Here is a 57,175-nt window from a genome sequence, read left to right on the forward strand (position 1 = left end):
CATCTTTTCCTCCGTTTACGTTTGGAAACAGGTCATTGATTTTGTCATCCCCGGATTTTGGTGATGAGCCATATTTTTTTAGTTTATCTGACTAATAATAATAAAAAGTTCTTATTTAATAATTTACGTTTAATAATTGTCAGCTTTTTCACACCGATTTATGATGGGCTCTTCTCACTTCAATGATTTTCGAACCTGAAAACAGTAGTAAGGCTGCCCAAATAATACTAAATGCTAATAACTCTATTTGACTAAACGGTTCTTTATAAAGCACGATCCCTAAAACTAACACAATCGTCGGTGATACGTATTGAATAAAGCCTAATAAATAGAGTGGAATATTTTGTGCACCTTTCGCAAATAAAATTAATGGCACTGCCGTCACTATACCGCTCACAATCATGAGGATGTCTGTTTGCACATCAACATGTAAAAATGAGGCTTGATTCGTTGTAAAAAGGTAAATATAGTAGCCTAATGCAAACGGTAAAATAAATAACGTTTCAATGGCTAAACCTCTTGTCGCATCAAGCTTAATTTTCTTTTTCAGAACACCGTAAATGGCGAAGGATAAAGCAATAAGAAGCGCTACCCATGGGATTGACCCATAATTAATTGTTAAAATAATTACAGCGATAAAGGCAATTCCGGTAGCTGCCCATTGCGCACGACTAAGGGTTTCTTTAAAGAAAATAACCCCGAAAATAACTGACAGTAAAGGATTAATATAATAACCTAAGCTCGTTTCAATTAAGTGGTTATGGGTAACTGCCCAAATATATAAATACCAGTTCATCGAAATAACAAATGAAGCTCCAGCAAGCTGCCAAAAATGCTTTTGGTGTGACCACAAATATTTTAAGTCTGCGAGAAGATCCTTACGCATTCCAAATACTATTACTGCTAGTACTGTAAAGACAAAGGACCAAATGACGCGCGATAATAAAATTTCCATACTCGGCACATGTTCAAGCAACTTCCAATAAAGCGGAAATGCACCCCAAAAAGCATAGGCTAAAAATGCCGCCAAAACCCCTTTTTTCTCATTTGACATTACCTCTAACTCTCCTACTCCGTAATCTATACGACTTTGCGTATTCTTACCATTTAAAGAATAGACTAATTATAGGGCTTTGATTGGAAAGTGTAAATGCCAAATTTTAATAAATTGATAGTAATGAATGTTACTCTTTATGTTCAGATTCAAGCTCAGAAATATATTTACGCACCATACTATAGCTAATATCAGGATTAATTTGACGTTTAATGCGAATGTGAATTTCTTTTATACCAACACCCTGCTCTCGCATATCGCGAATCATAGATTTTAACGGATCTGACAGTGATTCCTTAGATAAAGCAGTATGTTTACTTAATTCAATTAATAGCTCTGTATTTTGTCGGCGAATCTCCTTCAGCTCTTCTACAACACAATTGTATTCCATGAGCTTTTTTTGCAAGACCGCAATTTGCTGTTTCATTTTTTGCATATCATCCACAAGTTGTACGTTTTGTTTCTTTAACTCTTTTCGCTCCTGCTCCAAAACATGATGCTTTTCATCTAAATCTTTGTGTAAAGCATTATAAAGCTCTTCTATATGTGTCAATTCATGATAGCGATTTTGCGATAACAGATTAAGTGGTTCTGTCATATTAATAGCAAGTGTCCCATCTTTTAATGTTTCACACGATAATGGAGTTGGATTTATTTTGTTCATCGACTTTTCTTCACTCCATTACTAATTAGTTCGTGTAATGGTATAACTTTGTTTAACATTTTTCCGCTTCCTTCACATTTGTAAAATAATCTCATTGGTCTAATTATCATATTAATTTCTTTTTTGTCAATAAAAAAAAGCTTCTTGCAAAAAGAGATGCAAGAAGCTCCACGATTACATTTTTTTCAGTTTTTCGTATTCAAGCTGCAGACGTTCAATACGTTTACGGCCTTCCTCGCGATTTTTAGCTGTTTCTGCTTGTATTTGCTTCGTTTCTTGAATACCAGACATAATTGTTTGCCATGTCGTTTCAATTGTTTCAATTTTAATGCTTGGGCTACCTGCCGCACGCGCGATATTAACACTATTTTTACTAATATTTTCTGCATTTCGTACAAGCATTTCATTCGTACGACGGTCGAGTTCAACCATGGAATCAGAAATAAGCTTTTGACGTTTTAACGTTACTGCATGAATAAGCCCTTGCTTGAATATAGGAATTGTCGTCACAAACGCAGAGTTAATTTTAGCAATTAAATGGTTATTTCCTTGCTGCATTAATCGAATTTGTGGGGCAGACTGGAATGAAACTTGTTGCGCCATTTCTAAATCATAACGACGTTGTTCTAGTAAATCAACGGCACGTAGCATTGTTTCATATTCCATTGCCGCTATTTGATCACCAGTTTGAGCTTTTTGTTCAAGTGCTGGTAATGATGAACGTACTTCATCTGTTTTCACTTCAATTGCCGCAATAAATTTACTTAAAGTTTGGAAGTAGTTTAAGTTTTGATCATATAAATTTTCAAGATCAATTGTATTACGTTTCATTTCACCTTCGTATTTTTGAACCTCACGGAAAATGACATCAACTTCCTTGTTCATGCTGTCATATTTGGATAGAAACTTTTCTAATTGTTCCTTTCCTTTACTGAATAATTTAGTAAGGAAGCCACCTTTTTTATCCTCCGCGAAATCTTGAGGATCAAATTTATCCATAATTCTATTTAAATTATTTAATAATACACTTGATTCCTCAAGCTTACTTGTTTTCATCGTTGCTAGCATTTTATCTGAAAAAGTAGAAATACCATTCGCAGTTTCTTTTCCAAGCTCTAGCATAGCAATTTGGTCTTTCACATCAATTTTCTGTGCTAATGCATGGACCTCAGGATCTTGCTTTAACGCAAGTTGATTTTGAGCAATTTGTGAAAGCTCTTGCTCAGAAACAAGTACTGGTTTTTTTGGCTCTTGCTCCACCTGTAATAATGGATTAGGCTGTAATAATGGATTTTCTGATGCGAATGGATCTTTTGATTTTAATAGGTCGTTGTCGAATTCAGACATAAAAATTTTACCCCCTGCGATTTATCTCTTTTATTTACATACGATTTCAAGCTGAAAAAGTTTCATTTTAGTCAAGCCTTACAAAATAAGAGTCACACCATATATTATGTGTATCGATTAACCATTTTTTATCCACTAAAATTTCATTAGAAGACATTGATTTCTGCTGCGGGCACTAGGCTTTTGCACAGAAAACATCCGCTCCATGCAGGGTCTCGTCTGTCTCGCTGTCCCGCGGGAGTCGAATAGCCCTTCGCTACAATCAAATAAAAATAGGCATACACTAGCAAAATATCAACAAAAAATTTCTTTTGTTCGTCAATAGTAAACTTTTTATTTTCCTATTCAAAACGCATGTTAATACTAAGAACTCTCATGATGCTCTAAATGAAAGCTATATTGAGCTGAGTTAGCTATATCAATAAAAAACTTGATATTCAATTGCAAAACGTTTATTTGGTTGTGTTTTAGGAATGTTTCAAGCTCTAATTTAGATAATATAGCAGCATCACTCCTAAAATAAATTATAGCTCGTTTTAATAGGAAATTCGAATGATTCTGCGAAATACTTTACATTACTTTCTAATATTGGCATGCTTAAACTAAGAAATCAACCAAATTATGTTTATCAAAATTTAATAAAACTCAAAGAATATTTATTTAATAAGTGTGTATGAGCAGAATAGACTGAATACATATAAATTAGAAATCTGTTCTATTACTCATTTAAGGTGATAAAAATTCAAATTATCAGAAAGGAAGTTACTGAATGACTATTTGGGCGTGGATTGGGCTACTAGGAATCGTGATGTTTTCACTCTTGTCTTTACTTAAAAAAGAGAACAGGACAAAGGAAGAAATTAGAAAGACGATCGTAACTGGATTGATTGTACTAGGAATCATCGTTGCTGTGCTATTTTTTAATGCTAATTATATACTTGCATTGATTGCGGGCTTCATTGCAATGATTGTCTTCGATAAAAAAACATATACGAAGAAACGAATAATAATTTATGGATCATTTATTCTCGTTGTTGGAATTGCGAGCTACTTCTTTTTCAGGGATAATCCTGATTATGTTCTGAACCATTTGAAGGACTACCCACAGACCACTTCTCTTTACATCGCGGAAAATGGTGAGGAATTAATCACTTATCAATCAGATATGGTCAGACCACTAGCAAGCACAGTAAAGATGCTAATTGCTGTCGAATACGCGATGCAAATTAATGAAGGTATAATAACTAAAGACAGTCCTGTGCCGTTAGACGATTTAAAGCGTTATTACATTAAAAATACAGACGGTAACGCACATGAAAATTGGCTGAAAACAATGCGCAGTGAAGGTAAAGTTAAAAACAATGAAGTAACATTGCATGATGTTGCAAAAGGTATGATTACCTACAGCTCTAATGCCAATACAGATTTTCTCATTGATTTACTAGGCATAACGAACATTAATGAGAGAGCACAATCTCTAAAACTGACACAGCATGAGGAGGTCTATCCGATTGTTAGCGCGCTGCTAATCCCTGAACAGATAGAGAACGAAACGTTGAGTGAGAAACAGTTAATTAAAAAGCTTAGAGAGATGCCGATAGCAACATATCGTTCTAAAGCGGAAGAATTAAGTGAACAAATGAAGATTGGAACGATTAAAGCTGAAGATATATCATTTGATATGTCTATGGATCTGCAAAAAGTATGGTCGGATCGTTTAATAGGTGCTTCAGCAAATGACTATGGGAAGTTATTAGCGATCATTTCGAATGACAAACTTCCAGAAGGAGCTGCTAATACTATAAGAGATTTACTAGAATGGCCGATGCAATATAACGAGCAGAATCATGAACGTTTTGTCCATCTAGGAGCAAAAGGTGGTTCGACTGCATTTGTGCTTAACGACGCAATTTATACAGAAGATCACAATGGCAATAAAATCGAAATGGTAATTTTAACAGATGACTTGAACTTCTGGCAGGGACTACTAATCAGAAAAAATATGAATTCATTCGAATCCAAATTATTAGGAAGTAAAGACTACCGTCTGAAAATCCAGAAAAAGCTTTCCGAATCCTAATTCCACCAAAAACATTCGTCGCTAATCACGATTTTTCACAAATTATTTGCACTCAATTAACGGACCTTCCTTTATATCATTCAATTACATTATAAAAAAAACCGAATAGGGCACTTTTCTGTAAGTGTCCACTATTCGGTGTGTAGTTCAAATATATGTTACTTCTTTAAAATTGAACGTTCCTTTTTCTTCATCGAATGTAGCTGCTTTTCTCATCATGTTGTCACTTTTAGCACGGTTTTAATTTTCTTAATAACGCCACCTGAACTATAAGTTAGAACACTGCGTTTATAGAATGAAATACTGAATAAATAAGCAACAATAATTGTCGCTATTAAAATACCTAGCGATATAAGTGGTACCATTACTCCTATATCAGTAGCCCCGATACGCATCGGCATGATCATTCCTGAAGTAAATGGAATATAAGAGAATACCTTAATGAAAATTGTATCTGGATTGCCAATCCCTGAGATCATAACATAGAAACCTATTAATGTAATCATCATGGCTGGCATTAATACTTGACCTGCTTCTTCAACTTTAGACACTAAAGAACCGAATAACGCCCCAACAATTAAATAAAGAATAATTGTTAATAGCAAAAATAGAATTGCATAGATCACGTAACTTATCGATAATTCTTTAACAATGCTTGCTGCCAAATCCCACATAAAGCCGTCCTTCGCAAATTTTGCATAGCTTAGGAAAACAACTGCAATAATACCCATCTGTGTTAATGCGAGCAATAGTACACCAGCAATTTTTGCTTTAAAGTGGGTAGCTGGCTTTACACTTACTAGTAGCATTTCCATTGCACGTGAACCTTTTTCAGATGCAATTTCCGTTGTAATCATAGATAGGAATGTAGAAATAAAGAAATAGATTAAAATACCAACTGCATACGATACCCATAATCCTGATTGTTTTTCTTCTTCGCTTTTACCGTCAGCAGATGCTTTATTTAAGTTTTTATTTGAAATAACCGTTTTTGCACCAATAATTTGAGCAGCTTGGTCTGATGTTAGTGATAACTGTTGTACGGTATAATTTTGACCTGCAAGTTGCAGTATCGAATTTAACGAAGCTTGATCATTTAATTTCAACGGCGTGAAAGTGGCAATTTCAGCATTTAGCTGACCATTTTGATCTGTTATTTTAATGATTGCATCTAGCTTTTCGTCCTTGACCTTTTTCTCTAGCGCCGGTATATTTGATTCATTTTGTATAAATTTCATATCGCCATTTGATACAAAGAGACCGCTTAAATCAGCTGTTGTTTCATTAACAATTGCAATTTGTTGTGCATGATCGCTGCCTGTAAAAAGCTCTTTAATATCCGACCAAAAAATTGCGACAGACATCCCCAGTATGTAAATGCATGTCATTACAACAAAGGATCTTGATTTTAATTTTGATTTGTAAAGCTGTTTCACTAATAAATTAAACTTCGACAATATTGCCACCTACCTTATCCTTAAAGATCTCATCTAACGATAAATAATCTAAACTAAATTTTTCAATATATTTACCATTCGAAAGCTGTTCGAAAATGCTTTGTGCAAAACTCTCATCCTCCAGAATGAGCACTGTTTGTTCTTTCTCTTCTCGAACATCCTTGACACCTTCTAGTGCCAATAATTGAGTTGTCGACCATTCTGTACGTACTGCTAATCTTGTTTTTCCGTATTGTTTCTTTAAATCTAATAGACTACCTGAGAATAACGAGACTCCTCGTTTTAATAGACAAAGATGATCGCATAGTTCCTCTACGTTATCCATTTGGTGACTGGAGAACAAAATCGTCGTACCCTGTTCTTTTAAAAGCAATATGGCATCCTTTAGTAAATCTTTATTCACGGGATCAAGTCCACTAAATGGTTCGTCTAGAATTAAGAACTGTGGTTTATGAATAAAGCTAGCAATCAATTGTACTTTTTGCTGATTTCCTTTTGATAAAGTTTCAGCCTTATCTTTCCGTCTATCTTCGAGTTCAAATCGGCTAATCCAAAAGTCAATGTCCTTCTTTAACTGCGACTTCTTCATGCCACGTAGCTCACCAAAAAAGTAAAGCTGATCCTCTACTTTCATCGTCGGAAAAATACCTCGCTCCTCTGGTAAATAGCCAAGTATATCACGGTTGATGGCATTAACGGGTTTACCATCCCATGTAATCGTGCCAGCCGTTGTCTCCTGTAAATCTAAAATCATTCGGAACGTCGTTGTTTTACCGGCTCCATTTTGACCAATCAGCCCAAAAATCTCCCCTTTTTTAATAGTGAAATTTAAGTTATCGACCGCTGTGAAATCTTTGTATTTCTTTGTGACACGCTCTAATTGTAATGCCATATTTTTTCCTCCTTAGCCTTCAAATATATGTAATTCTCGTTGCAGTCCTTTTTTACGTTTTTCAACCTTTAAAATCTGCAAACACATAATCATTACGACTACAAAATTAAAGAACGATACTCCTGTGTTTAAGAATCTTTCTGTTGATTCACCAAGTCCAATATAAAGATTAATAAATCCAATTAATAGATTAAGAAATGTTACTGCTATAAATAGACGGCTTATTGATTTTAAATACTTTATTTTTGTAGAACTATCTGAAAATAATTCAAATGGGCCTTCTGATTTCTTTTTGCGGTAATAAGCCCATACTCCAAATTTTGAAACAAACTCAATATGCATCGTTTCTAAAAAATCAAAGTAGTCCTGGTTTTTACCTTTAACTAGTTCATTGCGATAAATATATTGACCAGGTTCCCCTTTTTCAAAAATAAAGTATCCCACCATCGTACGCTTTAGATGCCAACCTTGTTCCGCCATATCATTAACCCATGCTTCTTCCTTTTCATAATCAAGAAAAAAACGATACACCCTTTTTTTCATAAAGTGCCACCTCCATTCTTTTAATCTTATAAAACTGATGCGAACTCCTGGTTAAATATGCACCTTAGGTTTTATAACTACGCATTTAAAATAATCGATTTTTCTCATTTCCCGGAAAATATTTTTGAAGTAAATATGAAATCCCATACTATTGAAGCTTTCTTATTGGCATTAAATACTATAAGCATAGTAGTTTATGCAACTATATTCAGCCATGCCTTCTCCTATACTAATCTGTAAACAGATCCAAATCCTTCTTCAATTTATTGCGCACACGTATAAGTTTTAATAATGGAATAGAAAATAACACGACTACAAGAATATTAGTGATATTCATTGATAATTTAATCCAGTCTATTGCCTGTTCTGAAAAAATCCCACTTAGACCAATTACACCTATAATCAAATTTAGAAGGATGAGTGATAGTAGCAGGGAAATTTTTTGAGAAAGCTTACTAATTTTATTTTTCTTATCAGAGTAAAGTTCAAAAGGTCCATCATTTGCTGGCTTTCTAAAGAATACAAAATTGCCAGAACGATCTACCTGTTCAATTCCTGAGGACTTTAGAAATTCTAAGTATTCATCTTCATATGAGGCACCATATCGCTCCAATTCATCATGCCGATAAATATAGCTACCTGGTTCTCCTCGTTCGAACGTAAAACGTATCCAAGTGAACTTTTTTAAATGCCAACCTTGGCTTGCCATATCGTTAACCCAATTCTCAATATCATATGGGTTAACGACAAATCGATATTTATCCATTTGTTCCATCCTCCTTCGTTATACGGATGCCATTGTCAAAAAGTTCCCTTAATCTCAAAATTTCGTATTTAATTACTGTTTTTCCACTATCTGTAATGACGTATTCCTTCTTTCGTCCATCACCATCTAGCGCCTCAATCCATCCTCGCTCGAGTAATGTTTTGATTGCTCCATATATCGTCCCCGCTCCAAGCCGAACGCGACCATTGCTCATTTCCTCTACTAATTGCATGATACCGTAACCATGCCTTGCATCAAATAAAGCTAATAAAATATAATAAACGCCTTCTGTTAATGGCGGATGTTCTTGAGTCATATAATTCCCCCCCTTTTATATCGTCAAACAATATATCGTCCAACGATACATCTAAAATATATCAGCAGACGATATAGTTGTCAATGCTGTTTTTTCCATAAAAAGTTACTAAAGCTTTTCATATACGCAGTGTGGCACTATGTTGTTATTTTGATTCATCCTGAGCGATTTTCCTGGCTACCCGAGCAGTTCTGTGGCTTACCTGAGCGATTTTTCTAGCTACCCGAGCAGTCTTCTTGTTCTCAAACGTTATTTGATTTCCAATGTCTGTTAATATTTTTATTGCATTAGGAATTCCTCTATGCTAGCATGTAAGTAATTACTTGCATGGGAGGAAGATTTCTATTGTCAACAAAAAGCACCGCAGAACGAATCATAGATGCAGCTTTACAACTCATTAGTGCGAAGGGCTATACTGCTGCAACAACTAAAGCAATTGCTGATTTAGCAGGGGTCAATGAAGTAACAATTTTTCGGCATTTCGGTAACAAGCGTGGTATTTTGAAAGCCGTTATTGAGAAATTTTCCTATCTCCCTCTTTTACAGGAAGAAATCAATAAAAATGTTACATGGGATTTAGAAACGGATTTACTAAATTTCTCTGTAAAGCATTTTAACTTTTTAATGTCTATTAAAGATTTTGTAATGATTGGCTTTAAAGAAGGGATGCAATTTCCTGAAATTAATGAAGAGATTGCTAATACCCCACTTCATATTAAAAATGAGTTAATTCATTATTTGCAGGAAATGCATGAAAGAGGAAAAGTTAGAGAGATTGATTTTGAAGCAGCTGCTCTTTCTCTTATTGCTATTAATGTTGGCCATTTTATTTCAAGGGCTCGTTTAGGAACAATCGTTTCTGATATACCTACTGAAATATTGTTAAAAACAAGTATTTCAATTTTTTCTAGGGGATTGACTCCCTAGAAAAAATTTTTCCTATCAATGCAAGTAAGTACTTACTTATATAGGAGGTCTATTTATGAAAGGTTTACAAGCTTTATTTAAAATTCGAGAAACTTATATTGGCATTGTCATTACAATTGCATTTCAGGTAATTTTCTTTTTCGTATGGATGACTGCCTATGATGGTGTCAATGACAGAACCGGAAATTTAAAGATTGGACTAATTAGCGAAGATACTGAGATGGGTCAACAAGTAGTAAATGAAATAAAAGGAAAACTACCTTTTACAATAAAAAATTACACCTCTTTAGACAAAGCTGAGCAAGAATTAAATCAACGTGATATCCATATGATGATTCATATTCCAAGCGACTTTACGAGTCAATTACAAGCCGGTAAAGAGGCTGAAATTATTTACTCTATCAATCAAGCAAATGCAAGTATCGCAAAAAATATGATGGATGGCGTGGCCAAGCAAGTAACTGAGGAAATTAACCACAATTTGTATCCTTTACAACAAGGTAAGACCATTGAGGCATTTTCTCAAAAGTTCTCACAGCTTCCAATAGCGCAAAATACAGCACAACTAATTAATGAAGCCGTTGCTACAACAATTATGAGTGTAAAGGATCATACGATAGGTTCTACTATTATTAAAACGAATAATGTTGAAGAGTTTGCAATGAATTTTGTGCCATTGATGGTTATTATTTCGTCGTTCGTTGGTGCAATGGTCATGATTATGCAGCATCAGCAGGCTGCACAACTTGTGCAAGATACAATTTCGAAATGGCAATTGTTCCTAGCAAGACAGCTCATTAATATCGGTGTATCCTTCACCATTCCGCTATTAACTATTGGCTTAATGCATCTATTTAATATTTCAAGTCAAGTAAACTTTTTAACAGTATATCTTTTTCAAGCATTAATGTTTTGGGCTTTCCTCTGCTTGGCACAAGCCTTTATTATCATTTTTGGTAACTTAGGTATGATTTTTAATATTTGCGCTCTTTCGATTCAGCTTGTTACTTCAGGTGCTCTTGTTCCACAAGCCATGCTATCTGATTTTTACAATAAATTAGCGTTACTTCTTCCAGCTACTTACGGAGCAGACGGCTATTACACAATTATTTTTGGTGGAAGCACTGATAATATAATAAGTAATTGTGGCTCGTTAGGAATTATCATAGCTGTAACACTGGGCATTTCTGCGACGGTCGTTGCTTTAAAAAAATCAAAAGCAAAGAGTGAAAGTGAGCAAATAGTCACTTCCACTCTTCAATAAAATTGTCAAAAAAGCGATGTACTAATGTGAGTTAGTACATCGCTTTTAAAGTTTAATCACAAAACTGTGAAGAATGACCAACATCCTGTTGCCCCGAGACCATGCAGCGCAGCGGATGTTTTCTGTGCGAAAGCGTAGTGCTAACGTAGCGACAGCAAATGTTTTAACTGTGCGAAAGCGAAGCGTCAGCGACAATGTTTTAACTGTGCGAAAGCGAAGCGTCAGCGACAAAGCGTTCAGTCGGAATGGAAATCAACCCCTCGTTTTGCCGAAGAGTCTTTCATTACTTTTCACCAATTCGCAAAATAGCAGCAAGCTGTTTATTCAAGGTACTTACGCTATCCTCAAAATCTTGACGATACCATTGAATAATTAGGCCGATAATTGCGTTTGCTTGATACGCACTATAATACTCAATGGATATTTCATCATGTATTTTATGATGAATTGTGATATCCCTTTTTAGCAGAGAGAAAATTCCATCAAATAACATGTAATAGTAGGTCAGCGGCACATTTTTTGAAAAAACAATGCGATAGAATATTTTGAAGCGCTCAATATGATGAAAAATACGAATTGTCTTTGGATCTATTTGGTTTTTATCCAATGTTGTGACTGCACGATATGGTTCCTCATAGGAATTATGCAAATCCTCCATAATTTCCTGAAAGTATTCCTCAAATAGCCCTTCCTTTTGCTCATAGTGTAAGTAAAAGGTACCTCTGTTCACCTTAGCCACCCTACAAATTTCTGCAATTGTAATGTTTTCTAAAGGTTTCTCACTTAATAAAGTTAGTAAAGCATTATGTAATGCTTGCTTCGTTTTGACAACTCTTAAATCGTTAGCGCTCATATTTTTTATCCCCTTACTAAACAGATTTTTTCATATGTGTTGATTACTGAACAGTTCTGAGTTTTTTGCGTATTGAAATCGCTTACAAAGCCATTATATTATTTTTATGAACATATGTTCAATATCTAAGAATCGCTAGGATATTAGGAGGTTTTTGTGATGAGATTAGAAGGTAAAGTAGCAATTGTAACAGGTGCAGCGTCAGGTATGGGTAAAGCAATCGCAGAAGGTTATGCAAAAGAAGGGGCAAAGGTCGTAGTTTCTGATTTAAATATAGAAGGTGCACAAGCTGTTGTTGAAGGTATCGAAGCAGCTTGTGGCACAGCGATCGCTGTTCAAACAAATGTCGCTTCAACAGAAGACTTACAACGCTTATTTGATGAAACAAAAAATGCTTATGGTAAATTAGATATTTTAGTGAATAATGCTGGTATTATGGATGGTATGGAGCCAGTTGGTGAAGTTTCTGATGAACGATGGGACAAAGTATTCGCGGTAAACACTACTGCTGTTATGCGTTCAATGCGTATGGCGACAGAGATTTTCCTTGCTCAAGGACATGGTGTCTTTGTTAACAATATTTCTGCTGGCGGTCTTTATGGAGCTCGTGCTGGGGCTGCCTACACTGCTTCTAAGCATGCTGTTGTTGGTCTCACTAAAAACACAGCATTTATGTATGCCGATAAAAACATTCGCTGTAATGGTATCGCTCCAGGTGCAGTGATCACAAACATTGCTTCTACCATGACAAATGTGAGTCAAACTGGTGCAGCACGCCAATCACTAGGTATGGCCATTAACCCACGGGCTGGACAACCTGAAGAAATCGCTCAACTCGCTATATTCCTTGGCTCAGATGAAGCAAGCTTTGTCAATGGACAAGTAATTGCTGTTGATGGTGGCTGGACAGCTTACTAATTTTCTATATAGTGCATATGAAATATAATTGTGATCTCAAAAAGTTAGACAAGGGTATTTCATTAGGTAGCATGTTCAAAATGAGTTCGGTATTGCACCAGACTCATTTTGTATTTAGCATTCATCTTGTTCGTATTATAGTATTTTTTAATAACTATGTACGATTGTTTCAAAATTGTAATGTTTTAAAGTTCATCCATATTAATGGCATTCCTGGACCTCTTTTATTTGTTGAATAGCAATATATATTCTCTGTTAATATTCTCAGCTTTTGATTCAAGACACTTGCATTAAAAATCAAAAATGACCTCTTAGAGACACGCTATTCCAAGAGACCATTCATATAAAAGCTTTTTTTAAATTTACCGTCATTAAGCTATTGTATTTGCTAATCTTAATCCTACTTTAAAGAGTCTCTAGGACTAATGGAAATATTCATTGCGCTTTCTTAAAGCTGAGTGATTTTCCTTTTGTTTCTTTCACTAGCATAATACATGAAATAGAAATGATACTTGCTATGACCAAATAAATTGAAATTGGGATGGAGCTATTAAATTTATTTAGAAGACTTAATGAAATTAATGGAGCTAATGAGCCTGCTAAAATTGGTGCTATTTGATAACATAAAGACAACGCTGTATATCTGATATGAGTTGGAAATAACTCTGTCATTAAGGCTGAGTATGGTGAATACGTCATCGATTGTATGAATAAACCAACAGTAATGGCAGACATAATGAGCCAATCATTCCCTGTATCCATCATTGGAAACCCAATAAATCCCCAAAATGCGGTTAAAACGGCTCCTGTAATATAGATTGACTTCCTACCCCAGACATCGCTTAAGTGTCCCATTAATGGTATGAAGAAAAAGTGAATAGCATGGGCACCAAACATTAATAATAAAATTTGTGACGTATCTTTATTGACGACAAGTTTTAAATAACTAATGGAAAAAGTGACAACCATATAGTATAAAATGTTTTCTGCAAAGCGAGCTCCAATACCAGCAACAATTGCCTTTTTATGATATTTAATCACTTCTATAACACCTAATTGTTGTTTTTCTAATTGCGCTTGTTTTTCTTGTGCTTCTTTGAAAATAGGGGCATCATCTACACTTTTACGAATCCAAAGACCAATTAGTACGACAACTGCAGAGAACCAAAATGCTACACGCCAACCCCAGTCCATAAATTGCTCAGTACTTAAGTTTTTAGATAAAAGTAAAAGGACAATTGTAGCTATTAAATTCCCCAATGGTACACCCGCCTGTGGCCAGCTTGCCCAATAACCACGTCGATCGTCAGGGCTGTGCTCAGATACTAAAATAACTGCTCCTCCCCATTCTCCACCAAAAGCAAATCCTTGAATTAAACGTAAAGTAACGAGTAAGATAGGAGCCCAATAACCAATACTATTGAATGTCGGAATACATCCCATTAAGAAAGTCGTAATTCCAACGATAATCAAACTAATCTGTAATAAATTTTTACGCCCAATTTTATCACCATAATGGCCAAAAACAAGTCCGCCGATAGGTCTAGCTAGAAATCCTACTGCATAGAGAGCAAATGCAGCGAGAATTCCGTCAATAGCGTTTCCTGTTTTTTGGAAAAATAATTCTCCGAAAACGAGAGCAGAAGCGGTTCCATATAAGAAAAATTCATACCATTCAGCTACAGATCCAATCATAGATGCAGCAACAACTTTTTTTAGCTGTTTATTATCTGTTTTCCCCATATACACTCCCCCAAGAAATCTGATTCAAATTATTATGAATGAACGTACCTAATTACTTTCGTCTGCACATATTGTTCAAATGCTTCTAAGCCATTGTCTTTGCCACCAAAACCAGATCGTTTAAAACCTCCAAACAGGGTGGTGATATTGCCCTCGCTAAAGCCATTCACAGAAACGGTTCCTGCCTTAATGGCACATGCCACGCGCATCGTCCGCTGTACGCTTTGGCTATAAAAAGAAGCAGCCAAACCATAGGAGGTGTTATTGGCAAGTGCAATAGCTTCTTCTTCCGTTTCGAACGTACTAACCGCTAAAATCGGACCAAATATTTCATTTTGAAACAAGGTCATGTTAGCGGTTACATTATCAAAAATAGTTGACTCGATATACCAGCCACTACCCAAATCACTGCGAATGTTACCCCTGCTTCAAATGTATCTCTAGCTACCTTAAGACAGGAGGGCACTGAAAAAGTCGATTTATATCGAAAATTTCGGTAAAAATTAACTTTTAACGCTTAATAGAATTGAAAAAATCATAATTAATTACTATGTTTTTAGCGATTTATAAGTTTTTCAGTGCCCTCCCTTAACAGCAGCATCTACATTCCGTGCATTACCATCGACAATATAGCCAATTAATCTGTTTCGATGGGATGCGGTTTTCTATTTTGTAGGCTGCACAAAACCAAGAATCAAGTTGCCTGCTCATAGCTTTCCTTCATTAGCTAGGGCAAAGACTTATTCTTTTGATACAATCACCTGGCTCTCCTCACAATGATTTATTAAAAAAAGCCAAAAATTCTGCTTTTTCCTCTTCTGATAAATCAGATAAAGGTAGGCGTACTGAACCAACGTTGATTTCACCTTTCAGGCAGCCTAATTTAGCTTTTTGGTTATAGTTTCCGGACTCCATAGAGTGAATAGCTGGGTAGATATCCCTCATAATTTGACGAGCCTTATCCCAGTCGCCAGTCTGCGCAGCATTAAACATGGCTACTTGCTCTTCTGGGAACACATTACCTGCACCAGCAATCCAGCTTTTCGCACCCCAGAAGAAAAAGTCTATAGGTTGATCATCACAACCGCAAATCACTTCAAATTTCTCAAATGGGGTTTGTAACAAACGTAATGCGCGGCTAAAGTCGCCACTACTTTCTTTAATAGCAACAATATTCGGATTTTTCGCCAAATACACCACCGTATCATATTCAATTTCAATGCCGATGCGAGCTGGAAAGTTGTACATGATAATGGGTAAATCGGTTGCCGCTGCCACAGTTTCGTAATGGGCAATCAAACCAGCTTGGTCAGGCAAGCTATAAGGTGGGGGTGATAACATTAAACCTTCATAGCCTAAATCTTTGGCTTGGTTGGCACGGTTTACCGCACCTTCAGTTGATAAATCATTGATACCTGTAATTAAAGTTACGCGACCTTTAGCAACTTCTACCACTGTTTTCAAAACGGTTTCACGTTCTGCCTCATTCAAGGCGTAGTATTCTCCTGTCGTCCCACATACAACTAAACCAGTAACACCTTTGTCAATAAAAGTGTTAGTCAATTCCTTTAAAGTATCTACATCTAAGCTTTGATCGTTTTTAAACGGGGTCACTAACGGAACCAAAATACCATGAAAATTCATCTTCATTCTCCTTTGCTTGTAATAGATTACTTGATTTAAAAAAGTTAATATTGAAGTACAACTTCAATTAACCATGATACTAGCACACTAAATTACCATTGTAAATGTAATTTTCTGAATATTACTAAAGTTATCTTTCGATTTATTAAAGTGTCACTTCAACATCAATTGCCACTATTTATTTTGGATTACAATCTAATTTACTAGATTTCTACACATCGATTTTTTGTAATTGTTCTGTAATTAGAGCTTTTATGTTATCCTTATCGACGTGGCTCCTTATATTTTGGATTTGGACAGAAGCACTAAACTGCGTTATATGGCATAGTGACAAGATAACTACCATGAGTCGCAAAGTATTAACTGTTTTGGAAGATTTAAAGACAAATTAACCATTAACATACATCTATACAAAAAGATTTAATAAGCTTCATTTTTCATAGTGAGATTACATCTTTTATTTCGCAACACAAACTTTATTAGAATAGTAAGTAGGAATAATATCAGTAACAGGAGTGGAGAAAATTGAATGACTCAATTGGAGTAAAAATGAAGAGTTTACGAAAAGAGAGAAAGTTAACATTAAAACAAATCGCCGATCAAACGAATCTTTCAATTAGCTTTTTATCTCAGGTCGAACGTTTAAAATCATCCATAACGCTCGAATCATTGAAAAAAATTTCTGAAGCACTCGGTGTCAATCCAAGCTACTTTTTTTCAGAATCCGATGAGCAGACAGCATCGACGGTTATGAGAAATATTATTAGTAAGACAAACACTATGCATAACCAATTTTTTTATAGAGATTTAGCGGTAAATATTGAAAATCCACTCTTTAATCCGATTTTAGTATTACTGAATCCAGGTGCAAATCGAGAGGATTCTTATTCACATTCTGGGCAAGAATTTCTTTACGTTCTAGAAGGGACACTGACCATCGTCATTGACAAAGAGGAGCATGATTTGAATCCTTATGATTGTATTTTTCTAGAATCAACCACCCCTCATAATTGGATAAATAAAACAGATTCAATCGTAAAATTCCTTTGCATTTCGAGTATTCCAGTATAATGTTTTAGCAGATTCCTTAGACACTGATTAAAAAAGCTCACAGCGTATCGCGCACTGTGAGTTTTTTTATGAGTACTGTTCGAAGTTAAATACGGTCAATGGCAAAACTTCCTAAGAATATGGCTCTGATCACTACTACTGTAACGTGGGATTTCATGTCCAGTCTTTCTGTTACATGTTTTTATATCAGTATATGAATAAATCTCAAAACAAAAATGAAGCTGGGACATAAGTATATTTCCAAAGCAAAATTAAAAAATTTCACATCAGAAAAGCGCGAGAAATCAACGTTTCTAACATTGATTTCTCGCGCTTTTTAAAGTTTTAACCAGTTGTGTTCCAGCCTCATCAAAACTTTTACGCTCTTCTTGCTGGCAATAAGTAACCTATGAATGCCCCAATTAACGCTGGTAATATCCATCCTAAGCCAATGTCGTATAAAGGTAAAAAGTTCGAATAAGCTTTCTCAATCGCATCAAAAATACTTAATTTCGCCGTAGGAATGCTAGCCACTAACGCTTTATAACCATCAATAATACTAATAAAAATTGTAAAAATCATAGTAATCGCGTATACCGTTTGCTTATTTTTAAATAGTGATGAGCTTAACGCAAGGACAATTAAGACAATTGCTATCGGATATAAGAACATCAGCACTGGAATGGCAAACTTAATAATATTCGTTAATCCGAAGTTGGCAATTGTAAATGACACAACGCACAATAATAAAACAAACCATTTATAGCTTATTTTCGGGAATACTTCATGGAAAAACTCACTACAAGATGTGATTAAGCCAATACTTGTCTTTAAACAAGCAAGGACAATAATAACTGCCAATAAAATAGCCCCGTATGAGCCAAAATAGTGATCTGCCACTGCGGCAAATATTAAGCCGCCGTTATCAAATGTACCAACAGCATCAATACTCGATGCCCCCATAAACGTTATTAAACCGTATATTAACGTCATTAATGCCATGGCAAAAATACCAGATTTCCACGTTGCTTTAGCAATTTCCTTTCTATCTGTTATTCCCGCACTTTTTATCGCGTTAATAACGACAATACCAAAAGCTAATGAGGCTAATGCATCCATTGTGTTATAGCCTTCTTTAAAGCCTGTCATAAATGCTGAATCAATATAATCTCCGATTGGCTGCTGGAAATGCCCCATCGGTTTTACAATACTAATAATAATTAAAATAAATAACACAATCAAAAATGCTGGTGTTAAATATTTTCCGATATAATCCATAATTTTCGCTGGATTTAATGAGAAATAAAAAACGATGGCAAAAAATACGAAGCTAAATAAAGCAAGGAAAAGTGTTGTATGCTCAGCTTGTATATAAGGTTCAAAGCCAACAACAAACGGAACTGTCGCTGTACGTGGAATCGCAAAAAAAGGACCGATCGTTAAATAGAGGGCTAATGAAAAGATGACACCGAATAATGGGTGAACACGGCTCGCTAAGTCACGCAAACCGTTACTACCTGATAAACCGATAGCTAAAATACCTAAAAACGGTAAACCGATAGCTGTTACTAAAAATCCAATTAGGCCAAACCAAAAGTTGGTCCCCGCTAATTGGCCAAGCTGAATTGGAAAAATAAGATTCCCTGCTCCAAAATACAGTCCGAAAAGCATCGTACCAATGACTGCATATGTTGAAAAAGGTATTTTTTGTTGCATTTTGATGTACTCCTTAGATGTATTTAACTATTGCTAAATCGAAGAGATTTCTCACTACAATTCTACTATGTTATCAGGCATTTATTTTAAAAACAATAGTTTTTTCTTTTATAATAGTTAATTGTTCAGTTCCTAGCTTTAAGTAGACAAAACTAAAAGAGCTGTCTGCTGACAGCCCCTTAGTTTGCTACTGACCACTCTACATGATCTAAAAACTTGTATACGTCCTCGTACACTTTTTCACGCTCTTTGTCTAATGTAATAATATGGCCAGAATTTTCATACCAAATGATCTCTTTATCATCTGTTTCCACAGTGTTTAGAATGAATGGTGCACTTTCTTGATAAAGTTCATCATCTAATGAACCTTGTAATACTAATGTAGGTGCTTTGATTGTAGATAATTCATCGCGTGTTTCTGTAGTTAAACGTGTCACACCATCCAATGAATCCTTAGGGGTAATACGTAATTCATGTAATTCTGAAATAATTTGATCTTTTGATTTATTTTCAAAATGTTTATATAAACGAGCGTAATGATATAAACGTGTAAATAGGCCTTTTGAGTTATCACGTGTGATTGGTGCACACATGGCAACACATGCTTTCACAGGAAACATCTCTGCTACTTTTAACGAAAATACGCCGCCTAGGGAAATTCCTACTACCGCGATTTCTTGATAGCCTTTACTTTTTAGGAAGTTATAACCTTCCACAACATCGTTCCACCAGTCTTCTGGTCTTGTTTCAAGTAATGCTTCTGGCTCTACGCCATGCCCACTATAAATCGGTGCATGAACTGTATAACCTCGTTTTGATAAAAATTCACCTAGCTTTTTTACATCTTTTGTGCTACCAGTGAATCCATGCAGTAATAGTACGGCTTTTTTGCCTCCCTCAATTGTTAGAGGTTGTGGCTTTGATAAATTCATTTTATAATATCCCCTTCACGGAAACTTGAAATTGTGTAATTTATGTGTCTATCTTAACACCCTTTATTCATAATGTACAATTTATAGTTTTTATCATATTAATGTCTTTTATGCATTAACGATGTGAGGTTAATGGTTGTTATATCACACTTTCTGCTACTTTCATTTTGCATTCTTCATTTTACGTGCGCCGTTTTTATAAAATTTTTTATCCCGCATTTACGGGCAGTAATTTCTCTGTACCGAAAATGAAGCGAAAGTAAAGAAGTTGGTGGGAAATAATCCCGATTGGTGAAGACTACTAATCAGTGGGAAAACTTTACTAATTAATGTTTCACTTGATGTGCCTATACTTCCTACTCTTTTACCGTTATAATGCAGTTAACTCAAAAATAACGGGAATTGAGGTGAAAAAATGGAATGGCAGCAATTAGAATATTTTGTAGCAGTAGCAAAGCTTGAGCATATGACTCGTGCTGCTGAAGCATTAGCGATTTCTCAACCAGCATTAAGTCGTTCGATTTCAAAGCTTGAAGAGGAATTAGGAGTACCCCTGTTCGACCGACAAGGACGTTCGATTATGCTCAACCGATATGGCGAGCTTTTTTTGTATCGTGTCCAACGCATGCGTAAGGAATACGAAAAAGCAGTTTTAGAATTACAGGAGCTTAATAACCCAGAGCTAGGAGATGTATCACTCGGCTTTTTACATACATTAGGGACTAGCATCGTACCTGATTTGATCCGCGCTTTCCGTCAAAACCATCCGCATATACGCTTTCACTTTACACAAAATTACTCACATTCCCAACTTAAGCAATTACTCGCGGGAGAGTTAGACCTTTGCTTACTTGCAGCGATTGACACGGAGCCACCTGTTTGCTGGAAGGAGCTGTGGCGTGATGAGCTTTATATTATGGTGCCGATCGACCATCCCTTCGCCAACCGGAAAAGCATTAAAATGAAGGAACTTGAACATGAGAATTTTGTTCTTATGAAAAAGGGTTACGCTTTGCGCCGTACAGCTGATAGATTATTAAATGCTGCAGGTATCAAACCGAAGATTACTTTTGAAGGCGATGAGGTATCAACAGTAGCTGGTTTTGTAGGTGCTGGCCTCGGCGTGTCGTTACTGCCTGTTGACGAAGACTTGAATCCAAATAAATTGGCGAAAATTCGTGTGGAGGATATGATTTGTGAACGGATCATAGGTATGGCTTGGATCGAAAATCGATACCTTCCACCATCAGCACGACAATTTCAGCAATTTGTATTCGATTTTTACGAGAAAAAATAATAGAAAGCTTCTATCATTCATAAAAAATGTGCTAGCTAAAGCAGAAAAGCGAGTAACAATTTAACATTGTTACTCGCTTTTCTTGAATTGTTCAAATGGATTTGGGAAAAGTCAGTGTAACAGATGTACCCTCACCTAATTGACTTTTAATTGATAGTTTTCCATGATAGTTGTCCATCAATTTTTGTGCAATGGATAACCCAATTCCATACCCCCCTTTTTTTCGATTCCGTGATTTTTCCACTCGATAAAAACGGTTTGTAACAAATGGTATATCTTCTTCAGGAATACCGATTCCAAAATCTTGCACAGTCAATTCATGCTGATGATAATAGATGTTTACTTTTTTTTCATCATTTGAATACTTAATAGCGTTATCGATTAAAATTGTAAGTACTTGTTCAAGATGCCCTTCTGTTATGGCCAATGCTTCACCTTTAGTTGTTTGGAGCGAAAAAGAGAAATCTGGATGAGTAATTTGAAAATCGTTGATAACTTTTTCAATAATATATTGAGGATTCTCCAATAAAATTGAGACATTCTTGATTTTTTCTGAATCTAGTCTAGATAATTCTAATAAATCCTTTACCAATTTTTCCATTCGATTCACTTCTTTTAAAGATGAATTCAATGATTTTTCTAATACTTCAGGATCATTTTTTCCCCAACGATTTAACATCATTAAGTTTCCATTCAACACTGAAATCGGCGTTCTTAATTCATGTGAAGCATCTTCCACGAACTGTTTTTGTTGATTAAATGAAGTTTCTAGTTGATCCATCAGTTCATTAAAATGATTTGCTAATTCTGCAATTTCATCTTGCGCAGGCTGTACTTGCACCCTTTCTTTTAAACCAAACTTTTTAATTATAGTAAGCGTTTGGGAAATATCTTGTATCGGTCTAACGATTTGTTTAGAAATGAATAGCGCACCTACTAAACTTAAGAAAACTGCACCAATCCCTGACAAAAACATAACTAGCCCAAATTGTGCTAATAAATTATCGAAGATCTCCATATTACGAATAATTTCAACCGCAAAATTTGTACCATTTAATGACTCTCGGTACACTAACAGTCGGTCGTCACCTGTTTTGATTAATTCAAAATGTCCGTTTTGAACTGAGTGAGAAGGTACTTGCAATAATTCTTCTTCACTTACAGCAATAATGCTTTCACCATTTTCATCCAATATTCGAATTGTCTCTGATTTTTCATTAATGGAATGAATGAACGATTTATTTTCTTTAATAAACTGGCTAGATAGCTTTTGGTCACCATAAAGATTTTGTATAGCTATCATCTTATTTTCAATCGACTGTTCTTCATAATGAATCATCCAACTGTTCATCACAAAATATTGCAATATATTATAAGAAACGAATAAGCCAATCATCATTACCGTTGTCCATAAAATAACTTTTGTTTTTAGCTTTAACGATTTCATCATTTCATTACATACCCGACGCCACGAACCGAATGAATATAATGTTCTTCATCATTTTGAAGTTTATTGCGCAAATATCTAACATAGACATCTACAACATTCGTTTCCACTTCCGTCTCATATCCCCAAATTTTCTCCAATATCAATTCCCGAGAAAGTACGTGATTTACATTTTGTAAAAAAATTAAGAGGAGTTCATATTCTCTTTTTGTCAAAGGTATTTCTTCAGACTCTTTCATAACCGTTCGAGACATCGTATCCACTTGTATTTCTTTAAATTTCAAGTGCTTGATAACATTCTTTTCATATCGTTCATTTCGACGAAAAATCACGCGCATTCTCGCTAACAGTTCTTCAATTGAAAAAGGCTTAGACATATAATCGTCAGCTCCTACATCCAAGCCCATTACACGATCCATAATGCTATCTCTCGCAGTAAGCATAATTATTGGCGTTTCTTTCACAAGTCGAATTCTTCTACAAATTTCTGTACCGTTTAAATGAGGTAGCATTAAATCTAAGAGAATAAGGTCGAAATCTTGATTCAGTGCAGTTTCCAGCCCTTCACGTCCATCATGGATAACCGTCACATCGAAGCCTTCGTGTGTAAGTTCTAATTCTAAAAATTCTGTAATTCTTTCCTCGTCCTCTATGATCAATACTTTCTTCAAATGCGAGCCCTCCTAAGATTTAGACTATTTACATGTTACCGGATTATAGAAAAACTAACAATTCTCTTGCAGTTCTGTGTTTAATACTTTTTGATTTATGGCTAGGATCATTTTCCAATACCTCTTGCGAGAAGATTAACCGGTTGCATAATAAAGAGAAGAAGTTCATCTATTTTTCATCCTATAATCTCCATTTTAATGAGATATTATTGCAACTACCTACAAAAAGTGACAAAAGAAAAAAGGAAGGGTCTTTACCCATTCCTTTAATTGATACGATTAATCGTTTTCTTCTGCTCGATCATCTTCATTTTCCGCTTCCACTTTCACTACTTTACCTGAAACAGCATCGATTTTTACATCTTTCACATCGCCAGATGAAGTTTTAATTTCAAAACCGTAAACCACAACACCGTCTTCATCTTCTAATTCAGATTTTTGCACTGTTCCTGTAACATTTTGAAGAGCAATCTCTTGAGCTTTTTCCAATGATAATTTTGCTTTTGCTTGCAGTTCAGCAATATTATCGTCATCCTTTTCAGTTTCTACCTTTTCTACCTGATTAGTCTTCACATTATCGGTGCTAGCAAAAGCAGAAGTAATGACATAATTACCTGCAAACGCGCCTCCAATAAATGTTGCTGCTAAAACTGGGATCATTAATTTCTTTATCATTTTGAGTTCCTCCTAAAAATTATTGTAAAGTTTTCTTACAGTCCCTATTCTGACAGGTCGTTATGAAACGTTTAGGAGAATGTTTTAAGAGTTCAATAAATTTTTAATGAGTACTTTCTCATTTTGAGGTTTACTACAAGACAATTTTCTTCAACATCAAAAACCACCTTCTCCAAAAGAAAGGTGGTTACTGAAAAGAAATTTATTATTACTTTCCTACATATTTTACTTGATAAGAATACATATCTTTTGTATCTCCATCAATCTCAAAAAGCCCATGCTTTGCAAGGGTCATCAAGCGTTTTTCCACAAATTCTTCACTTAAATAATCATCAATTGCACCAATTGTTTCACCGATGATACGCGTCGGTATAAGCCATTCTTCATTTAGTTCGTCATGTGCTCTTGCCGCACATTCCAAAATGATAGGATCCAATGCATCTTCCGCTACATGTACAATTCCATCTTGCCAAACTCGCAGTGTACTAGGGTTTTGTTTCAACTCTTCCCATTCCTTTGCAAGTTGCTGACACTCATCAATAGAAAACCGCTTTGCCTCGGAACGGAGCTTCATTAACAAGTCTGACGCAAGTTCACCTGTTTGACGAATCATCATGTTTGGTTGTACACGTTTCAAGCCCTCTGTGGCATCAATCCCATATACCATACTACATGTATTGATCAACTCGCTCATGACAAAACGTAACCCTATCTCTTCATGAGTACTTTGGCTGTACCAAACCCAGACATCAATATCGCTCAGTAAACCTGCAATTTTTTTCTTCCAAGCATTCTGAAGATCCTCGTACAATTCTCGTTCTTCATTGTCCCTAAAGATATAGGATTCTAACCAGCTTTTCCGTTCTTCTGGGCTGCTTAATGGACCAATCGAAAAAATCTCATTGACACAAAGCACAGTCTCATCTCGTTGTAAATGATGTTGTCGTATCGCATGTTTTATCGAACCTTGAGTAGATAAGCTAAACGTTATATGTAAAATTGCCATGAAAATCCCCCATTTTACTGTTTACTCAGCGCTATTTGTATTCCAATAAAAGTAAAAAGAACACCTTGAATCATATTTAATCGTTTAGCAATTGCAGGTTTCCCAATAATTACTTTTCTTACTTCACCTGCAAAAATACTAAATAATGAGAATAGTATAAGCGCTTGTACTAAAAATACAATACCCAAAATTAACATCTGTAAACCTACATGGCCAATAGAAGGATTTACAAACTGTGGCAATAGTGCTAAGAAAAATAAAGAAACTTTTGGATTTAAAATATTCATGAAAATACCTTTTCGATATAACTTCACATAGGCTTGTACATTTTGCTGTTCCAATGTGAATGGATCGCCTTTCGCACGAAACGATTGCCATGCTAAATACAATAAATACGCTGCTCCTGCAAACTTAACTATAGAAAAAATAACTGTTGATTGATAAATAATAGCCGAGATCCCGAGAACAGCCGCACCTATATGAACGAGCAAACCTGTACACAGACCAAGTGATGTCGCTATACCAGCCTTTTTATCCTGTGTAATGCTTTGTGCAAGAACAAATAAATTATCTGGTCCGGGCATTAGTGTTAAAATAACTGCTGCTCCTAAAAACGCCAATAACGTTGAAAATACCAATACTACCCCTTCTTTCTATTACTCTTAAATAGGTTTAGGTTTATCAACTTATATAAATGACATACGTTTTAACAAAATGTCACGCCTAGATTTTGGTAATGAACAATTATTTTTAGAAAAGAATCGTTATAATATGGTTTTATTTCCATTATACTACACAACGACGCCGTTCTTCTAAATTTATACAAGAAAAATATTCAATCAATTATGCTCGTTTACGCAATACTTTTCTTTCTTAATACATTATAATAAATATTACCATAAGATAAAAGTCGTATTGTTTTGAAGAAAGAGGTGTTTGTCGGTGGCAGTAAGTGATATTGTAAAGCAATATGAAGACGAGCAAGGAAATGTCTATTATAAAATGAAAACACATGCTATCGAGGTACAGGCTACGCAAAATTCAGGGTTAGCACCAGTTATTACTTATTGGATGGGTGAAAAAGAGATTACTGACGATATTCGGAGTTTACGCTTTAGCCCTCGTCCTCCCTCAAGTTATATTCAAGATTACGATGAATTTCAAACAATGCTTTACGCAAAAGAACAACGTGCCATCAACGAACTATATGAAAAAATGAGTATAAAACCGAAAAATATGTCTTCAGGAAAACAAATAGTATGGAGCTTTTTCGTGATTGTTATGGCAATGCTCCCACTATTAGTCGCAATCTGGTGGTACAAATAAACAAAGTTGTATTTCTCTCTCACGCTTACCCTCGATTGTTCAGTATTACCTTCTTATTTATTCGAATCTTTTTATGAACATTCCTAATCAGCTTGACAGACTTGCTAAAGTAGTGCATTCTTTATTCAATTACTTTTTGAGGAATGAGACATCATTCAAACAAGATATTCAATTATAAAAATAAAAGCGAACGAAGACTAATACTTAGAAACTGCTTGATCAGAGAGCGATGCCCATCGGCTGTAAGGCATTGTACAAGAAAGACTAAAGAACCTACTTCGTAAAAACGTCCTAGCTAAACTAGGCGCAGTCTCAAGCGTTATGAGCAAAGTGGAATGTCATTGACGTTCAATGTAGGTGGTACCACGGAAGGCAAACCTTTTCGTCCTAATTTATTAGGATGAAAAGGTTTTTTATTTTTAAATAAAAGTGTAATGGCGAATTGGAGGTATTGCTATGGAAAGAAAAAGAATCGTCGTGAAAATTGGGAGTAGCTCCTTAACAAATGCAAAAGGTGAAATTGATAAAATACGTTTAATGGATCATGTTCAAGCGATAGCTGAATTAAAAAAATACGGTCATGAAGTATTGCTTGTTTCGTCAGGTGCAGTTGCAGCAGGCTTTAAACAGCTCGGGTACCCTTCTCGTCCCGTTACAGTAAAAGGTAAACAAGCTGCGGCGGCAGTTGGGCAAAGTTTACTTATTCAAACCTACAATGCTTTGTTTAGCATTTATGATATTGTGCCTGCTCAAATTTTACTGACACGCACTGATTTTTCAAAAAAAGAGCGCTATAAAAATGCCTGTGCCACATTTGAGGAATTATTAGAGCGCTCCATTCTACCTATCATTAACGAAAACGATACGGTATCTGTCAGCGAATTAACCTTTGGAGATAACGACATGTTATCGGCACTAGTAAGTGGTCTTGTTCATGCCGATCAGCTCATTATCTTAACTGACATTAATGGCTTGTATAACGCCAATCCAAATAAAAACCCAGATGCCAAACGTATTGATCGTTTAACAGAGGTATCTGATGAGATGCTTGGCTTCGCAGATGGTGCCGGTTCGAAGGTCGGTACAGGTGGTATGGAATCCAAATTATTGGCAGCTCGAGCAGCTTTAAATGCAGGTGTTAAGGTGTTTATCGGAACTGGTCACGGTGCTAATAAGCTTGTCGACATCCTAGAGGGACGTGGTGATGGTACGTATGTTGAGCATGATGCGCTTGCTATTTTAACAAATAATAAACAGTGGATTGCACTCACGGAAGTATCTGGTAAAATTTTTATAGATAGCGGTGCAGAACATGCATTATTGGCAAATGGGAAAAGCTTGTTGCCTGCTGGTGTATATCGTGTCGAAGGCGACTTCGCAAATGGCGACGTTGTCGAGGTTTATAGTGACAAGGGACTGCTTGGCCGTGGTGAAGTCTTATATTCTTCCCTAGAGTTAGCACATGCGATGGGAAAACGTACAGATGAGTTAGCGAACTATCCAATTGAGGTCATTCACCGAGACAAATGGCTAAAAATTCAAACAAATTAAGGGGGAATTTATATGACAAGCGAAGTTCAACAAAAAGGGAAACTAGCAAAGGCCGCAAGCTATATTTTAAATATTAAAACAACTAGCGAAAAAAATGAGGCTCTCACAAAAATTGCTGAACAATTAATCATCGACCAAGATACTATCATTGCTGAAAATGCAAAGGATTTAGCTCATGGCGAGAAACAAGGAATGCCCGCTTCTACACTTGATCGCATCATGCTAAACAAAGAACGCGTGGAAGCTATGTCAAGTGCCATTCAGTTACTTGTAGAATTAAATGATCCTGTAGGTAGTCTTTTAGAGCGAATAGAAAAAGATAACGGATTACTAATTGAAAAGCGTCTAGTGCCACTTGGCGTTATCGGAATGATTTACGAGGCGCGACCTAATGTAACAGTGGATGCGGCCACATTATCATTGAAAACAGGCAATGCAGTCATTTTACGTGGTAGCTCTTCTGCCAAATTTTCTAATATAGCTCTTGTGGCGAGTATTCATCGTGCACTTAGCAAAACGTCTATCCCTGTGGACGCTGTACAATTAATCGAGGATACCAATCGTGAAACTGCGAAAGAATTATTCCATTTAAAAAAATACTTAGATGTATTGATTCCTCGTGGCGGAAAGGCACTTATTGACTTAGTAGTGAATGAAGCCACTGTACCAGTACTAGAAACAGGTGCTGGTAACTGTCATATTTATGTGGACCAAACGGCCGATTACATAAAAACAGAAAAAGTTTGTATCAATGCAAAAACACAACGTCCTTCGGTTTGTAATGCAGCAGAAAGCTTACTTATTCATCCTGATTGGTTTAGTAAGCACGGTAAACAGCTACTAAGTACTATGCATCAAGCCGGTGTGACAATTATCGGAGATGCTACCGTTTGTCAAGCTCTCGATTTCGCTCAACTTGCAACAGCAGAAGACTATGCAACTGAATATTTAGATTTAAAGATTAGCGTTAAAATTGTGGAAAACGTTTATGAAGCAATCGAACACATTAATCAATACGGCACGAACCACTCTGAAGCCATCATGACAGAGGATCAGTTAGTAGCAGATACTTTCTTAAATAGTGTGGATGCTGCAGCTGCTTATCACAATGCCTCCACCCGCTTCACTGACGGTTTTGAATTTGGTTACGGTGCAGAAATCGGCATTAGTACGCAAAAATTACACGCTCGCGGACCAATGGGTTTACCAGCGTTAACATCTACAAAGTATTACATTCACGGTAACGGCCAAATCCGAGAATAATTGTAGAATATAAATGAAAAGCCGACAGCGTATGTCAACTGTCGGCTTTCTTTTCTTAAGATTTGTAGAGGAGCGGGGGCGAATTCTTCTCCAAGATGAGCAGTTTGAAACTATACCTGAGCGAATTCTTCTCGTAGCCGAGCAATTTCTTACTATACCTGAGCGGATTTCTTCTCTTAGCCGAGCAGTTCCTTACTCTACCTGAGCTAAAAACTTTGAGAACGAGGCGAAATAACGTTAAGTTCCCCCTATTTTCACAAGCGACAAAAATTATAATAAATCTATAGAAAGAAGGTTTTGGATGAATATTTCAGCGATTATCAAACTAACTGTTTCAATGGCCCTTTTTGGTTCTATTGGATTTTTTACCGTTCATACTGGCGTACCTGCAACCGAGTTAGTATTTGTTAGATGTATTTGCGCTACCCTCTTTCTAGGAGGAATGTGGCTGATCACAGGTGGTCATATAACGGAGAAATGGGACAAAAAAGAAATATTACGTACACTTCTATGTGGTGTCTTTATTGTCTTAAACTGGGTATTTTTATTTAAAGCCTTTGAAGAAATGTCAATTTCCATTGCTATTTCTATTTATAATTTAGCACCAATATTCGTATTAATATTTGGGGCATTGTTTTTAAAAGAAAAGATGACTATTCAAGCATTATTAGCAACATTAACTTGCTTTATCGGCAGTATGCTCATTATTGGTTTAAATAATTTTATGTCACTCTCTGAATTTATGAAATCCGGCTTTATTTGGGCATTACTGTCTGCATTGTTTTACGCGTTTACGATGCTCACAAGTAAAACAATCACAAAGCTTAGCTCCTATGCCTTAACATATATCCAAACTGCAGTCGGAATTATCATACTATTGCCATTTGTTAATTTTTCATTATTTGATGACTTAACGACAACAAACTGGCTTTATATTTTAGGAACAGGCTTTATTCATACAGGATTTGTTTATTATTTATTTTTTGATAGTATTCGGAGCCTCTCTACTATTCTAGTTTCAGTATTAGTATTTGTTGACCCAGTAGTGGCTATATTGCTTGATATGCTGTTGCTTGATTTTATGCCGAGCTTCATGCAAACAGTTGGTATTGTATTAATTTTTGGGGGCATTTTCTACACAATTTATGTACCAAAGAAAAAGCGAATGTCTCAGGCGACGAGACAGCTAGAAATGTAGAGGACGGATACAAAGCGCAAAGTGACGGATAGAACCGCCAAAGTCGTGGATAACCCGTCAGAGCGACGGAAAGAAGAGCCAAGGTGACGGATACAAATGAAGGCGACGGAACCGACTGGCAGAACGACGGATGCAAAGCGCTTAGTGACGGAAATCTCGAGCAGAGCGACGGATAGAAAAGACAAAGCGACAGAAAGCCCACGCCCTATGGCCTTTTTTCTGTGCGAAAGCGAAGCGACAGCAACAATTACCTAAGGTGAAATTAATATAAAGGAGATTTTTCCCGTGAGTAAACTTTATGCAATTGGTGAATTATTAATTGATTTTACACCTACTGAACAAAATGCTTCTCTTGCTACAGTTGAGCGATTTACTAAAAATGCTGGTGGGGCCCCTGCGAATGTTGCAGCTGTTTGTGCAAAACTTGGGCAACAAGCAGCCCTCATTACACAGGTAGGTCAGGATGCTTTTGGAGATTTTCTCGTAGAAACGTTAAAAAAAGCCGATGTCGATACGAACTATATTGTTCAAACTGTTAAGGGTGAAACAAGTCTAGCCTTCGTTTCCCTGACAAGTGATGGAGGCCGTGATTTCTTATTTTATCGCCGCCACGCAGCAGATATACTTTACAACAAAGAACAACTCCCACCTAATCTATTAACAGATATAGATATTATTCATTTTTGTTCAGTTAATTTAGTGGAAAGCCCTATGAAACATGCACATATGGCATTGATTGAACAGGCTCATCAGGCAGGTAGTCTTGTTTCCTTTGATCCCAATGTTCGCTTGCCACTATGGAATGATGAGAAGGCATGTCGTCAAACTATTTTAGAATTTTTACCAATGGCCCATATCGTTAAATTGTCCGAGGAGGAGCTTTTATTTTTAACAGCGATTGAGGATGAGGAAACAGCAGTCCATTCATTATTTCAAGGGAAGGTACAAGTACTCATAATTACTCGTGGAGCAGAAGGAGCAAGTCTTTATACTCAAAAGCTTCATATCAAAGTGCCAGCTGACAAGGTCCATGCGATTGATACAACCGGAGCGGGCGATGCCTTTATTGGAGCATTTTTAGCTATTCTTCTTAGCAAGCACATTACAGCGATCAATCTAGTCGACTTTTGTAAGGAGCAGGCTATTCCCCTCCTAACATTCGCAAATCACTATGCAGGAGCTTCGACAGAAAAACATGGTGCCATTGCATCTTACCTTACTAAGCATGAATTGCTATTTAAAGATAATATGCTCTTATAACTATTTTACAACTTATTACGAGGAGGAGATCTGGTGAACTCTATTTCAAAAAAACGAACAAAAGCATTTCTAATCGATATTGCTATTTCGTCGGCTGTCACAGCTGGCGTGGAGTATATCCTGCGAAAAAAGGTAAAAAACGAGGCGATTCATGCCATCGTTACACCGACAGTCGTTATGTGGTCACTTGAATTAGCACAATTACGTAAAAAAGGGCAAACAGTTGGCTACAAAAAAATGGGACTAGTTCTTGAAAATGAAAATGGGACTAGGCTGACTTCCACTCAAATTATTAAACGCATGGCTTACCGTGACTCAATTAGCACATTCGATTACTTGAAAAATCCAAAAGCATTCGAACAACAAAACGGACAACTTCTTCCCCACGATAGCTTCTCAGGCACTGTTGTTAAGGAAGTCTAGCTAAATAAGGCTGCTCAAAATATTATTTGAGTAGCCTATTTTAATAGAAGGAGCTAATACACTTGAAATTAGATCATATTGTTGAGGTTTTACTTGAAAGTTTAAAAGATGATCACTATATTGAAGCTGTATTTTTAAGAGGATCGATGGCTAGAGAAGAGTATGATGAATTTTCGGATATCGATATTTATTGCGTTGTGAATGAAGAAAATGTCGAAGCCTTTTTGCCCAACCGCAACCAACATATTGAAGCCTATAAGAAAACTTTATTCGTTGATGACATCTATATAATTGCTCCCCAGTTATTAGTCATATATGAAGATATGATTCATATCGACTTATTTACAGTAACACCCTTTGAAATAAGTGATAAAGATACTATGAAAATTTTATTTGATCCCCATGGAATCTTAACAGCTAAACAGAAAAGTACAACTTTGTCACTAACTCCACTCGAATTTCAGGATGCTGTAGATGATACTGTCTGGTATTTATATCAATATTATTGGAGTGCTCAACGTGGAAATGAGATTTGGAGTGTTCATTTACTGCGGAATAGTTTAGAACACTTCGCAAAAGTACTACTGCATAAGTATTGTCCTGAGCGGGCTTTACTTGGACTTAAAACATTGTCTAATTCATTACCCACTGACCCATTACATGAAATAGTCGATATCATGAATTGTATGAGCCTTGTAACTCATGAGATGGCAGTAAAGAAATTAGTGAACGCCTTCAACAATGAATCAGATTGGATATTTGAACATGTGCCGAGTAAAGAAAAAATTAAGCCATTATGGGAAAAATTAAAAGAGCTATTACACTAAAACAAAATAGCAAACTAAATTAAACCTAGTTTGCTATTTATGTTGTATGGTCATCTAAAAAATAAAATAAATACCACTACACTCTATTAAAATGTTTTTTCATTAAAACATGTGGGATGCCACAATCCATAAATTCTTCGCCTTCACGCTTATAGCCTAATTTTTCATAAAAGCCCTCTGCATAAGATTGTGCGTTTAATTTAGATTTTGTTAAACCTTTTTCAAGTGCTATTTCCTCTAAACCTTGGATAATCACTTTACCTAAACCAAATTTGCGGAATTCTATTAATATGCATATACGCTCTAGTTTGCCGTAGCCATCAACAACTCGCAGTCTGCCAGTGCCAACAGGTTGTTCGTTATAGTACACAAGAATATGATCACATGCAGCATCTAGTGTGTCGAATTCATCAAATTCTTCTTCCTTGGGTACCTTTTGCTCCTCTATAAAAACTTTTTGACGAATGGCAAATGCTGTTTGTAAATCCTGTTCATCTGTAATTTTTTTCGTGTTCATCTTTATATTCCTCCTCGTTTTTTGCTGTTCGGAACGTATTCTCCGTTGGTAGAACTTTATTTTCCGCCGGTTGAGCCGTCTACTTCGCCGGTAAAACCTCTCTTTCCGCCGGTAAACACGTCAATTGCGCCGGTAAATCCGCTAATTGCGCCGCTAAAACTGCTTTTTCCGCCGCTAATACCGGCAATTGCGCCGCTAAATCCGCTTCCCCCGCTGTACATATGAAGTGAAATTTCCTTGCATGGATGATAATATATAGTATAGAGCATTTTTTATTGCAAATACAATATTTTTTCGGAGGCAATTAATGAAGGAAATTTTGCGAGATATTGGCGCGATTGCGAGAGCACTTGATTCCATTAGTAATATTGAGTTTAAAGAACTTGATTTAACAAAGGGACAGTATTTGTATGTCACTCGCATCTGTGAAAACCCTGGTATTATCCAAGAAAAGGTTGCTGAACTATTGAAGGTAGATCGCACAACTGCCTCCCGAGCGATTCAAAAGTTGGAGATAAAAGGCTTTGTAGAAAAGCGTAGTGAAGTTGGTAACAAGAAAAATAAACAGCTTTTCCCAACAGAAAAAAGTTTAAAGATATATCCATTGTTAAAGCGAGAAGGAGACTATTCGAATGCTAGAGCATTAGATGGTTTTTCTCCTGAAGAAATGGACAGTGTTCAAGACTTTTTAATTCGTATTCGTCAAAACATCGAAACTGATTGGGAATACGTAAAAAAAGGTCATAAACGAAATTATTAAAGGCGATTCCTTGCGCTTCTGAGCATTTGGAGTCGCCTTTCTTTGCGAAAAATACCTTTTTATCGCTTCACTCCATACATACATCCGTCCGTCTTAATCCCTAGGAACCCTTATTCACCGAATTTACTCTATTATTCTAATTAATGTTGAAATTTTCTGATTAATAAAACATAATTATTGTACATTCGAAGGGTAGGTGCTTATTAATGTCGAAACATCCTCTACTTGTACGTGATGTATTAGAGCGAAAGCATTTTGAATCTGCCAAGCTAATCGCAGGACAACAAGGCCTAAATCGACAAGTACTATGGACACATATATTAGAGATAAAAAATTTTGATACGTTAATAAATGGCGGAGAGCTCATTTTAACAACTGGTGTAGGTTTACAGTTAGAGCGTGAAACACAAATTGCTTACTTGCAAAACCTTATTCGTAACGGTGCGGCAGCTCTTTGTATTGAGATTGGTGATTATTTTAATTATGTCCCTGTAGAACTGGTTGCTATGGCTAATGCTCATGATTTTCCTATCATCATTTTTGAAGAGGTTGTAAGATTTATCGATATTACGCAGGATCTACATACGTACATTATTAATCAACATCAGCAAGCATTAACACAGCTTGATACGCTATCAAGAACTTTTATGGAATTGTCGTTAATGCCAAATGGGATTTTAAAAATTTTACAGGTGCTTCATCAAGATACAGATGCATTATTTTTATTTGTCTCTGAAGATACGAAAAGCTTTTATTATCCAATAGAAGCCAAAAAGTATTTACAACTTATGGAGGAACACTGTCAGCAACTAGAATTACATGAACCCATTCAACTACTGTCCATTGATAAAGATCATTTCGTCATCATTCCAGTCAACGGACTTGGACAAGTATGGGGCTATTTATGTATGCGTTCTGCACTGCCGAAGCCAAGTGATTATACATTGTTAAACATTGAACGTGCTACGATGTCTATTGCCCAAATATTAATGCGTAATCGAATGCTACAGGAACGGCAGCAAAGTCGTGAGGATGAATTTATCCTCGCCTTAATACAAGGAGAACCCATTGATCTTCAGCATTATCAAAGTTATTTACCGATGGAAAGTCGCAACTTATTTTATCGCGTAGTCGTGTTTAATATGCTTGATTATGCCAATACCTTTTCAGAGGAAGACTGGCAAGAAATACAGCTACAAAATGTCATGTTTGTGCGCTCCATCCTAAAAAGACTTGGCTTTTTCCCTACCGTTTCGGTTCGCCAGCATGAAATTATTATCCTTGCATTTTACATTGCTGCAGATGATATTGTGGGAAATCGCGACTCTTTTAATCTAGCTATACAGCAGATTATTGCTCGAAAAACACCACAGCTTTTCGAGCAAATAACCTTTACCTTTGGCATTAGCAATGTTTATCAATCCATTAACAGCGTACAGCAAGGCTATAAAGAGGCCAAAACAACCATTCACATGCAACACAATGAACTTGCTTCTTCTATTTACTACAAGGATTTAGGTGTTTACAGATTGTTATTACATCAGGAGCATGCTGTCCTTTTGCAATACGTTAAAGATTATTTACAAGAAATACTGTTGATTGATCAAAAGAATGGGTATGACCTTTATCAAACGCTCTGTGTTTATTTAGCTTGCAATGGCGCCAAAAATGATACAGCTGAACAATTATTTATTGTCCGTCAAACACTCTATAAACGAATTGAACGACTAGAAAATATTTTAGGAGCTGATTTTTTACAGGCCCCTCACCGTCTCAATATAGAAATAGCGGTGAAGGCCTATGAATTATTGAAAAAAACAGCACCTGATATGTTACGCTTTTGAACGTGGATCCATAAAATCGCGTAACGCATTGCTAAGCATATACAAACCTAATACAAGTACTGTAATGGCTCCACCTGGCGCATAAGTGTACCAAGGGGCTCCAACTAAATAAGCTTGTGAATCTTTTAACATTCGTCCCCAACTAGGGTTTGGTGGCTGCACTCCAAGCCCTAAATAACTCAGTGCCGCCTCCGCAAGCATCGCAGTTGCAAAGGTTACAGTTGCAGCGACGATAATCTGCGATGAAATATTGGGTAAAATGTGGCGAAACATAATACTGTAAGGTTTTACGCCGATTAACTTTGCAGCTAAGACATATTCAGTGTCACGATGTTGGACGAATCCACTACGCACAATTCTAGCAATGGCTGGTATGGCAATAATGCCCAATGCAATTGCAGTATTAACAATCCCTGGTCCAAATACCGCAACGAGCATTAAAGCTAATATAATTCCTGGAAAGGCCATTAATGCATCCATCATGCGCATAAAAATTTCATCGATCCAGCCTCCTACATACCCCGCAATACCCCCAATTAAAATACCAAAAATTGTGCCGATAAATACCGTCAGTAGACCGACTGCAAAGGCTGTTTGTGTTCCTTTCATAATACGACTAAAAATATCACGGCCAAATTCATCCGTACCAAAAAGATAATTACTACTTGGGCTACGTAATTTTTGAGGTATGTTCATCGAGTTCACATCATGTGGTGTATAAAAAAAGCTAATCATCATTACGATTAGAAAACCGACAATGACTAGTAGACCAATGATTAAATTGATATTTTTCATGTACCTTTGTATATTTTTCATCGTATCCACCTTTCATCGTAATCGGATTCTAGGATCTAACACAGAATATAAAATATCGACCATAAAATTGATCATGACCACTGCAACAGTAATATACATAACGATTCCCTGTACTAATGGAAAATCACGATTACTAATAGCCGTGATGAGTAGTTGACCAACACCCGGGAGTGAAAATACTTGCTCCACAATAATCGTTCCAGCAACAACTTCAGCCATGATCAATCCAAATACCGTTAATATTGGAATCATCGAGTTTTTTAAGACATGCTTATACATCACATTGTGCTCAGACATCCCTTTACTACGAACTGTACGTACATAATCGAGCTGAACTTGCTCTAAAATAGCCGTACGAACATAGCGGAAATTGACCGCAATTTGTGGAATCGCAATTGTTAACGCTGGGAGAACGAGCGTACTTAACGCTCCTGCTACACTTTGCGTCCATGGAATATACCCACTTATTTTAAAGAAGCTGAACTGCATGCCAATATATAAAATGAGTATCATGCCAAGCCAGAAAGAAGGAATGGCCATGCCAACTTGCGTCACTGTCGATAACGACACATCACTGAGCTTATTTTGTCTTCTCGCCGCAAACATCCCCAACGGTAAGGAAATGAGTAACACAATTAAGAGGGTGAGCCCAGCCAATGACATCGTTACAGGTAGTCTGTCAAACAGTAATTCTTTTACTGGCATTGAAAAACGAATGGAATTTCCTAATTCCCCTGTCAATAATCCCTTCATCCAATCTGTATATTGCTCATAAAGGGGGCGATTCAGGCCAAGCTCTGATCGCAAATTTTCAATTTGTGTGGGATCCGCTTCAGTGCCTAACATTGTCCGAACCGGATCACCAGGTAAAATTTGAAAAACACCGAATGTTATCATCGACACTAGAAGGATGGTAGTTATTAACAGGATGAATCGACGTAATATATACATCATCTAGCACTCATCCCTTTCTAGTTAGAAAATTTAACCTCAGACATATCATGGAACCAGAATGGGTAGCTCTTTAATCCTGTAACTTGCTTATTTGAGCCCCAAACAATCTGATAATCTGCGACGTAAACTGCTGCTGCCTGCTCAGCTAAAATTTCCTGTGCACGATGGTAATAGTCAATTTGTTTTGTCTGCTCTTTTTCCTTTAAAACGTCTGCCATAATTTTGTCGTATTCAGCATTTTTAAATTTGAAGAAGTTTTCGCCATCATTTGTGGAAATATAATCATTTAAAATTTCATAGGCAGATGCACGACCTGTTAAATCAATCGTTGTCATTTGATAGTCGCGACCAAAGTAAACTCGGTCTAGCCAAATTCCCCATTCTACGACCTCAATTTCCACATCAATACCGATTTCCTTTAAATTAGCCGCTACGATTTGCGCGATATTTGAATACATATCATTATGCGAAGACACTGTAATTTTTGTTTTAAAGCCCTTAGGATAGCCCGCTTCTGCTAATAATGCTTTGGCTTTTTCCACATCGCGCTTATACATATTTTCTAAGCCTTTCTTTTGATAGTCCCCCATCGCTGGACTCATATTTGAACCAAGTGGTACAGCATAGCCTGCATACACTGAGTCAATAATATCGGACTTACTAATAGCGTAGTTAATTGCTTGACGGACCTTTACATTATCAAAAGGTGCTTTCGTTTCATTAAATGTCACGATTAAGGATGAGTTATTATTTTGATGAGACAAGTTATAGTTATTTTCCACTTCACTTACGCGCTGCCAAGGTACACTCGTTAAATCGACTTCATTGGCCATTAAACTCATAATCGCCGCTTGATCATCCGATTGGAAGGTAAACGTCACTTTATTCAAGTATGGTAACCCTTTCTTCCAGTAGTGTTCATTTTTCTTCATTTCTAAATTTGTACCAGGAGAGTATTTTACATAAGCAAATGGTCCAGTACCTATTGGGTTTTCATTATGCTTTCCATCATTGCTTTTTGGTAAGATGGCTGATTGTCGAGCAGTTAATGAATATAAGAAGTTGGAGTTCGGTTCCTTTAGCTTGATGATAAATGTATTGGCATCTGGTGCTTCTGTTGACGCCACATTATCAAAGCTGTTTGACATCTTTTCGCCACCGTTTTTCCCCATTAAACGATCAAAAGAATACTGAATATCCTCAACCGTTAAATCCTCACCATTATGAAATTTCACACCCGTACGAATTTTAAATGTATAAGTTAAACCATCGTCAGATATTTTATAGCTTTCGGCTAGCCCTTCTTTTAAAGTACCATCCGTTTCTGGTGCCATCAGTCCTTCAAAAATATTGAGGATCATTTGGTACGATATAGATGCTGTTGCTTTATGTGGATCTAAAAAATCTGGATCATCATTAACACGTACTACGATTTCTTGAGGTAAATCTGCAACAGTCTTTTCTTTTGAAGTTGCATCTTTTCCGTCATCACTTGAACAGGCACTTATTAGTAAACCTACTATCAATATCAACAACAGCATCAACCAATTGTTCTTTAGCCTCATGTCATTTCCCCCTATCCCCTATGTGTGCATTATTTGAATGCTTTTAAAGCTTTCTACTTCACCTAATTTATTAGCAGCTTTAATGCCAGAAATGATCGCTTCCTCCATAGCCCTTGTAGCTAAATGGCCCAAATAGTCAACTGGAAATGTTTTATCTCCTGTACCTAGCACGAAAATCGTATCTCCATCCAGCATTGTGTGTACAGGATAAATTGCCCGAGCGAGAGCATTTTGTGAAAGCTGGGCTATTTTTTTCGCCTCTGCTTTTGTCAGTCTGGCATTCACTGCAATGACACCGATTGTCGTATTCGTACCCGACAATGCTTCCGATTGCACATACTCCTCTAAATACGTACAGCAATCAATCCATTCCCCTGTTTTCGGATTTCTTGCACCTGCTAGCGTTTCTCTTGTATTAGGATCTTTTACATCCCCAACAGCGTTGACAGCAACAATGGCCCCAACTACAACACCCTCTTTGCCAGCTATAGAGGCGCTACCTAGACCCCCTTTCATACAAAATTGAGGACCTGCCAATTTCCCTACAGTCGCACCATAACCGGCACCTGTATTACCATTTGCAAATGGACCAACAACCGCACGCTTAGCTGCTTCATAGCCCATTGGAGCAGTAGGCCTTGTCTTTGGATCACCGATAAATAAATCGAACAGAACAGCACTAGGAACAATTGGAATGGTAGCAACACCTGCATCCACACCAATGCCCTGCTCCTCTAAAAATTGCATGACTCCTGTCGCGGCATCCAATCCGAATGCACTTCCTCCGGACAAACAAATCCCATGTACATGATCAATTTCGTTAATAGGATCAAGTGCATCAGTCTCTCGAGTTCCTGGTGCTGAGCCTCTTACATCGACACCGCAAACTGCACCATTTTCCACTAAAATCGCTGTACATCCAGTAATTCCTTCACTATTTACTGCATGCCCAACCTTAACTCCAGGCACATCTGTAATATTTCCAAACATGATACACACCCCACTTTATAAAAAAACTAAATTTTCAGTTTATTTTTCATATAAAAAGCATGCTACCCGTTGATGTTTATTTTCTTCCTGAAGCACAGGCCGTTCCTGATGGCATCTTTCCATCACATATGGACAACGTGTATGAAACACACAGCCTACAGGAGGATTCATAGGGCTTGGCAATTCTCCTTGTAACGACATTTCTTGTTTCGGTTGATCAAAATTGATAACTGGAATGGCTGATAGCAGTGCCTGCGTATATGGATGCAGAGGATTCGCATATAATTCTTTCTTCGCGCCAATTTCCACTACCCTCCCTAAATACAACACAGCCACTCGATCGCTAATATGTTTCACAACACTTAAATCATGTGAAATAAATAAATAGGTCAAATGAAATTCATCCTGTAAATCCATCATTAAGTTCAAGACCTGTGACTGCACCGAAACATCTAGTGCAGATACAGGCTCGTCCGCAATAATGAACTCTGGATGAATAGCAAGAGCCCGCGCAATACCGATTCGTTGTCTTTGACCGCCGGAAAATTCATGCGGGAACTTTTGCATAGCATCTTCTGATAGACCAACCTTTTGTAAAAGTTCCTTTACACGTTCTTGGCGCTGCTCTTTCGTTAATGTTAATTGTAATTTCATCGGTTCTTCGATAATCGCACCTATTCGCATACGAGGATTGAGTGATGCAAAAGGATCCTGAAAAATCATTTGCATTTGATTACGATAAGTTTGCAGCTTACTGCCCTTTAACTGCTGAATGGGCTGTCCTTTATAGAAAATTTCTCCCTCGGTCGGTTCAACGAGTTTTAAAATAGTTCGCCCAAACGTCGATTTTCCGGAGCCGGATTCTCCAACGATACCAAGCGTCTCGCCACGAAAAATTTCAAGAGAAATATCATCGACTGCCTTAATGACTTTTTTCTCTTCCTTCATCGACTTGCGTTTCACAGGAAAGTAAGCTTTTAAATGATTAATTTCAAGCAAAACTTCTTTCTTCGTCAAGATCAAGCGCCCCCTTCTCCGTAAATAAATGACAGCGCACTTTATGCTCGTCTTGAATATGCATTACCTCAGGCTGCACCTCATGGCATTGTTCCATCGCAAATGGACAACGTGGAGCAAAACGACAGCCCTCTGGTAATGCATAAGCTGGTGGAACAGCGCCTGGGATTGACGGCAATCTTTTAACATCTGCGTCTAGATTAGGCATTGTTTTTAAAAGAGCAGATGTATACGGATGCTTTGGATTCATAAAAAGCTCTCGTACGGGTGCTTCTTCTACGATTTGTCCTGCATACATGACCATAACGCGATCTGCCGTTTCTGCTACAACACTCATATCGTGCGTAATAAATAATATAGCCGAATGATGTTCTTCCTTCATCTTCATCATAAGCTTTAAAATTTGTGCCTGTACTGTTACATCAAGTGCCGTTGTTGGCTCATCAGCAATCAGCAACTGCGGGTTATTGGACATAGCAATCGCAATCATGACACGCTGGCGCATACCACCGGATAATTGGTGCGGATATTCAGCAATAACCTTTTCTGCATTGGCAATACCGACTTCTTTTAAAAGCTGTAGTGATTTCTCCCATGCCTCTTTTTTGGAAATCCTCTGATGTCTACGAATTCCTTCTATCATTTGATTAGCGATAGTAAAAACTGGATCTAATGATGTCATCGGCTCTTGAAAGATCATACTAATTTCATTGCCTCTTATAGTGCTCATGTCTTTATTTTTATAGTCTAAGAGATTTTTACCATTCAATTTAATCGTACCAGCTGTGATTTCTCCTGGTGGTATCGGCAATAATCGCATAATTGATAACGATGTAATACTTTTACCGCTTCCAGACTCACCTACAAGCGCAACCGTTTCTCCCTTACGAATGGCAAAGCTCACATCATCAACAACTTTCGCCTGCTGACCATTTTTTAAATGGAAATTTATTTTTAAATGACTTACCTCTAGTAGCACCGGATTTTCTTTTGACTCATCCAAATGCATCCCTCCGTCTATCACATTTGATTAGGCAGTGCATAGCGTATTGCGATATTTTTCATTTGCGTATAATTTCTCAACGCGACAAAACCTTTTTCTCGACCAATGCCACTCTTTTTATAGCCACCAAACGGCATTTGAATTCCGCCAGCTGCTCCATAGTTATTAACAAACACTTGTCCAGCTTTTACACGGCTAGCGACATAATGTGCTGTATCTAAATCCTTTGACCAAACCCCTGCAACTAAACCGTAATCTGTACTGTTCGCTAAAGCAATTGCTTCCTCAACCGTCCTAAACGTCAATACAGTCAACACCGGTCCGAAAATTTCCTCCTGTGCAAGTGCATCGTTAGCTTCTACCCCTGCAAGTATTGTCGGTTCAACATAATAGCCCTTTTCAAAGCCTTCAATCGTCAGTGTTTCGCCACCAGTGACCACATAGCCATCTTCCTTCGCCTTTTGCAGCAGTGTTGAAATCTTCGTATATTGTCGTTCATTTAGAAGTGGCCCCATATCAACGTCTGCCTCACCCGGACCAACTTTTAAAGCTTGGAATTTTTGCACTAATTGTGCAATGAATTTTTCTTTGGCACTCTCTTCAATTAGTAATCTGGCCCCTGCTGAGCATGTTTGTCCGGCATTCTGAATAATGGCACGTACAACTCCATCTAGTGCTTGCTCCATGTTGGCGTCCGCAAAAACAATATTTGGTGATTTCCCACCAAGCTCTAACGTTACAGGTATAACATTTTCAGCAGCTGACTTCATCACCGCAATGCCAGTTGGAACAGAACCTGTGAACGTAATATGATTGATATCAGGATGAGACGTTAAATATGGCCCAACTTCACGACCTAAACCTGTAATATGTTGAAAAATACCTCTTGGCAATTTACCCGCAAACCATTCCGCTATGGCGTGTGTAGTTAATGGCGTATCCTCAGCACTTTTGACAATTACTGCATTGCCAGTAGCAATGGCAGCTGCTACACTTCTCGCTGTAATTTGAATAGGATAATTCCAAGGGACGATATGTACGGTAATTCCAACAGGCTCCAACACTACCGCATTTAAAATACCGTCTTCAATGGGAATCGTGTCCCCCATTACTTTATCAGCAGCTCCACCATAAAACTCAAAATAGCGAGCTGCTGCTTCAATATCGGCTCTTGCTTGTGTTAACGGCTTTCCAACATCACGACATTCTAATATACTCCATTCCTCTGCATGCTTGCGTATATAGTGCGCAAATTCAACAAGTAGCTGTCCTCGTTCATAAGCCTTTATTTTCCGCCACTCTTCACTTTCAAACGCTACACGTGCAGCACGTACAGCCTCGTCGATATGAGCTTTGCTTGCATTCATAATCTGAGCAATGACTTCACCAGTAGAGGGGTTCATAACATCTAATAAGGTCCCCTCCATACCACCGTAAATCCACTTACCATTTATAAACATCGGAATTTTTTTCACCCTTGTCCCTCCTATAGTCCACGACCACCGTCTACATGTAATGTCGTTCCTGTAACCATACTCGCTGCATCAGAGAGTAAATAACTTACTGCTCCTGCAATGTCTGATGGATCTACTAAACGTCCTAGGGGGACCGATTGAACAAAGACACTTTGCTTTGTTTGCTCGATATCTGCTCCTTGTGCCGTAAATTGACCGAGCATCTGTGTATCGGCTGGCCCTGGATGAATCGTATTAACACGTATTTGGAACGGTGCCAGCTCAATAGCCAAAGCACGGGTAAAGCTCTCTGCCGCCCCTTTAGAAGCAATATAAGCCTGCAAACCCGGGCGTGGTCGTACAGCAGAAATGGATGCGATTGTTACAATGGAGCCCTTTTGCCGCTCCTTCATATAAGGAACGACTGCCTTTGTTGTAATAAATAAGCTTTTAACATTGACATCCATTAACCGATTCCACTCGTCCATCGTTACTTGCTCAATTGGTGTTGCTGCCTGCGCTATACCAAGCGCATTGACAAGTCCATCAATCCGTCCATACTTGTCAAAAACCTGCTTGAATACTTCGTTCACACGTTCCTCTTGCAAGACATTGACTTCAAAGCATTGCAAGGCATCCTGCGCTAAATCGCCAAGGGAAGCTACAGATAAATCGAGCCCTACTGCAATATTGCCCTTTGCAAGCTGCTCCTGAATAATGGCTTTTCCCATACCGCCGCCAGCACCTGTAACGATAATGACCTGTTGTTCTACTGCCATACTAGACACCCCTTGCCGCTAAATTCATTTTGATAATTTCCTGACAAATCGCATCACCCATTTGTGCTGTTGTCGCCTGTCCACCAATATCTGCGGTTTTCACGATACCTTCTCGAAGTACCGTCTCAATCGCCTGAACAATTAGCTCTTCTAAATCCGCTCTCCCAATATGTCCAAGTAACAAAGCAAGTGACCAAATTTGTGCGATCGGGTTTGCTATGCCCTTTCCTGCAATATCTGGTGCTGACCCATGCACAGGCTCAAACATAGACGGGAATGCCTTTTCTGGATTTAAATTAGCTGACGGTGATAACCCAAGACCACCAACAATGGCTGACCCTAAATCTGATAAAATGTCTCCGAATAAATTGGAGGCAACAACAACCTGAAAATCTTGCGGTCGTTCCACGAAATAGGCTACTAAAGCGTCGATATAGATAGATTCTAGCTCTAAAGCTGTTGAGCTTTGCGCGAGAATTCTTCTAGTATGCTCATCCCAGAACTTCATTGAATGAATAATAGCATTCGATTTTGTCGCACTCGTAATTTTCGTTTTGCCATTTTTATAGGCATAATCACAAGCGGCTTGGACAATTTTTTCAATTCCGATACGTGTCATAATCGTGTTTTGAATGGTCATTTCCTGTGGTTGATTTTGATAAATTCGACCACCACTATCGGAATATTCCCCCTCGGCATTTTCCCGGAAGATAACAAAATTAATATCCCTTCCGTTGGCAAGCGGTGAAGATATGCTTGGTAACGATTTAATCGGCCGAAAATTAACATATTGCTGGAAGCTTTTTCGTATCGGCATAATTAATTCCCATACTGTCACGTCATCTGGAACACGAGCATCTCCAATAGCCCCGAACAATATCGCATCAAATTCTTTTAATATGTTTAAAGCATTGTCTGGCATCATCTGACCATGTTTGAGGTAATAATCTGAGCTCCAAGGAAAAATTGTTGTTTCTATTTGTAAAGCTGAATCATGTTCCTGAAGCGAATTTAGTACTTTTAGGGCTTCTTCCATAACTTCCTTGCCAATGCCATCACCTGGAATGACTGCAATTTTTGTGTGAGTCATTGTGCATTACCTGCTAAAAACTTTAATGCTGCCAAACGATAAATGGCTGTTGTTTCTGCTAATTCTTCGATATCGACATATTCATCAATTTGATGGGGAATATCACGATCCCCTGCTCCAACGGTAACTATCGGTACTCCATGGACATGAAGGAACGTTCCATCAGTAGCCCCTGGGACACCGTTATATTTCGGCTCTTTTTCCGTTACTTCAGCTACTGCCTCATAAATAGCTTGTACTACAGGATCCTCCTTCGCTGTAGCTGTGGCAGGGCGATTGTCAAGCACTGTTAGCTCTACCTTAAAATCCGGATCATCCGCTTGCAGACGTTTGATAATCGCCTCAATTTTACCAAGAAGCTCATCATGATCCTGCGCAGGAACTGTACGAATATCAAGCGTCGTCATACAATGATCAGGAATGACATTAATTTGCGCGTCTCCTTTTACAGGTGCTCGTAAAATCGTTGGTGTAATAGATGGCCAATTAAGCATCGGGTCGCGTCCTAAACGTGCTTGCTCTTCTTTTTCTAATTTTTCAAGCTCCACAATCAAACGTGCCATGCGCCAGTTCGGGTTAATGCCGCTCCAAGAAATTGCACCGTGCGCCATCTTCCCAAAAATATCTACCTTCAAACGTATCGCTCCACGCTGTGCAATACTTACATTATTTTCCTGCGGTTCACATATAATAGCCCCATCTACATCATCTGCCCAACCATTTTTTATAAAATGTTTAATGCCAAGCATCAATCCTTCTTCATCACAAGGAATACATAAAATAATCTTGCCTGTAAATTCCTCCTGATCCAGTAACAACGACTGGCAAGCTGTAATCATACACGCAAGATTTCCTTTTGTATCATTTGTGCCTCGGCCATACATTCGACCATCAATAATTTCTGCACCGAATGGATCGTACGTCCATGCTTCACGATTTCCTTCCGTAACGACATCTGTATGTCCTTCAAAGAGTAGCGTTTTCCCTGGTTTACCCGAATCAATAATACCAATCACATTTGGCCTACCTGGCACAACCTCCTCCACATACGTTTCAATCCCGAGATCGCGTAAATATTGAGCGACAAAATTTGCCACTTCTTGTTCATTGCCATTTGGATCATCTTCTCGATAAACGCTTTCTATACGCACTAGCTTTTGTGTAAGTTCGATAACTGCTTCCCGGTCACGCATATAAGATTCCGTTGTCTTTAAACTTGTTACTGTCATTCAAAACGCCCCCTATTTTATAGAATATCCTAGAGATCAATGATACCTCGGCATAATTGCGTCCAGAATCGGCTTTGTGCTTAGGCCTGCAGATGTTTTTTGCGCGAAAGCGTAGCGTCAGCAGCACAGATGCAGGTCAGTTAGCCGTTATCGCATGGATGCGATGATTTTAGGCTAACATCCTTTATTGAACTCCTTTCCGATTCCATGACATCCGCCGGAGGCTTTGGCCCAACAGATGTTTTTTGTGCGAAAGCGTAGTGCTAACGCAGCGACAGCAACATGATGTTGGTCACTCAGTCGTTGCCACAGGACGTGGCGTTCTTAGACTGAGTTCCTCTATTTTAGCAGGTGTTTGGATACCTGCTAAAAGAATTTAAATCATTTTAACATTGTCCTATTTGACAAGTATTAGACACTTTGTTAATAATACATAGAATGCTATTAACTTTATGTTTAGTAGTGAAAAGCTAGAAAACACAAAAATTATATATATTATGTTATTTTTCGATAAAAAGAGACTTAAGAGAGGCTCTATAATAAAATTAATGTCTTATCACCATAACGTGTGGTTGATTTCCGTTCCGATTGGACGCTTTCCTGGGGGCGTCCAATCGGAACGGAAATCAACTTATTTGCATGACATAGGTTTTATCAAAATGTCATCTCATCTTTCGGCGATGAAAAAGTAAATAGCTTTTAGTTATGAAAGGATCAAATTAAAGGTGTAATGACGGGGATGTTTATATAGCAACAAGTTTTCAAAATATTGTGCTCTGACATTATAAGATTTAAGACTAATTGAAACTTCCTAAAGAAATTCAGCCGTGCAAGCAGATTTCCCTATCATCATTTTGCAGCAGGACAAGGTGACAAGATACACTTGCACAAGGGAAAAAGTGTATCTTTATTCATTAATGTATACAAATTCGAAACAACAAGTAGTTTTATCATTTATCAGAGCTTGATAGTTTCATTGGAACATTAGTAGAGAATTTTACTTTTCACCAAAAGCAACAATAAAGAAAACCAGCGTCTCTGTTGAACTACATTCATAGCAGAGAGCTGGTTTATTTCTTTTATCCCCATTAACGGGTCACTGATTAAAGTTTCAATTTATTGCTGGCGAGATTCTGTCATTTGCTTCCAAACAGAACCTTTTGCTTCCTCACCCTGTTCGATGCGGGCAATCGCCATTTTTACTTGTAGCTTCACTTCAAACTCTTTATCTTCTGCAGCAGCCTTTAATGCTGCTAATGAGTTCTCAGTGCCTACCTCATATAAGTACATAGCTGCACGCCAACGAACAAGTTTGTTTTTATCCTGTAATGCTTGCTGCATCGCATCTTCAAATTCCACGAAGCCAAGATCACTCATACAATCTCCTGCAGTTCGACGGACCGCTGCACTTTTGTCCTGCAATGCCTTTTCTAAATAGGGCACGACTGCCACATCTTCAAGCATTCCTAAATAAACGGTTGCCAGTCGACGGATAGACATTTGCTCATCTTGTAACGCCAAATCTAAAAGTGGTAAATCATCTAGCTCCGGATCTGCCATTTGGTCAAGCAGTTGGAAACGTTTTTCCCATTCTGGTTGCTTAAACTGTTCAACAGTAATTTTTAGCTTAGCTGGCTTCTCAATAGTTTTCTCAGAATCATTAATCATTGCGACTATCTCTGCTAGACGTTCGTCAGAATATGTGACATTGATTTCCTCTTTTACTACTTCCGCAATTTCCTCAAGTTCTCCATAACGTACGCCATAGTCAATCCACTTACGTTGGAAAATATAATTTTCATCAACTGCTGTCTCAAGAATTTTATTGAAAGCTTCCACAAAGCGCTCACCACAGCTTGCACGGTGCTCACGTTGATTATCAAATACCTTTACTTGAAGTGGTACTTGCTTATAAAACTGCACATGAACGTACACTTCACCATAAAACTCATTGGCTATTTGTGTTGTGTTTACTTCATGTACATCTTCTCCTAACACTTGACGAATGCTTGCTAAAATACCTTCCCATGCATACTTTGCGTTACGCTCAACAGCGAAGAAATCTGCTACATGATAAACACCTTTAACACCTTCGATTGCTAAAATTGCTGCTGCTTCACCAGTTGCTTCATCTTTATTATCCTTTGTAAAATTATAGCTTTTGCCAAAAGGTAACTCTGTATCAACGACAATCTTCATAGAATTAGGGCTTGGTGTCGGTTCAATTGTAATAATCTTCATGTCTATCGCTCCTTATCCATTTACGATTTCATCTAAATATGACCATCTTTCAATAAGGTGTTCATATTGTGCATTTAGCTCATCTAGCTTCGCCGTTAAATCTTGTAGCTTTGTAAAATCAGCACCAGCGTTGGCAATACCTTCTTCTGTCTCCATAATCGCTGTTTCCGTCTTTTCTATGTCATCAGCGATCGTTTCCCATTCTTTCTGCTCTTTAAAGGATAATTTTTTCTTGTCCGATTTAGGCTTTTCGGTCTTAGTTTTTTCGACTTTTGGCGCCTCTACCTTTACAGCGGCTTCCTGTTCACGCTTTTGTAAATATTCACTGTAAATATCAAGCGTCTCATCAACATGCCCAAGACCATCTAATATCCACAACTTTTTCGCAATTCGATCTAAGAAAAAGCGATCATGGGATATCGTTATAACGACTCCAGGGAAATGCTCAATGAAATCCTCAAGCACACCTAATGTTTCAATATCCAAATCATTTGTAGGCTCATCTAGTAACAGTACGTTTGGTTGCTCCATTAATAATCGTAATAAATGCAGACGTTTACGCTCACCACCCGATAATTTACCGATAGGTGTACCGTGTGCATGAAGTGGGAATAAGAAACGCTCCAGCATTTGAGCAGCAGAATAACGTACACCCTCTGCATCTGTAATATCATTTGAAGCTTCGCGGATATACTCAACCATACGCTCATTTTCATTCATTTTTGGTAAAGTTTGTTTGAAATGCGCTAACTTCACTGTCGAACCAACAAGAATTTCACCAGCATCAGGTGTCAGTTCTCCTGCTAGCATGTTCAATAATGTTGATTTTCCTACACCATTAGCTCCGATAATACCGATACGATCGCCCTGCTGTAGTAAAAATGAAAAGTTTTCAAGGATTTTTTGATGGCCAAAAGCCTTTGAAATATTTTCAGCCTCTAAAACCTTCCGACCAAGACGAGTTGTTGCTAGGCCAATTTCAAGAGAAACATCCTCAGATTTACGCTCCAAGTTATCTTCTAACTGCTCGAAGCGCTGAATACGTGCCTTTTGCTTCGTAGAACGCGCTTTCGCTCCACGACGAATCCATTTCAATTCTGAGCGATAGCGGTTACGGTCTTTTTGTGCAGAGGCTGCTTTCATTTCCTCACGAATAGCACGTGCTTCTAAATAATCCCCATAATTCCCAGTATGTCGGTATAATGTTTGATCAGCTAGCTCGTAAATATGAGTAGACAGCTCATCTAAGAAATAACGATCATGGGTAATAAATATTACTGCTCCCTTTAATCGCAACACCATTTCCTGCAGCCACTCCGTTGACTGCACATCTAAATGGTTGGTAGGCTCGTCCAATAAATAAAGATCTGCCGGCTCAATTAATACTTTAGCTAAAGCAACGCGCTTTTGCTGACCACCTGACAGTGTTAATACTTCTTTATCAAACATTTCAATGCCAAACTTCGTAAGTGCTGTCTTAGCGAGTGCATTGACATCCCATGCCTGCTCCTCATCCATACGATGTTGCAAGCTAAATAACGTTTTTTGTAAACTTTCTGAAGTCGGATTTAATGCAAGTGCAGCAACCGTTTCCTCATATTCACGATTAAGTTTTAAAATAGGTGAATCCCCTGCAAACACTGCCTGTAACACCGTTTCACCACTTTTAAAAGTTGGCTCCTGTGGTAAATAAGCAACACGATATTTATTTGGACGGTCTACATTTATTGCATCCGCTTCGATTTCACCAGCTAAAATAGAAAGCAATGTGGATTTACCAGTACCATTAATACCAATTAGTCCAGCTCGCTCCCCTTCATAAATCGTAAATTCAATATTTTGAAAGAGCGTTTTATCGCCCACTGTTTTCGTTAAATTTTGTACTATTAAATGACTCATTACACTTGTCCATCTCTTTCATTAGGTGTTGTTTTGTGTCCTACTACTTTTAATATGTAGTTTATTATTGATATCCATTTTTATCATAACACCAAATGACAGGTAAACAAAGGACAACAAACTCAGCTTGGCTTTCCTCCATTAACTGCAAAATGAAGAAGAGTTAAAAATCTCAAAAAAAATATCCAGATAGAAAAAATTTCTATCCGGATACAGAAGTTATTTATTTCACCAATAACCAAGAAGCTTCCACCATAGTCCTCCTACTACAACAAAAATCAGGATGGTAACAATGGAAACGACAAACCCAACTGTCCACCATTTTTTTTGATCAATATAACCTGCACCAAAGAAGACTGGTGCTGGACCAGAACCATAATGAGTAGTGGCGCCAAATAAATTACTAAATGCCGCTAATAATATTGCTGCCAACATGGCAGGTGCTCCTGCCTGCAACATAACAGATAAAAATGCTGCATACATCGCACTAATATGAGCAGTGGAACTCGCAAAGAAATAATGAGAATAGAAATAGACTAATGCTAAGATTAATACAGCCCATATCCAGCTATACCCAGATACAAGTCCACCAACTTCATTACTAAACCACGGAATCAACCCTAGTTTGTTCATAAAAGATGCCATCATAAATAGCGTTGCAAACCAGATTAGTGTATCCCATGCTCCTTCTTCCTTTTTGATATCTGCCCACGTTAATACATCTAACAATAACAGCAATGAAAGACCTATAAGAGCTGCTGTAGTAGCACTAATGCCTAAGTAGTCTCCGCCAATCCATAACGACAACACAGCTACAAATACTACAATCATTCGTTTTTCAGAACTTTTCAGAGGACCAAATTCCTCCAGCTTCTGTTTAGCGATAGCTGCTGCCTCTGGTGTTTCCTTAATTTGAGGTGGATAAATTTTATAAATAACATAAGGAACAACGATTAAAGCTGTTAACCCAGGGACAATCATGGCTACTGCCCAACCAAACCAAGTAATAGTTACTCCAGCTGAATCACTTGCTAGCTTAACAATTAAAGGATTCGCTGCCATGGCTGTCATAAACATAGCAGACGTTATTAAATTCCCTTGAAAGCCTACCTTTAAAAGAAAGGCACCCATCTTACGCTCTGTCCCATCTTCTGGTTTAGATCCGAAAGTATGAGATAATGACTGGATGATTGGGAATATAACACCACCCGCACGAGCTGTATTACTAGGAATAGCTGGCGCTAATATTAGGTCACTCGCTAATAAAGAGTAAGACAGACTCAACGTTTTTTTCCCAAAAAGACGAACAAATACATAGGCAATTCGTTCCCCTAGTCCCGTTTTAATAAATCCACGAGAAATAAAGAAGGCAATAACAATTAGCCAAATCGTTGAATTGCCAAAACCACTTAATGTTTCTTCAATAGTTAATGTATTCGTTATGGCAATCATAGCCATAGCAATAAAGGATATAGCTCCCATTGGCAACGGTTTCGATATAAACCCTATAATTGTCGCAACAAAAATAGCGAACAGATGCCATGCTTTTTCATCTACTCCTGAAGGCACTGGACAAAACCAGATAGCTACGCCAACAGCAAGGGTAATGAAGAAAGGAATCCACTTGACTGTGCTTTTTGTTTCTTCTTTCATGATGTTAAAACTCCTTTGATGGTTACCCCAATGTATTTTAAAAGGATATTTCTCCCACAATCTAATATTTGAGTGAAATATAGACCTAATTCAAGATCCCCATTGTCGAAAAAACATAAGTAATTATATATGCTTCATGTAATGGATGAAAAGAGTTTTGGCTCATTTTTTTTAAAAAAATCGAATAAAAATTAGAAATATCGCCATTTTATATTAAATTTCTTGTTAAAAAATTTTGACAATATCAAATTCATTGAAGCTAGCATGTGCCAGATCCACTGAAAAGATACCCATTTTGTATCAATTATGCCTCGGTATAATTGCGTTCGGAGGCTTTAACTTCAATGTGAGAATCAATCCCCGCATTTCAGACAATAAAAAGTGAAATCACCCGGTAATAAAGTAGAGGTATGGTTTCACGGTGATGGTACAATTCCAGTCTAAAATCGTGCTCGCGCGGTAGCCAAAAAATTAAAGTAAAAAAACTTACATGATTTTTTATTCACTCTCCTTCCGAAGTAAATGAATCTAAAAAAATAATCCGTTGTCTTTTGAAATAGACAACAGATTATTTTTTAGTAACGTGTGGCGCGTAATTACTTACCTATTTCATTTTGTAATTGCTCTAAAAACTGTACCATAAATTGATGACGTTCTTCAGCCATTTGCTTGCCCTTGTCTGTAATCATTAATTCCTTCAGCAATAATAATTTCTCATAAAAATGGGTAACTGAGGATGTATTTTTACGACGATACTCCTCCTCTGTCATATCCGTACGTGCATTCTCTTCCTTATCGTAAAGCTTTCGACCCTTAGCCCCACCATAAGCAAATGTGCGGGCAATACCGATTGCCCCTATCGCATCTAAGCGATCTGCATCTCGCACTATTTTTGCCTCGAGAGAAGTTGCTTCTAGCTCATTACCACCATTAAACGATACTTGTGCGATGCAATCTCGAATATGTTGCTTTTTCTCCTCGCTTAAAGATAGCTTGGCAATTAACTTATTTTCTTGCTCCTTGCTATCGGTATACTTTTTATCACTCACATCATGCAATAGCACAGCAATTTTCACGACTTCTGCATCAGCTTCCGACTCTGTTTGTAATATCGCTAACGCATTTTGATAAACACGTTCAATATGTTGAAAATCATGACTAGCATCAAATTGTTCATAAATTTCTCGTACTTCGTCCATTAAATTGTTCATATACTTTGTTCAGTCCCTTCATATTTATTATACTGCATTACTTCGATTAGTTAATAATTTTGTAACCTCTTGACTCAACAAGGAAAGTTGTTTTTAATTGACTAATTTTTCTGAATATTGTATGATGAATATACAGAACAACTAGCTTTGTTCTGTAAGCTCACTATTTCAGTGGTGTACAAGAACTATGTTTTGACAAATTTAACAACTTCAGCGGGATTACAATTGAATATTGTGTTGAAAGATGACGTGCTTATAGAGTAAAGTAATCATCTAAAAAAACAAATAAAAGTGAACACTTTCCCTTAGAAATTCTTTGTTTTAACCCGCATAGTGAATGTACATGACGAAATAAGTGAACAAACATTTAGCCTGTTTTCACGACCAAGAAGGCTTTGATCAAATGTCGCAAACGTGTGATATTTTTATCATTAATTGATGTTACCTTCTTCTATTCATTATCTTGAATATGTGTGAACGTAACTCCTCCCATTAGTGGCAAATAGTACACCATTTCCTGCCAACATATGCGAAAAGCTGAATCATCAGCGTCGTGCAAACAAAACTAGAGAATTCTTTTTTAGGCAACATTTTTTCCGAATTTTATTTAAGCCGTAAATGAAGTATTAAGTTATGAAGGAAGTAGGAACGATAGTTATGTTATGTAATACCAACCCGCTGAAGAAAAAGTAAAAGCTGCCCATCTTATTTATTGTAGATGATGGCAGCTTTTATTGATTCTTCAATTTCCATTTTAAAGACATATATTTCCTATCTCCCTTTTTCCTGCTTCTTGCTATTCTCCATATGCCTTCTAAGACATACCTAAGGAAAAAAATTATTCTGAACACGGGAGATTTTAGAGACAAGACAAGCCTTGTTAACCTTATCGTAATTTATCATCATGATTTTGAATTAGCCTTTCTTTGATTTCTTCAATACGCTCAACAGATAAGTCTGTTATTTTACAAATAAAATCAATATCCATACCATTCGCTAAAAGTTTGTTAGCAGTTTCTTCTTTTACTTCTATTTTGCCTTCCCTTTTCACTTTTTCCCTTCCTATTTCTATTCCCAGTTGCTCTGCCATATGCTTTACATCCTCTAACTTGGCAGCTTCATCAAGGATATACTTTAAGCGTGATAGATAGGCAATTACTTCTTCCTACGATAAGCTTAGCTCTTCCCAAGTAGCGATAGCCTTTTCAACTTTTTCGTTATTTATCTTCATGACTTTGATTTAGCTTTTCTTTGATTTCTTCAATACGCTCCGTAGATAAGCCTGTTATTTTACGAATAAAATCAATATCCATACCATTCGCTAAAAGTTTGTTAGCAACATCTTCCTTCACTATTTCTCTTCCTTTTTCTACCCCTTTTTGCTCTACCATATACTTCACATCCTCTAGCTTGGCAGCTTCATCGAGGATATACTTTAAGCGTGATAGATAGGCAATTACTTCTTCCTGCGATAAGCTTAGCTCTTCCCAAGTAGCGATAGCCTTTTCAACTTTTTCGTTATTTATCTTCATGACTTTGATTTAGCCTTTCTTTGATTTCTTCAATACGCTCCGTAGATAAGCCTGTTATTTTACGAATAAAATCAATATCCATACCATTCGCTAAAAGTTTGTTAGCAGTTTCTTCTTTTTCTTTTTCTACACCTTTTTCTATTCCTTTTTCTATTCCTTTTTCTATTCCTTTTTCTATTCCTTTTTGCTCTGCCATATGCTTTACGTCCTCTAACTTTGCCTCTTCATCAAGGATATATTTTAAGCGAGACTGATAGGCAATAACATCTTCCTGTGATAAACTTAGATCTTCCCATACATTAAATGCCTTTAATAAATGTTCGTCCTTCATCGCTAGTTCCTCCATTTCACGATAAATTTTTTCATAGACTTTTTTCTTTCGTGCATCGACCATTCCTAGTAACAATAACCAGCGTGCTAAAATATCATCCAGTGGCTTAAGAACTCCCCTATGCCATTGTTCAAGGAATTTATTCATTTCAATAAAGTGCACTTCCAAAGCATCCTCCTGTATAACTAATCGCTTTAATGTTTTATCCTCATGTAAATGGAAGGTACTGTGATAATATGCACTTTGAGGAAATACCGTGAAATTACATATATTAATGGTAATCGTCGGTAGCAATTTATGATAACCCATACCCTTTTGCAATTGTGATGTATACAGTTGAGCCCAGTAAAATAATGTACGCTTAAACATATCGTGCTGATTAGACAATTGAATTTCAATATTAATCATTTGCTGATCCTGCGTTTTCACAACAATATCTAATCTTGACTGCTTATCATCCTTGTATTCGCCACCAACTTCTTGTTTCATAAAAGCCACTTCTTGGATGGTATCTCGACCAGTTCGATTTAAAATCGCATTAAGAAAAACAATGGTTATATGTTTATTTTTTTCACTACCAAACATTTGCTTAAATGCATAGTCTACTTTCAAATCCATCAATTTAGTTAGCGAAATCCTCCGTAATTCCTTTTCACTCACAACTATCACCTCCTTTTATTCATTCAATTATGCCTCGGCATAACTGCGTCCGGAATCGACTTTGTGCCTAGGCCTGCAAATGTTTTTTGCGCGAAAGCGAAGCGACAGCAACAGATGTTTTTTGTGCGAAAGCGAAGCGACAGCAACAACATGATGTTGGTCACTCAGTCTTTGCCACAGGACTTGCCGTTCTTAGACTGAGTTCCTCCATTTCAGCGGATGTTTGGACACCCGCTGAAAGAAGTTAAAAATTCGGTCATAATTCTTTATTTCATATTATTTTAACATGCTTCATTAATAGGTCCAAACTTCAAACATGTCATACACAATGCTACTGTCGAAGTATTAATTTATAAAGGGAATTGGAACAAAAAGCCGCTTTTGAAACAGGAAAAGCTACCCATCTTAATTTTAAATAAAGGAGCTTTTATTTAAACTGCTTACAATTTATGGCTCATCACCAAAATCCGGGGATGACAAAATCAATGACCTGTTTCCAAACGTAAACGGAGGAAAAGAT

53 protein-coding genes are annotated in these 57,175 nt (G+C 37.3%); 15 read left to right on the forward strand and 38 right to left on the reverse strand.

Annotated features, from left to right (window positions below; all coding sequences use genetic code 11):
• Positions 1–148: 148 nt before the first annotated feature.
• The 3 genes from rarD to AMS59_RS03260 all read right to left on the reverse strand — a co-directional run bounded on the left by rarD (position 149) and on the right by AMS59_RS03260 (position 3,065).
• Complete coding sequence (gene rarD, locus AMS59_RS03250) at positions 149–1,054, reverse strand: EamA family transporter RarD (RefSeq protein WP_053482322.1); 906 nt, start codon at positions 1,052–1,054, stop codon at positions 149–151.
• 130 nt (positions 1,055–1,184) lie between these two features.
• A complete protein-coding gene (locus AMS59_RS03255; protein ID WP_053482323.1) occupies positions 1,185–1,718 on the reverse strand; it encodes a hypothetical protein in 534 nt (177 codons plus the stop codon).
• A gap of 174 nt (positions 1,719–1,892) precedes the next feature.
• Positions 1,893–3,065: a toxic anion resistance protein gene (locus AMS59_RS03260; RefSeq protein ID WP_053482324.1), complete on the reverse strand. Its 1,173-nt coding sequence runs from the start codon at positions 3,063–3,065 to the stop codon at positions 1,893–1,895.
• 769 nt (positions 3,066–3,834) lie between these two features.
• Between AMS59_RS03260 and AMS59_RS03265 the strand changes: the two genes are divergently transcribed.
• Complete coding sequence (locus tag AMS59_RS03265) at positions 3,835–5,145, forward strand: serine hydrolase (protein WP_053482325.1); 1,311 nt, start codon at positions 3,835–3,837, stop codon at positions 5,143–5,145.
• Positions 5,146–5,360: 215 nt separating this feature from the next.
• Here AMS59_RS03265 and AMS59_RS03270 read toward each other — a convergent pair whose 3' ends face one another.
• The 5 genes from AMS59_RS03270 to AMS59_RS03290 all read right to left on the reverse strand — a co-directional run bounded on the left by AMS59_RS03270 (position 5,361) and on the right by AMS59_RS03290 (position 9,119).
• Positions 5,361–6,611 (reverse strand): ABC transporter permease, encoded by a 1,251-nt coding sequence (locus AMS59_RS03270; protein ID WP_234007667.1) that lies wholly within the window; start codon positions 6,609–6,611, stop codon positions 5,361–5,363.
• Positions 6,589–7,494: an ABC transporter ATP-binding protein gene (locus AMS59_RS03275; RefSeq protein WP_053482327.1), complete on the reverse strand. Its 906-nt coding sequence runs from the start codon at positions 7,492–7,494 to the stop codon at positions 6,589–6,591. Before AMS59_RS03275 ends, AMS59_RS03270 begins: the two co-directional genes overlap by 23 nt.
• Positions 7,495–7,506: 12 nt before the next feature.
• Positions 7,507–8,037 (reverse strand): DUF2812 domain-containing protein, encoded by a 531-nt coding sequence (locus tag AMS59_RS03280; protein ID WP_053482328.1) that lies wholly within the window; start codon positions 8,035–8,037, stop codon positions 7,507–7,509.
• 229 nt (positions 8,038–8,266) lie between these two features.
• Positions 8,267–8,803 carry a DUF2812 domain-containing protein gene (locus tag AMS59_RS03285; RefSeq protein WP_053482329.1) on the reverse strand — a complete coding sequence of 179 codons (537 nt, stop codon included), beginning with the start codon at positions 8,801–8,803 and terminating at the stop codon, positions 8,267–8,269.
• On the reverse strand, positions 8,796–9,119 hold the full coding sequence (locus AMS59_RS03290; protein ID WP_053482330.1) for a PadR family transcriptional regulator: 324 nt from the start codon (positions 9,117–9,119) through the stop codon (positions 8,796–8,798). The genes AMS59_RS03285 and AMS59_RS03290 overlap by 8 nt, the downstream gene beginning before the upstream one ends.
• 345 nt (positions 9,120–9,464) lie before the next feature.
• Here AMS59_RS03290 and AMS59_RS03295 point away from each other — a divergent pair, with 345 nt between their 5' ends.
• Positions 9,465–10,046, forward strand: coding sequence for a TetR/AcrR family transcriptional regulator (locus AMS59_RS03295; RefSeq protein ID WP_053482331.1), 582 nt, complete (start codon positions 9,465–9,467; stop codon positions 10,044–10,046).
• A gap of 55 nt (positions 10,047–10,101) precedes the next feature.
• Positions 10,102–11,310: a YhgE/Pip domain-containing protein gene (locus tag AMS59_RS03300; RefSeq protein ID WP_053482332.1), complete on the forward strand. Its 1,209-nt coding sequence runs from the start codon at positions 10,102–10,104 to the stop codon at positions 11,308–11,310.
• A 283-nt stretch (positions 11,311–11,593) separates the two neighbouring features.
• Here the strand turns inward: AMS59_RS03300 and AMS59_RS03305 are convergent, their stop codons facing one another.
• Positions 11,594–12,163: a TetR/AcrR family transcriptional regulator gene (locus AMS59_RS03305; protein WP_053482333.1), complete on the reverse strand. Its 570-nt coding sequence runs from the start codon at positions 12,161–12,163 to the stop codon at positions 11,594–11,596.
• A gap of 159 nt (positions 12,164–12,322) precedes the next feature.
• On the opposite strand from AMS59_RS03305, the gene AMS59_RS03310 reads away from it, so the two are divergent.
• The gene (locus tag AMS59_RS03310; protein ID WP_053482334.1) at positions 12,323–13,081 is read left to right on the forward strand and encodes an SDR family oxidoreductase; all 759 of its coding nucleotides are present in this window, start codon (positions 12,323–12,325) and stop codon (positions 13,079–13,081) included.
• 435 nt (positions 13,082–13,516) lie between these two features.
• Here AMS59_RS03310 and abaF read toward each other — a convergent pair whose 3' ends face one another.
• The 3 genes from abaF to dapA all read right to left on the reverse strand — a co-directional run bounded on the left by abaF (position 13,517) and on the right by dapA (position 16,468).
• On the reverse strand, positions 13,517–14,824 hold the full coding sequence (gene abaF, locus AMS59_RS03315; RefSeq protein ID WP_053482335.1) for a fosfomycin efflux MFS transporter AbaF: 1,308 nt from the start codon (positions 14,822–14,824) through the stop codon (positions 13,517–13,519).
• Between the two features lie 32 nt (positions 14,825–14,856).
• A complete protein-coding gene (locus AMS59_RS03320; RefSeq protein ID WP_053482336.1) occupies positions 14,857–15,228 on the reverse strand; it encodes an aldehyde dehydrogenase family protein in 372 nt (123 codons plus the stop codon).
• A gap of 367 nt (positions 15,229–15,595) precedes the next feature.
• Entirely contained in the window at positions 15,596–16,468 is an 873-nt protein-coding gene (dapA, locus tag AMS59_RS03325) for a 4-hydroxy-tetrahydrodipicolinate synthase (RefSeq protein WP_053482337.1), read from the reverse strand.
• A gap of 525 nt (positions 16,469–16,993) precedes the next feature.
• On the opposite strand from dapA, the gene AMS59_RS03330 reads away from it, so the two are divergent.
• Positions 16,994–17,539: a helix-turn-helix domain-containing protein gene (locus AMS59_RS03330; protein WP_082337368.1), complete on the forward strand. Its 546-nt coding sequence runs from the start codon at positions 16,994–16,996 to the stop codon at positions 17,537–17,539.
• Between the two features lie 357 nt (positions 17,540–17,896).
• Here the strand turns inward: AMS59_RS03330 and brnQ are convergent, their stop codons facing one another.
• Both brnQ and AMS59_RS03340 read right to left on the reverse strand, forming a co-directional pair.
• Positions 17,897–19,234: a branched-chain amino acid transport system II carrier protein gene (brnQ, locus tag AMS59_RS03335; protein ID WP_053482338.1), complete on the reverse strand. Its 1,338-nt coding sequence runs from the start codon at positions 19,232–19,234 to the stop codon at positions 17,897–17,899.
• Positions 19,235–19,413: 179 nt separating this feature from the next.
• Positions 19,414–20,166, reverse strand: coding sequence for a carboxylesterase (locus tag AMS59_RS03340; RefSeq protein WP_053482339.1), 753 nt, complete (start codon positions 20,164–20,166; stop codon positions 19,414–19,416).
• A gap of 415 nt (positions 20,167–20,581) precedes the next feature.
• On the opposite strand from AMS59_RS03340, the gene AMS59_RS03345 reads away from it, so the two are divergent.
• Positions 20,582–21,463, forward strand: a complete 882-nt coding sequence (locus tag AMS59_RS03345) for a LysR family transcriptional regulator (protein WP_053482340.1) — start codon at positions 20,582–20,584, stop codon at positions 21,461–21,463.
• Positions 21,464–21,554: 91 nt separating this feature from the next.
• Here AMS59_RS03345 and AMS59_RS03350 read toward each other — a convergent pair whose 3' ends face one another.
• The 5 genes from AMS59_RS03350 to AMS59_RS03370 all read right to left on the reverse strand — a co-directional run bounded on the left by AMS59_RS03350 (position 21,555) and on the right by AMS59_RS03370 (position 25,900).
• Positions 21,555–22,913, reverse strand: coding sequence for a cell wall metabolism sensor histidine kinase WalK (locus tag AMS59_RS03350; protein WP_053482341.1), 1,359 nt, complete (start codon positions 22,911–22,913; stop codon positions 21,555–21,557).
• Positions 22,910–23,581 carry a response regulator transcription factor gene (locus AMS59_RS03355; RefSeq protein WP_053482342.1) on the reverse strand — a complete coding sequence of 224 codons (672 nt, stop codon included), beginning with the start codon at positions 23,579–23,581 and terminating at the stop codon, positions 22,910–22,912. Before AMS59_RS03355 ends, AMS59_RS03350 begins: the two co-directional genes overlap by 4 nt.
• Before the next feature lie 279 nt (positions 23,582–23,860).
• Positions 23,861–24,256 carry a PepSY domain-containing protein gene (locus tag AMS59_RS03360; protein WP_053482343.1) on the reverse strand — a complete coding sequence of 132 codons (396 nt, stop codon included), beginning with the start codon at positions 24,254–24,256 and terminating at the stop codon, positions 23,861–23,863.
• Between the two features lie 208 nt (positions 24,257–24,464).
• The gene (locus tag AMS59_RS03365) at positions 24,465–25,262 is read right to left on the reverse strand and encodes a DUF1835 domain-containing protein (RefSeq protein WP_053482344.1); all 798 of its coding nucleotides are present in this window, start codon (positions 25,260–25,262) and stop codon (positions 24,465–24,467) included.
• Between the two features lie 14 nt (positions 25,263–25,276).
• Positions 25,277–25,900: a LysE family translocator gene (locus AMS59_RS03370; protein WP_156304545.1), complete on the reverse strand. Its 624-nt coding sequence runs from the start codon at positions 25,898–25,900 to the stop codon at positions 25,277–25,279.
• Positions 25,901–26,204: 304 nt separating this feature from the next.
• On the opposite strand from AMS59_RS03370, the gene AMS59_RS03375 reads away from it, so the two are divergent.
• The 7 genes from AMS59_RS03375 to AMS59_RS03405 all read left to right on the forward strand — a co-directional run bounded on the left by AMS59_RS03375 (position 26,205) and on the right by AMS59_RS03405 (position 33,110).
• Positions 26,205–26,588 (forward strand): hypothetical protein, encoded by a 384-nt coding sequence (locus AMS59_RS03375; protein WP_053482345.1) that lies wholly within the window; start codon positions 26,205–26,207, stop codon positions 26,586–26,588.
• A gap of 456 nt (positions 26,589–27,044) precedes the next feature.
• Positions 27,045–28,139: a glutamate 5-kinase gene (proB, locus tag AMS59_RS03380; protein ID WP_053482346.1), complete on the forward strand. Its 1,095-nt coding sequence runs from the start codon at positions 27,045–27,047 to the stop codon at positions 28,137–28,139.
• 12 nt (positions 28,140–28,151) lie between these two features.
• Positions 28,152–29,402 (forward strand): glutamate-5-semialdehyde dehydrogenase, encoded by a 1,251-nt coding sequence (locus AMS59_RS03385; RefSeq protein WP_053482347.1) that lies wholly within the window; start codon positions 28,152–28,154, stop codon positions 29,400–29,402.
• Positions 29,403–29,703: 301 nt separating this feature from the next.
• Positions 29,704–30,600, forward strand: coding sequence for a DMT family transporter (locus AMS59_RS03390; RefSeq protein ID WP_053482348.1), 897 nt, complete (start codon positions 29,704–29,706; stop codon positions 30,598–30,600).
• A 285-nt stretch (positions 30,601–30,885) separates the two neighbouring features.
• Positions 30,886–31,860, forward strand: a complete 975-nt coding sequence (locus tag AMS59_RS03395) for a carbohydrate kinase (protein WP_053482349.1) — start codon at positions 30,886–30,888, stop codon at positions 31,858–31,860.
• Positions 31,861–31,893: 33 nt separating this feature from the next.
• The gene (locus AMS59_RS03400) at positions 31,894–32,283 is read left to right on the forward strand and encodes an RDD family protein (RefSeq protein WP_053482350.1); all 390 of its coding nucleotides are present in this window, start codon (positions 31,894–31,896) and stop codon (positions 32,281–32,283) included.
• A gap of 62 nt (positions 32,284–32,345) precedes the next feature.
• Entirely contained in the window at positions 32,346–33,110 is a 765-nt protein-coding gene (locus AMS59_RS03405) for an aminoglycoside 6-adenylyltransferase (RefSeq protein ID WP_053482351.1), read from the forward strand.
• Between the two features lie 76 nt (positions 33,111–33,186).
• On the opposite strand, the gene AMS59_RS03410 is transcribed toward AMS59_RS03405, so the two are convergent.
• Both AMS59_RS03410 and AMS59_RS24800 read right to left on the reverse strand, forming a co-directional pair.
• Entirely contained in the window at positions 33,187–33,627 is a 441-nt protein-coding gene (locus AMS59_RS03410) for a GNAT family N-acetyltransferase (RefSeq protein ID WP_053482352.1), read from the reverse strand.
• 56 nt (positions 33,628–33,683) lie between these two features.
• A complete protein-coding gene (locus AMS59_RS24800; RefSeq protein ID WP_234007668.1) occupies positions 33,684–33,848 on the reverse strand; it encodes a hypothetical protein in 165 nt (54 codons plus the stop codon).
• Between the two features lie 86 nt (positions 33,849–33,934).
• On the opposite strand from AMS59_RS24800, the gene AMS59_RS03415 reads away from it, so the two are divergent.
• Both AMS59_RS03415 and AMS59_RS03420 read left to right on the forward strand, forming a co-directional pair.
• Positions 33,935–34,387, forward strand: coding sequence for a MarR family winged helix-turn-helix transcriptional regulator (locus AMS59_RS03415; protein WP_053482353.1), 453 nt, complete (start codon positions 33,935–33,937; stop codon positions 34,385–34,387).
• 206 nt (positions 34,388–34,593) lie between these two features.
• Complete coding sequence (locus tag AMS59_RS03420; protein ID WP_053482354.1) at positions 34,594–36,231, forward strand: PucR family transcriptional regulator; 1,638 nt, start codon at positions 34,594–34,596, stop codon at positions 36,229–36,231.
• Here the strand turns inward: AMS59_RS03420 and AMS59_RS03425 are convergent.
• From AMS59_RS03425 to AMS59_RS03505, 17 genes are all read right to left on the reverse strand, one after another.
• Entirely contained in the window at positions 36,220–37,047 is an 828-nt protein-coding gene (locus AMS59_RS03425; protein WP_053482355.1) for an ABC transporter permease, read from the reverse strand. The genes AMS59_RS03420 and AMS59_RS03425 overlap by 12 nt on opposite strands.
• A gap of 12 nt (positions 37,048–37,059) precedes the next feature.
• Complete coding sequence (locus AMS59_RS03430; protein WP_053482356.1) at positions 37,060–38,001, reverse strand: ABC transporter permease; 942 nt, start codon at positions 37,999–38,001, stop codon at positions 37,060–37,062.
• A 17-nt stretch (positions 38,002–38,018) separates the two neighbouring features.
• Complete coding sequence (locus tag AMS59_RS03435; RefSeq protein WP_053482357.1) at positions 38,019–39,566, reverse strand: ABC transporter substrate-binding protein; 1,548 nt, start codon at positions 39,564–39,566, stop codon at positions 38,019–38,021.
• 18 nt (positions 39,567–39,584) lie between these two features.
• Positions 39,585–40,556 carry a P1 family peptidase gene (locus AMS59_RS03440; RefSeq protein ID WP_053482358.1) on the reverse strand — a complete coding sequence of 324 codons (972 nt, stop codon included), beginning with the start codon at positions 40,554–40,556 and terminating at the stop codon, positions 39,585–39,587.
• Positions 40,557–40,595: 39 nt separating this feature from the next.
• Entirely contained in the window at positions 40,596–41,573 is a 978-nt protein-coding gene (locus AMS59_RS03445; RefSeq protein WP_053482359.1) for an ABC transporter ATP-binding protein, read from the reverse strand.
• Entirely contained in the window at positions 41,548–42,576 is a 1,029-nt protein-coding gene (locus AMS59_RS03450; protein ID WP_053482360.1) for an ABC transporter ATP-binding protein, read from the reverse strand. Before AMS59_RS03450 ends, AMS59_RS03445 begins: the two co-directional genes overlap by 26 nt.
• A gap of 17 nt (positions 42,577–42,593) precedes the next feature.
• Positions 42,594–44,051 (reverse strand): aldehyde dehydrogenase family protein, encoded by a 1,458-nt coding sequence (locus tag AMS59_RS03455; RefSeq protein WP_053482361.1) that lies wholly within the window; start codon positions 44,049–44,051, stop codon positions 42,594–42,596.
• Between the two features lie 11 nt (positions 44,052–44,062).
• The gene (locus AMS59_RS03460; RefSeq protein ID WP_053482362.1) at positions 44,063–44,809 is read right to left on the reverse strand and encodes an SDR family NAD(P)-dependent oxidoreductase; all 747 of its coding nucleotides are present in this window, start codon (positions 44,807–44,809) and stop codon (positions 44,063–44,065) included.
• 1 nt (position 44,810) lies between these two features.
• Entirely contained in the window at positions 44,811–45,899 is a 1,089-nt protein-coding gene (locus AMS59_RS03465) for a tartrate dehydrogenase (RefSeq protein ID WP_053482363.1), read from the reverse strand.
• Entirely contained in the window at positions 45,896–47,128 is a 1,233-nt protein-coding gene (locus AMS59_RS03470; RefSeq protein ID WP_053482364.1) for a M20 family metallopeptidase, read from the reverse strand. Before AMS59_RS03470 ends, AMS59_RS03465 begins: the two co-directional genes overlap by 4 nt.
• A 1,116-nt stretch (positions 47,129–48,244) precedes the next feature.
• Positions 48,245–49,369: a conserved virulence factor C family protein gene (locus AMS59_RS03475; protein ID WP_053482365.1), complete on the reverse strand. Its 1,125-nt coding sequence runs from the start codon at positions 49,367–49,369 to the stop codon at positions 48,245–48,247.
• Between the two features lie 12 nt (positions 49,370–49,381).
• Positions 49,382–51,268: an ABC-F family ATP-binding cassette domain-containing protein gene (locus tag AMS59_RS03480; protein ID WP_053482366.1), complete on the reverse strand. Its 1,887-nt coding sequence runs from the start codon at positions 51,266–51,268 to the stop codon at positions 49,382–49,384.
• Between the two features lie 228 nt (positions 51,269–51,496).
• Positions 51,497–52,921 (reverse strand): anion permease, encoded by a 1,425-nt coding sequence (locus tag AMS59_RS03485; protein WP_053482367.1) that lies wholly within the window; start codon positions 52,919–52,921, stop codon positions 51,497–51,499.
• A 596-nt stretch (positions 52,922–53,517) separates the two neighbouring features.
• The gene (locus AMS59_RS03490; protein ID WP_053482368.1) at positions 53,518–54,132 is read right to left on the reverse strand and encodes an HD domain-containing protein; all 615 of its coding nucleotides are present in this window, start codon (positions 54,130–54,132) and stop codon (positions 53,518–53,520) included.
• A gap of 886 nt (positions 54,133–55,018) precedes the next feature.
• Complete coding sequence (locus tag AMS59_RS03495) at positions 55,019–55,222, reverse strand: hypothetical protein (RefSeq protein ID WP_053482369.1); 204 nt, start codon at positions 55,220–55,222, stop codon at positions 55,019–55,021.
• Between the two features lie 127 nt (positions 55,223–55,349).
• A complete protein-coding gene (locus AMS59_RS03500) occupies positions 55,350–55,664 on the reverse strand; it encodes a hypothetical protein (protein WP_053482370.1) in 315 nt (104 codons plus the stop codon).
• Entirely contained in the window at positions 55,651–56,655 is a 1,005-nt protein-coding gene (locus AMS59_RS03505; protein ID WP_053482371.1) for an Rpn family recombination-promoting nuclease/putative transposase, read from the reverse strand. Before AMS59_RS03505 ends, AMS59_RS03500 begins: the two co-directional genes overlap by 14 nt.
• Positions 56,656–57,175 lie beyond the last annotated feature (520 nt).

Source organism: Lysinibacillus sp. FJAT-14745 (assembly GCF_001275675.1).
Taxonomy (GTDB): Bacteria; Bacillota; Bacilli; order Bacillales_A; family Planococcaceae; genus Lysinibacillus.

Coding starts and splice junctions, on each gene's coding strand:
- AMS59_RS03260 (WP_053482324.1), bottom strand. CDS start 3,065: ATGTCTGAATTCGACAACGACCTATTAAAATCAAAAGATCCATTCGCA.
- brnQ (WP_053482338.1), bottom strand. CDS start 19,234: ATGCAACAAAAAATACCTTTTTCAACATATGCAGTCATTGGTACGATG.
- AMS59_RS03485 (WP_053482367.1), bottom strand. CDS start 52,921: ATGAAAGAAGAAACAAAAAGCACAGTCAAGTGGATTCCTTTCTTCATT.
- AMS59_RS03425 (WP_053482355.1), bottom strand. CDS start 37,047: ATGAAAAATATACAAAGGTACATGAAAAATATCAATTTAATCATTGGT.
- AMS59_RS03255 (WP_053482323.1), bottom strand. CDS start 1,718: ATGAACAAAATAAATCCAACTCCATTATCGTGTGAAACATTAAAAGAT.
- AMS59_RS03470 (WP_053482364.1), bottom strand. CDS start 47,128: ATGACAGTAACAAGTTTAAAGACAACGGAATCTTATATGCGTGACCGG.
- AMS59_RS03435 (WP_053482357.1), bottom strand. CDS start 39,566: ATGAGGCTAAAGAACAATTGGTTGATGCTGTTGTTGATATTGATAGTA.
- AMS59_RS03390 (WP_053482348.1), top strand. CDS start 29,704: ATGAATATTTCAGCGATTATCAAACTAACTGTTTCAATGGCCCTTTTT.
- AMS59_RS03440 (WP_053482358.1), bottom strand. CDS start 40,556: ATGTTTGGAAATATTACAGATGTGCCTGGAGTTAAGGTTGGGCATGCA.
- AMS59_RS03340 (WP_053482339.1), bottom strand. CDS start 20,166: ATGAATTTATCAAAGCCACAACCTCTAACAATTGAGGGAGGCAAAAAA.
- AMS59_RS03430 (WP_053482356.1), bottom strand. CDS start 38,001: ATGATGTATATATTACGTCGATTCATCCTGTTAATAACTACCATCCTT.
- AMS59_RS03360 (WP_053482343.1), bottom strand. CDS start 24,256: ATGATAAAGAAATTAATGATCCCAGTTTTAGCAGCAACATTTATTGGA.
- AMS59_RS03460 (WP_053482362.1), bottom strand. CDS start 44,809: ATGGCAGTAGAACAACAGGTCATTATCGTTACAGGTGCTGGCGGCGGT.
- AMS59_RS03345 (WP_053482340.1), top strand. CDS start 20,582: ATGGAATGGCAGCAATTAGAATATTTTGTAGCAGTAGCAAAGCTTGAG.
- AMS59_RS03310 (WP_053482334.1), top strand. CDS start 12,323: ATGAGATTAGAAGGTAAAGTAGCAATTGTAACAGGTGCAGCGTCAGGT.
- AMS59_RS03275 (WP_053482327.1), bottom strand. CDS start 7,494: ATGGCATTACAATTAGAGCGTGTCACAAAGAAATACAAAGATTTCACA.
- AMS59_RS03495 (WP_053482369.1), bottom strand. CDS start 55,222: ATGGCAGAGCAACTGGGAATAGAAATAGGAAGGGAAAAAGTGAAAAGG.
- AMS59_RS24800 (WP_234007668.1), bottom strand. CDS start 33,848: ATGTACAGCGGGGGAAGCGGATTTAGCGGCGCAATTGCCGGTATTAGC.
- AMS59_RS03465 (WP_053482363.1), bottom strand. CDS start 45,899: ATGACTCACACAAAAATTGCAGTCATTCCAGGTGATGGCATTGGCAAG.
- AMS59_RS03280 (WP_053482328.1), bottom strand. CDS start 8,037: ATGAAAAAAAGGGTGTATCGTTTTTTTCTTGATTATGAAAAGGAAGAA.
- AMS59_RS03285 (WP_053482329.1), bottom strand. CDS start 8,803: ATGGATAAATATCGATTTGTCGTTAACCCATATGATATTGAGAATTGG.
- abaF (WP_053482335.1), bottom strand. CDS start 14,824: ATGGGGAAAACAGATAATAAACAGCTAAAAAAAGTTGTTGCTGCATCT.
- dapA (WP_053482337.1), bottom strand. CDS start 16,468: ATGAATTTTCATGGTATTTTGGTTCCGTTAGTGACCCCGTTTAAAAAC.
- AMS59_RS03265 (WP_053482325.1), top strand. CDS start 3,835: ATGACTATTTGGGCGTGGATTGGGCTACTAGGAATCGTGATGTTTTCA.
- AMS59_RS03365 (WP_053482344.1), bottom strand. CDS start 25,262: ATGGCAATTTTACATATAACGTTTAGCTTATCTACTCAAGGTTCGATA.
- AMS59_RS03475 (WP_053482365.1), bottom strand. CDS start 49,369: ATGAAGATTATTACAATTGAACCGACACCAAGCCCTAATTCTATGAAG.
- proB (WP_053482346.1), top strand. CDS start 27,045: ATGGAAAGAAAAAGAATCGTCGTGAAAATTGGGAGTAGCTCCTTAACA.
- AMS59_RS03415 (WP_053482353.1), top strand. CDS start 33,935: ATGAAGGAAATTTTGCGAGATATTGGCGCGATTGCGAGAGCACTTGAT.
- AMS59_RS03490 (WP_053482368.1), bottom strand. CDS start 54,132: ATGAACAATTTAATGGACGAAGTACGAGAAATTTATGAACAATTTGAT.
- AMS59_RS03420 (WP_053482354.1), top strand. CDS start 34,594: ATGTCGAAACATCCTCTACTTGTACGTGATGTATTAGAGCGAAAGCAT.
- AMS59_RS03385 (WP_053482347.1), top strand. CDS start 28,152: ATGACAAGCGAAGTTCAACAAAAAGGGAAACTAGCAAAGGCCGCAAGC.
- AMS59_RS03350 (WP_053482341.1), bottom strand. CDS start 22,913: ATGATGAAATCGTTAAAGCTAAAAACAAAAGTTATTTTATGGACAACG.
- AMS59_RS03410 (WP_053482352.1), bottom strand. CDS start 33,627: ATGAACACGAAAAAAATTACAGATGAACAGGATTTACAAACAGCATTT.
- AMS59_RS03500 (WP_053482370.1), bottom strand. CDS start 55,664: ATGAAGATAAATAACGAAAAAGTTGAAAAGGCTATCGCTACTTGGGAA.
- AMS59_RS03290 (WP_053482330.1), bottom strand. CDS start 9,119: ATGACTCAAGAACATCCGCCATTAACAGAAGGCGTTTATTATATTTTA.
- AMS59_RS03480 (WP_053482366.1), bottom strand. CDS start 51,268: ATGAGTCATTTAATAGTACAAAATTTAACGAAAACAGTGGGCGATAAA.
- AMS59_RS03305 (WP_053482333.1), bottom strand. CDS start 12,163: ATGAGCGCTAACGATTTAAGAGTTGTCAAAACGAAGCAAGCATTACAT.
- rarD (WP_053482322.1), bottom strand. CDS start 1,054: ATGTCAAATGAGAAAAAAGGGGTTTTGGCGGCATTTTTAGCCTATGCT.
- AMS59_RS03300 (WP_053482332.1), top strand. CDS start 10,102: ATGAAAGGTTTACAAGCTTTATTTAAAATTCGAGAAACTTATATTGGC.